The 52,167-nt window shown below is 72.4% G+C and carries 50 protein-coding genes and 1 riboswitch; of the genes, 30 read left to right on the forward strand and 20 right to left on the reverse strand.

Translation table 11 applies throughout. The features are described from left to right. Window positions 1–42: 42 nt before the first annotated feature. On the forward strand, window positions 43–1,068 hold the full coding sequence (locus Aut01nite_RS14730) for a hypothetical protein (protein ID WP_052163355.1): 1,026 nt from the start codon (window positions 43–45) through the stop codon (window positions 1,066–1,068). Further along, window positions 1,065–1,688: a class I SAM-dependent methyltransferase gene (locus Aut01nite_RS14735; protein WP_052163356.1), complete on the forward strand. Its 624-nt coding sequence runs from the start codon at window positions 1,065–1,067 to the stop codon at window positions 1,686–1,688. Before Aut01nite_RS14730 ends, Aut01nite_RS14735 begins: the two co-directional genes overlap by 4 nt. On the opposite strand, the gene Aut01nite_RS14740 is transcribed toward Aut01nite_RS14735, so the two are convergent. Continuing rightward, window positions 1,671–2,861, reverse strand: coding sequence for a YncE family protein (locus tag Aut01nite_RS14740; protein ID WP_052163357.1), 1,191 nt, complete (start codon window positions 2,859–2,861; stop codon window positions 1,671–1,673). The two genes, Aut01nite_RS14735 and Aut01nite_RS14740, sit on opposite strands and share 18 nt — an antisense overlap. Window positions 2,862–2,970: 109 nt before the next feature. Here Aut01nite_RS14740 and Aut01nite_RS14745 point away from each other — a divergent pair, with 109 nt between their 5' ends. The 3 genes from Aut01nite_RS14745 to Aut01nite_RS14755 are packed head-to-tail and all read left to right on the forward strand — an operon-like array spanning window position 2,971 to window position 5,305. Then, a complete protein-coding gene (locus Aut01nite_RS14745; RefSeq protein WP_052163358.1) occupies window positions 2,971–3,552 on the forward strand; it encodes an RNA polymerase sigma factor in 582 nt (193 codons plus the stop codon). Beyond that, on the forward strand, window positions 3,539–4,273 hold the full coding sequence (locus Aut01nite_RS14750; protein ID WP_043523454.1) for a hypothetical protein: 735 nt from the start codon (window positions 3,539–3,541) through the stop codon (window positions 4,271–4,273). Before Aut01nite_RS14745 ends, Aut01nite_RS14750 begins: the two co-directional genes overlap by 14 nt. A gap of 39 nt (window positions 4,274–4,312) precedes the next feature. Next, window positions 4,313–5,305 (forward strand): glycoside hydrolase family 6 protein, encoded by a 993-nt coding sequence (locus tag Aut01nite_RS14755; protein ID WP_043523455.1) that lies wholly within the window; start codon window positions 4,313–4,315, stop codon window positions 5,303–5,305. Here the strand turns inward: Aut01nite_RS14755 and glxA are convergent. Both glxA and Aut01nite_RS14765 read right to left on the reverse strand, forming a co-directional pair. Beyond that, a complete protein-coding gene (gene glxA, locus Aut01nite_RS14760; RefSeq protein WP_083998579.1) occupies window positions 5,302–7,251 on the reverse strand; it encodes a radical copper oxidase GlxA in 1,950 nt (649 codons plus the stop codon). The two genes, Aut01nite_RS14755 and glxA, sit on opposite strands and share 4 nt — an antisense overlap. Continuing rightward, on the reverse strand, window positions 7,248–8,993 hold the full coding sequence (locus tag Aut01nite_RS14765; RefSeq protein WP_236642579.1) for a glycosyltransferase family 2 protein: 1,746 nt from the start codon (window positions 8,991–8,993) through the stop codon (window positions 7,248–7,250). The genes glxA and Aut01nite_RS14765 overlap by 4 nt, the downstream gene beginning before the upstream one ends. 182 nt (window positions 8,994–9,175) lie before the next feature. Between Aut01nite_RS14765 and Aut01nite_RS14770 the strand changes: the two genes are divergently transcribed. Together Aut01nite_RS14770 and Aut01nite_RS14775 are read left to right on the forward strand one after the other, a co-directional pair. Then, complete coding sequence (locus Aut01nite_RS14770) at window positions 9,176–9,439, forward strand: hypothetical protein (RefSeq protein ID WP_043523456.1); 264 nt, start codon at window positions 9,176–9,178, stop codon at window positions 9,437–9,439. A 217-nt stretch (window positions 9,440–9,656) separates the two neighbouring features. Then, entirely contained in the window at window positions 9,657–11,618 is a 1,962-nt protein-coding gene (locus Aut01nite_RS14775) for an acyl-CoA dehydrogenase family protein (RefSeq protein ID WP_043523457.1), read from the forward strand. Here Aut01nite_RS14775 and Aut01nite_RS14780 read toward each other — a convergent pair. Beyond that, window positions 11,615–12,178 (reverse strand): YbaB/EbfC family nucleoid-associated protein, encoded by a 564-nt coding sequence (locus tag Aut01nite_RS14780; RefSeq protein ID WP_043523458.1) that lies wholly within the window; start codon window positions 12,176–12,178, stop codon window positions 11,615–11,617. The genes Aut01nite_RS14775 and Aut01nite_RS14780 overlap by 4 nt on opposite strands. 82 nt (window positions 12,179–12,260) lie before the next feature. On the opposite strand from Aut01nite_RS14780, the gene Aut01nite_RS14785 reads away from it, so the two are divergent. The 4 genes from Aut01nite_RS14785 to Aut01nite_RS14800 all read left to right on the forward strand — a co-directional run bounded on the left by Aut01nite_RS14785 (window position 12,261) and on the right by Aut01nite_RS14800 (window position 15,293). Beyond that, entirely contained in the window at window positions 12,261–13,436 is a 1,176-nt protein-coding gene (locus Aut01nite_RS14785; RefSeq protein WP_161790593.1) for an NHL domain-containing protein, read from the forward strand. A 36-nt stretch (window positions 13,437–13,472) separates the two neighbouring features. Beyond that, window positions 13,473–13,952, forward strand: a complete 480-nt coding sequence (locus Aut01nite_RS14790) for a hypothetical protein (RefSeq protein ID WP_043523460.1) — start codon at window positions 13,473–13,475, stop codon at window positions 13,950–13,952. A gap of 17 nt (window positions 13,953–13,969) precedes the next feature. Further along, complete coding sequence (locus Aut01nite_RS14795) at window positions 13,970–15,031, forward strand: hypothetical protein (RefSeq protein WP_043523461.1); 1,062 nt, start codon at window positions 13,970–13,972, stop codon at window positions 15,029–15,031. A 64-nt stretch (window positions 15,032–15,095) separates the two neighbouring features. Next, window positions 15,096–15,293, forward strand: coding sequence for a hypothetical protein (locus tag Aut01nite_RS14800; protein WP_043523462.1), 198 nt, complete (start codon window positions 15,096–15,098; stop codon window positions 15,291–15,293). 4 nt (window positions 15,294–15,297) lie between these two features. On the opposite strand, the gene Aut01nite_RS14805 is transcribed toward Aut01nite_RS14800, so the two are convergent. Both Aut01nite_RS14805 and Aut01nite_RS14810 read right to left on the reverse strand, forming a co-directional pair. Next, window positions 15,298–16,035 carry a hypothetical protein gene (locus Aut01nite_RS14805; protein ID WP_043523463.1) on the reverse strand — a complete coding sequence of 246 codons (738 nt, stop codon included), beginning with the start codon at window positions 16,033–16,035 and terminating at the stop codon, window positions 15,298–15,300. Between the two features lie 59 nt (window positions 16,036–16,094). Beyond that, on the reverse strand, window positions 16,095–16,610 hold the full coding sequence (locus Aut01nite_RS14810; protein WP_043523464.1) for a GNAT family N-acetyltransferase: 516 nt from the start codon (window positions 16,608–16,610) through the stop codon (window positions 16,095–16,097). Window positions 16,611–16,659: 49 nt separating this feature from the next. On the opposite strand from Aut01nite_RS14810, the gene Aut01nite_RS14815 reads away from it, so the two are divergent. The 5 genes from Aut01nite_RS14815 to Aut01nite_RS14830 all read left to right on the forward strand — a co-directional run bounded on the left by Aut01nite_RS14815 (window position 16,660) and on the right by Aut01nite_RS14830 (window position 19,856). Continuing rightward, entirely contained in the window at window positions 16,660–17,232 is a 573-nt protein-coding gene (locus Aut01nite_RS14815; RefSeq protein ID WP_043523465.1) for a TetR/AcrR family transcriptional regulator, read from the forward strand. After that, complete coding sequence (locus tag Aut01nite_RS14820; RefSeq protein ID WP_052163359.1) at window positions 17,229–17,810, forward strand: hypothetical protein; 582 nt, start codon at window positions 17,229–17,231, stop codon at window positions 17,808–17,810. Before Aut01nite_RS14815 ends, Aut01nite_RS14820 begins: the two co-directional genes overlap by 4 nt. A 115-nt stretch (window positions 17,811–17,925) precedes the next feature. After that, window positions 17,926–18,060, forward strand: a complete 135-nt coding sequence (locus Aut01nite_RS44295) for a hypothetical protein (RefSeq protein WP_268871689.1) — start codon at window positions 17,926–17,928, stop codon at window positions 18,058–18,060. Window positions 18,061–18,227: 167 nt separating this feature from the next. After that, complete coding sequence (locus tag Aut01nite_RS14825) at window positions 18,228–18,575, forward strand: hypothetical protein (protein ID WP_201775458.1); 348 nt, start codon at window positions 18,228–18,230, stop codon at window positions 18,573–18,575. Window positions 18,576–18,671: 96 nt separating this feature from the next. Then, window positions 18,672–19,856 (forward strand): low temperature requirement protein A, encoded by a 1,185-nt coding sequence (locus Aut01nite_RS14830; RefSeq protein ID WP_043523466.1) that lies wholly within the window; start codon window positions 18,672–18,674, stop codon window positions 19,854–19,856. A 33-nt stretch (window positions 19,857–19,889) separates the two neighbouring features. Here the strand turns inward: Aut01nite_RS14830 and Aut01nite_RS14835 are convergent, their stop codons facing one another. Further along, on the reverse strand, window positions 19,890–20,759 hold the full coding sequence (locus Aut01nite_RS14835) for an isocitrate lyase/PEP mutase family protein (protein WP_043523467.1): 870 nt from the start codon (window positions 20,757–20,759) through the stop codon (window positions 19,890–19,892). Window positions 20,760–20,945: 186 nt separating this feature from the next. Here Aut01nite_RS14835 and Aut01nite_RS14840 point away from each other — a divergent pair, with 186 nt between their 5' ends. Together Aut01nite_RS14840 and Aut01nite_RS14845 are read left to right on the forward strand one after the other, a co-directional pair. After that, window positions 20,946–21,770, forward strand: a complete 825-nt coding sequence (locus tag Aut01nite_RS14840; protein WP_052163360.1) for an IclR family transcriptional regulator — start codon at window positions 20,946–20,948, stop codon at window positions 21,768–21,770. Window positions 21,771–21,866: 96 nt separating this feature from the next. Next, window positions 21,867–22,496: a DUF2461 domain-containing protein gene (locus Aut01nite_RS14845; RefSeq protein ID WP_043523468.1), complete on the forward strand. Its 630-nt coding sequence runs from the start codon at window positions 21,867–21,869 to the stop codon at window positions 22,494–22,496. A 37-nt stretch (window positions 22,497–22,533) separates the two neighbouring features. Here the strand turns inward: Aut01nite_RS14845 and Aut01nite_RS14850 are convergent, their stop codons facing one another. Both Aut01nite_RS14850 and Aut01nite_RS14855 read right to left on the reverse strand, forming a co-directional pair. Beyond that, window positions 22,534–23,454, reverse strand: a complete 921-nt coding sequence (locus tag Aut01nite_RS14850; RefSeq protein ID WP_052163385.1) for a serine hydrolase domain-containing protein — start codon at window positions 23,452–23,454, stop codon at window positions 22,534–22,536. Between the two features lie 49 nt (window positions 23,455–23,503). Next, a complete protein-coding gene (locus tag Aut01nite_RS14855) occupies window positions 23,504–26,044 on the reverse strand; it encodes a M14 family zinc carboxypeptidase (protein ID WP_236642580.1) in 2,541 nt (846 codons plus the stop codon). A gap of 166 nt (window positions 26,045–26,210) precedes the next feature. On the opposite strand from Aut01nite_RS14855, the gene Aut01nite_RS14860 reads away from it, so the two are divergent. Continuing rightward, the gene (locus tag Aut01nite_RS14860) at window positions 26,211–27,314 is read left to right on the forward strand and encodes a hypothetical protein (RefSeq protein WP_152628543.1); all 1,104 of its coding nucleotides are present in this window, start codon (window positions 26,211–26,213) and stop codon (window positions 27,312–27,314) included. Here the strand turns inward: Aut01nite_RS14860 and Aut01nite_RS14865 are convergent. The 5 genes from Aut01nite_RS14865 to Aut01nite_RS14885 form a co-directional block, all read right to left on the reverse strand. Then, window positions 27,305–29,260, reverse strand: coding sequence for an ABC transporter ATP-binding protein (locus Aut01nite_RS14865; protein ID WP_152628557.1), 1,956 nt, complete (start codon window positions 29,258–29,260; stop codon window positions 27,305–27,307). The two genes, Aut01nite_RS14860 and Aut01nite_RS14865, sit on opposite strands and share 10 nt — an antisense overlap. Before the next feature lie 2 nt (window positions 29,261–29,262). Beyond that, window positions 29,263–31,050, reverse strand: a complete 1,788-nt coding sequence (locus tag Aut01nite_RS14870) for an ABC transporter ATP-binding protein (protein WP_043523472.1) — start codon at window positions 31,048–31,050, stop codon at window positions 29,263–29,265. Window positions 31,051–31,112: 62 nt separating this feature from the next. Then, window positions 31,113–31,733 carry a thymidine kinase gene (locus tag Aut01nite_RS14875; protein ID WP_043523560.1) on the reverse strand — a complete coding sequence of 207 codons (621 nt, stop codon included), beginning with the start codon at window positions 31,731–31,733 and terminating at the stop codon, window positions 31,113–31,115. A 70-nt stretch (window positions 31,734–31,803) separates the two neighbouring features. Beyond that, on the reverse strand, window positions 31,804–33,198 hold the full coding sequence (locus Aut01nite_RS14880) for an NAD(P)/FAD-dependent oxidoreductase (protein ID WP_052163362.1): 1,395 nt from the start codon (window positions 33,196–33,198) through the stop codon (window positions 31,804–31,806). 72 nt (window positions 33,199–33,270) lie between these two features. Then, a complete protein-coding gene (locus Aut01nite_RS14885; RefSeq protein ID WP_161790594.1) occupies window positions 33,271–33,426 on the reverse strand; it encodes a winged helix DNA-binding protein in 156 nt (51 codons plus the stop codon). Between the two features lie 128 nt (window positions 33,427–33,554). Here Aut01nite_RS14885 and Aut01nite_RS14890 point away from each other — a divergent pair, with 128 nt between their 5' ends. Continuing rightward, on the forward strand, window positions 33,555–33,893 hold the full coding sequence (locus tag Aut01nite_RS14890) for an L-rhamnose mutarotase (protein WP_043523473.1): 339 nt from the start codon (window positions 33,555–33,557) through the stop codon (window positions 33,891–33,893). A 103-nt stretch (window positions 33,894–33,996) separates the two neighbouring features. Here Aut01nite_RS14890 and Aut01nite_RS14895 read toward each other — a convergent pair whose 3' ends face one another. Beyond that, a complete protein-coding gene (locus tag Aut01nite_RS14895) occupies window positions 33,997–34,437 on the reverse strand; it encodes a DUF1877 family protein (protein WP_052163363.1) in 441 nt (146 codons plus the stop codon). 145 nt (window positions 34,438–34,582) lie between these two features. Between Aut01nite_RS14895 and Aut01nite_RS14900 the strand changes: the two genes are divergently transcribed. The 4 genes from Aut01nite_RS14900 (at window position 34,583) to Aut01nite_RS14915 (ending at window position 38,911) form a co-directional block, all read left to right on the forward strand. Beyond that, window positions 34,583–34,852 carry a hypothetical protein gene (locus tag Aut01nite_RS14900; protein ID WP_152628544.1) on the forward strand — a complete coding sequence of 90 codons (270 nt, stop codon included), beginning with the start codon at window positions 34,583–34,585 and terminating at the stop codon, window positions 34,850–34,852. A gap of 41 nt (window positions 34,853–34,893) precedes the next feature. Beyond that, window positions 34,894–36,606: a sensor histidine kinase gene (locus Aut01nite_RS14905; protein WP_063958729.1), complete on the forward strand. Its 1,713-nt coding sequence runs from the start codon at window positions 34,894–34,896 to the stop codon at window positions 36,604–36,606. Further along, entirely contained in the window at window positions 36,607–38,259 is a 1,653-nt protein-coding gene (locus tag Aut01nite_RS14910) for a sensor histidine kinase (RefSeq protein ID WP_236642581.1), read from the forward strand. Window positions 38,260–38,353: 94 nt separating this feature from the next. Further along, a complete protein-coding gene (locus tag Aut01nite_RS14915) occupies window positions 38,354–38,911 on the forward strand; it encodes an HD domain-containing protein (RefSeq protein WP_052163364.1) in 558 nt (185 codons plus the stop codon). On the opposite strand, the gene Aut01nite_RS14920 is transcribed toward Aut01nite_RS14915, so the two are convergent. Then, complete coding sequence (locus Aut01nite_RS14920) at window positions 38,894–39,973, reverse strand: M20 family metallopeptidase (RefSeq protein WP_043523475.1); 1,080 nt, start codon at window positions 39,971–39,973, stop codon at window positions 38,894–38,896. The two genes, Aut01nite_RS14915 and Aut01nite_RS14920, sit on opposite strands and share 18 nt — an antisense overlap. Window positions 39,974–39,982: 9 nt before the next feature. Then, the gene (locus Aut01nite_RS14925; protein ID WP_043523476.1) at window positions 39,983–40,768 is read right to left on the reverse strand and encodes a DUF1684 domain-containing protein; all 786 of its coding nucleotides are present in this window, start codon (window positions 40,766–40,768) and stop codon (window positions 39,983–39,985) included. Between the two features lie 73 nt (window positions 40,769–40,841). Then, window positions 40,842–40,956: riboswitch (SAM riboswitch) on the forward strand. Window positions 40,957–40,972: 16 nt separating this feature from the next. Here Aut01nite_RS14925 and Aut01nite_RS14930 point away from each other — a divergent pair. The 5 genes from Aut01nite_RS14930 (at window position 40,973) to Aut01nite_RS14950 (ending at window position 48,457) form a co-directional block, all read left to right on the forward strand. Beyond that, the gene (locus Aut01nite_RS14930; RefSeq protein WP_043523477.1) at window positions 40,973–42,202 is read left to right on the forward strand and encodes an aminotransferase class V-fold PLP-dependent enzyme; all 1,230 of its coding nucleotides are present in this window, start codon (window positions 40,973–40,975) and stop codon (window positions 42,200–42,202) included. Between the two features lie 50 nt (window positions 42,203–42,252). Further along, on the forward strand, window positions 42,253–44,532 hold the full coding sequence (locus Aut01nite_RS14935) for a putative bifunctional diguanylate cyclase/phosphodiesterase (protein WP_043523478.1): 2,280 nt from the start codon (window positions 42,253–42,255) through the stop codon (window positions 44,530–44,532). Between the two features lie 33 nt (window positions 44,533–44,565). Beyond that, the gene (locus Aut01nite_RS14940) at window positions 44,566–46,776 is read left to right on the forward strand and encodes a GH92 family glycosyl hydrolase (RefSeq protein WP_268871690.1); all 2,211 of its coding nucleotides are present in this window, start codon (window positions 44,566–44,568) and stop codon (window positions 46,774–46,776) included. After that, window positions 46,773–48,032, forward strand: coding sequence for a glycosyltransferase (locus Aut01nite_RS14945; protein ID WP_043523480.1), 1,260 nt, complete (start codon window positions 46,773–46,775; stop codon window positions 48,030–48,032). The genes Aut01nite_RS14940 and Aut01nite_RS14945 overlap by 4 nt, the downstream gene beginning before the upstream one ends. 140 nt (window positions 48,033–48,172) lie before the next feature. Beyond that, window positions 48,173–48,457 carry a hypothetical protein gene (locus Aut01nite_RS14950; RefSeq protein ID WP_152628545.1) on the forward strand — a complete coding sequence of 95 codons (285 nt, stop codon included), beginning with the start codon at window positions 48,173–48,175 and terminating at the stop codon, window positions 48,455–48,457. Here the strand turns inward: Aut01nite_RS14950 and Aut01nite_RS14955 are convergent. Together Aut01nite_RS14955 and Aut01nite_RS14960 are read right to left on the reverse strand one after the other, a co-directional pair. Then, complete coding sequence (locus tag Aut01nite_RS14955) at window positions 48,382–48,864, reverse strand: SRPBCC family protein (protein ID WP_043523482.1); 483 nt, start codon at window positions 48,862–48,864, stop codon at window positions 48,382–48,384. The genes Aut01nite_RS14950 and Aut01nite_RS14955 overlap by 76 nt on opposite strands. Then, on the reverse strand, window positions 48,861–49,214 hold the full coding sequence (locus Aut01nite_RS14960) for an ArsR/SmtB family transcription factor (protein ID WP_043523483.1): 354 nt from the start codon (window positions 49,212–49,214) through the stop codon (window positions 48,861–48,863). The genes Aut01nite_RS14955 and Aut01nite_RS14960 overlap by 4 nt, the downstream gene beginning before the upstream one ends. A gap of 256 nt (window positions 49,215–49,470) precedes the next feature. Here Aut01nite_RS14960 and Aut01nite_RS14965 point away from each other — a divergent pair, with 256 nt between their 5' ends. Next, the gene (locus tag Aut01nite_RS14965) at window positions 49,471–49,764 is read left to right on the forward strand and encodes a hypothetical protein (RefSeq protein ID WP_043523484.1); all 294 of its coding nucleotides are present in this window, start codon (window positions 49,471–49,473) and stop codon (window positions 49,762–49,764) included. 1,154 nt (window positions 49,765–50,918) lie between these two features. On the opposite strand, the gene Aut01nite_RS14970 is transcribed toward Aut01nite_RS14965, so the two are convergent. Further along, window positions 50,919–51,971, reverse strand: a complete 1,053-nt coding sequence (locus Aut01nite_RS14970) for a glutamate-cysteine ligase family protein (RefSeq protein WP_052163365.1) — start codon at window positions 51,969–51,971, stop codon at window positions 50,919–50,921. Window positions 51,972–52,167: the final 196 nt, after the last annotated feature.

Consider the following 52,167-nt stretch of genomic DNA (forward strand, 5'->3'; position numbering starts at 1 on the left):
GTATCTCGGTGCGGAGCCTTCCCGTGGTTCGAGGAGAGCAGCGTGGACAGTACCGACACCGAGACACCCGCCCAGCCGGAGAGAGTGCCCGACATCGCCGGCTACTGGCCGGACGCCCCGCACCGGGCCGGGCCGCCCGCCGACCACTACGAGCCGGACGGCGCCGAGGCGGTCCGGACCACCCCGGCGTGGCAGAACCGCGGCCCCGGGCGGCCCACCGTCGAGTCGGCGGCCCGCCGGCCGACCAGGGAACCGACCGTCATCAGCGAGTCCTCGCCGGTCCGCCGCCCGGCCGGGCGGATCGTCGCCGCGACGCTCGCCGGGGCGCTCGTGGCGGGCGTCGCCGGGTGGTACGCGTTCGGCTCGGACGACGGCGGCCCGGCGACCGGTCCGGCGGCGGCCCCGGCGAGCACCGCGGTCCCGCAGGCGACGGTCCCGGCCACTCCGCCGGTCTCCATCGAGGCGAGTGTGGCGCCGGACGCCGCGACCTTCGAGCTGGCCGACGGCACCACCGAACTCAACGTGACGATCGGCGCCACCGGCGACCGCTGGTTCCAGGTCTCCACCCCGGCCGGCAGCGGCATCCGGCCGCGGGCGGTCCTGGAGGGCGGCGCGGTGCGGCTCTTCGTGGACAAGGCCGGCGCCGCCGGATCCGCGCGGGTGGACGTGCGGCTCAGCCCGGCGGTCACCTGGTCGGTGCTGATGCGCGGCGGGGTGCGGACCGGCATCATCGACCTGACCGGCGGCCGCGTCGACCGGGTCGATCTGCTCGGTGGCGCCGCCGCGCTGGACCTCCGGCTGCCCCGGCAGGACGGCGTCGTCGGCATCTCGATGTCCGGCGGCGTGCACGACTGGCGGATCACCACCGGCCGCAAGGTCCCGGTCCGGGCCGTGCTGCGGCGCGGCGCCGGCGCCGTCGTCCTCTACGGCGACCGGAACCAGGGCGTCGACAAGGACACCCGGTTCACCGTGACCGGTGGGACCGGCGGCATCGACCTGATCGCGGACGAGGGCGTCGGCACCCTGACCGTCGCCGCCGGGCGGGCCGGGGGCACAATCGGCGGGTGACACGAGCAGCAGGCGACGCCGCACCACCGGAGAGCACCGTCTCCCTGGATTACTTCACCGGGCTCTACCTGGCGAAGGACGACCCGTGGGACATCGCGACGAAGTGGCACGACCGGCGCAAGTTCGCGGTCACCATGGCCAGCCTGCCGCGCGAGCGCTACCGGCGCTGTTACGAGCCGGGCGCCTCGATCGGCACCCTCACCCGGATGCTCGCCGCCCGCTGCGACGAGGTGCTCGCGGTCGACAGCGTCGAGGAGGCCGTCGAGCTCGCCCGGCAGAACCTCGCGGACCTGCCGAACGTGCGGGCGGAGCGGGCCGAGTTGCCCGCCGGCCTGCCGGACGGCGACTTCGACCTGATCGTGATCGGCGACCTGCTTTACTACCTGTCCGCCGACGACCTTTCCACGCTGCTGGACGGCCTCGTCCAGCGTCTGGAGCCGGGTGGCGACCTGGTGTCGGTGCACTTCCGCGACCGGGAGAACGGCGGCAACTACGACGGCTTCAACGCGCACGCCGCGCTGGCCGCCATCCCCGGCCTGGAAGCGGTCGTCCATCACTCCGACGAGTGGTTCGTGCTGGACGTGCTGCGCCGCTCGGACGGCTCAGGCGGCGTGGCGTAACGCGGTCAGGCCGGGGACGGCGACCTCGCCCAGACGTGTGCCGGTCCGGGCGTCGAGCCAGGTCACCCGGCCGGTGCCACCCACGTGCAGGCGGCTGCCGTCCCGGCTCAGCGCCAGCCCGCGGACCGGCCCCGGCAGCTCCCAGCGCCCGGTCCGCCGCCCCGGCGCCCGGTCCAGCACCGTGACACCGCCCGCGCCGATCAGGATCCGGTCGTCCGTGGTCAGCGCCAGCGCCGCCGCCGACCCGGCCACCGGTGGCACGTCCACCACCCGTTCGATCGTGAGCGACTCCGGGTTCGCGTAGGCGATCCGCCCCGCGTTCAGGTCGGCGACGACCAGGTTCCGGGCGTCGGCGGCCAGCGCGTGTCCCGCCGCCGGTCCTTCCCCGAACGGGTGCGGCAGATCCAGGCAGTACGCCCACCCCTCGCTCAGGTGCAGCACGTGCACGAACGCGTGCGCGCCGCCGGGCCGCCCGGACACCAGGTCCCGGGTGTGCCGGTGTCCCGGCTGATGCGTGTACAGCGTGAACAGCAGCTTCCGGTCCGCCGACAGGACCGCCTGCCGTCCCTCGCCGCGCATCTGCTCCTCGGCCCCGGCGGGGATCGCCACCTTGGTACGGGTGATCAGCGGCCGCACCTGCCCGGTGATCAGGTCGAGCTGCCGGACCCGGTAGTGGTCCGGCGCGGTGGCCGGCAACCAGTCGAGGACGAACAGGCCGGTCAGGTCGGCGGTGAACGCGTCCGGTTCGATCACGCCGGGCAGGTCGTACTCGCGTTCCCCGGCCGGCCCGGCGACCAGCAGGGTGGTCCGGGCGCGCGCGGCGGGCCGGTCGGAGGCCCCCGCCCGGCTCAGTGCGCACGCCCGTCCGTCCGTGGCGACCACCCGCGGCGTCCAGCCCCCGGCGATCCGGGCCGACCGGACCACCGCCCCGCTGACCGGATCGACCTGGTCGAGACGGCCATCGGTGGCGGCGTACACATGGGCGCCGTCGAAGGAGGCCGCCGCGGCGCCGAGAACCTGCTCCCCGGACGGGCCGAGCCGGAGCAGGCCCCGGTCCGACTCGGCGAGCAGCACATCCGGTGCGGTGGCCGCGGCCGCCTGGGCCGGTTCCCGGCAGCCGGCGAGCACCAGGCCCGAACCGGCGAGGAGCAGAACGTTACGGCGAGTGGTCATGTCCTCTCGACACCGCCCGGCCCCACCGGGTTCCCGGCCGGTTTCGGCGCCGAGACAGCACTGACAGCCGGCCGGGGAACCGGTTCGCGGCGGGCGGTGTCACTAGGGTGTGCGGCTGAGGGGAGCGGTCATCGACGACGACGAGGCGGCTGTGGTGGCCCGGGCCCGAGGCGGAGATCTGGACGCCTACGAGGTGCTGGTCGCCCGGTGCACCGCGCCCGCGCACCGGGCCGCGGTGCTGCTCGGGGCCGGTGCGGACGCGGACGACGTGGTGCAGGAGGCGTTCGTGAAGGCGTATCGGCAGCTGGGCCGGTACCGGGGCGACGCCGGGTTCCGGGCGTGGCTGCTGGCGATCGTGGCGAACGAGACCCGCAACCTGGTGCGGGGACGCCGCCGCCGGGAAGGGCTGTGGCTGCGCGCGGCGGCGCGGGAGGACCCGGTGCGGTGGGAACCCGGCCCGGCCGAGTCGGCGGTGGCCGGCGAGCGCCGCCGCTTCCTGGTGGAGCAGTTGCGGGCGCTCGACGGGCGGGACCGGGAGGTGCTGGTCTGCCGGTACCTGCTGGACCTGTCCGAGGCGGAGACCGCGGTCATGCTGGACCTGCCGAAGGGGACGGTCAAGTCGCGGACCTCACGGGCCCTGGCCCGGCTTCGCGACCGGCTGCCGCAGGAGGTGCCCGATGCCCGAGCCTGACGATCTCATCGCCGAGCTGCGGGAACTGGGCGCCCGGTGGCCCGTACCCCCGGCAGTCGATCAGCGGGAAGCGGTCCGGGCGCGCCTCGCCCACCCGGCGCCGCGCCGGCCTCGCGCCCGCCGGTGGCTCGCGGTGCTGGCCGCCGCCCTCATCGTCGCTGTCGCCGGAGTGGCGCCGGCCCGGGCCGCGGTGGCCGAGGTGGTCGGCGACCTGCTGCGGATCGCGGGCGTCGAGGTACGCCGTGAGCAGCCCCGTGCCACCCTCCCGGCCACCCCGGACCCGCTGCCGTCGGCCGGCCCGGCCGTGCTGGCCGAGGCCCGCCGGGCCGCCGCCTTCCCGGTCCTGGTCCCCGCCGATCTGGGCGAACCCGAGTCCGTCGAGCTCGCCGACCCCGATCCGCGGGGCCACCCGCGGGTGATCACCATGCGGTACCGGGGCGGGGCCGTGCGGTTCGACCAGTTCGACGGGCGGCTGGACACGGTGTTCCTCAAGACGTCGCCGGACGCGCGGCCGGTCGAGCTGGGCGCCGCGGTCGTCACCGCGGCGTGGATGCCGCGCCCGCACCCGGTGACCTACGTCGGCCGGGACGGGGTGGAGCGCCTCGCGACCGCCCGTCTCGTGGGCCCGGCGCTGGTCTGGACCACGGGGGCCGTCACCTACCGGTTGGAGGGAATCATGACACTCGAAGAGGCGATTGCGGTGGGACGCTCGGTGCGCTGAGCCCCGATCGGGTAGCCGCTGCCGGTAGCTTCGCGGGCGATGAGAAGGTTACCCGCGCTCTGTGCCCTGGCAGCGATGGTCGTGCTCGGCGGCTGCACGTCGGAGGAGCCCACCGTGACACCGTCGGCGACGGTGGTGCCCGAGTCCGCCGGGTTCTACGTGGAGCCCGACGCGCCCGCCGTCAAGCAGGTGGCGGCGTGGCGGGCCGAGGGCCGCGCCGAGGACGCCGAGGCGCTGCGGCGGATCGCCGAGTCGCCGACCGCGGTGTGGTTCGCCGACGCGAACCCCGGTTTCCAGGATCGGGCCCGGCGGCTGGTCACCGACGCCGCCGCCCGGGGGCAGACGGCCGTCCTGGTGCCGTACTACGTGCCGCAACGCGACTGCGGCGGGCACTCCGGCGGCGGCGCCCCGGACGCGGCCGCCTACCGCGCCTGGATCGCCGAGCTGGCCGCGATCGTGAACGGCCACCCGGCCGTGGTCGTCCTGGAGCCGGACGCGATCCCGCACGTGCTCGACGACTGCGTCACCGGGGACGCCGCCGAGGAACGGCTCACCCTGCTGGCCGAGGCGATCGGGGCGTTCAAGAGACAGCCGGGGACACGCGTCTACCTGGACGCCGGCAACCCCGGCTGGATCAAGGACGCCGGCCGGGTGGCCGAGGCCCTGGACCGGGCCGGGGTACGCGAGGCCGACGGGTTCAGCCTCAACGTGGCGAACTTCGAGACCACCGAGGCGAACGTCGGGTACGGCACGGCGATCTCCGACCGGCTCGGCGGGCTGCCGTTCGTGATCGACACCAGCCGCAACGGCAACGGGCCGGCGCCGGTCGACGCCCGCGACGCCGAGGGGCACTGGTGCAACCCGCCGGGCCGGGCGCTCGGGCCGGCACCGACCACCGAGACCGGCACGCCGCGGGTCGACGCGTACCTGTGGATCAAACGGCCGGGGGAGTCCGACGGGGCGTGCCTGCCGGACGCGCCCCCGGCCGGTCAGTGGTGGCCCGAGTACGCGCTCGGGCTCGCCACCAACTAGACGATCCTCACCCAGCGGGCCTTCGACGGGACGCCCTTGCCGTCGACCACGAAGAGCATGTACCAGCCGGCGGGGACCAGGCCGGGGGAGTCCGGGACGGCGATGCTCACCCCGCCGGGGGTACGCCGTACGCCCACCTCCACCGACCGCTGGTCCACGTCGGTGCCGTGCGTGACGGCGCTCGGCCGGACCAGCCGGGCCGCCCGGATCCGCGACCCGTCCGGCGTGGCGAACTGCGCCTTGCGCCCGCGTTCGATCGCCCGCGGCCCGCCGTCGATCGCCGGCCGGTCGCCCTGGAACAGGTAGGGCGGGCTGTAGATCTCGATCCGCTGCTCGAACGTCCCCGGGTTCTTGCCGGTCGAGTCGTAGATCGGGTCGCTGCCCATGGTGACGACCCGCCCGTCCGGCAGCAGCAGCGCCTCCGCGTGGTAGTTGCGGCCCACGCTCGGCGCCGCCGCCTCCCGGAACTCCTCGCGCGCCGGGTCGTAGAAGTGCGCGGTCAGCAGGTCGCTGCGGTTGCGCCCCCGGTAGGGCCCACCCCGGTACCCGGACGAGCCGCCGCTGGTGAACACGGTGTCGTCGGGCAGCACCACGGTGTTGAGGTAGCGGGCCGGCGCCGGCAGGTCCGGGCCGGTCCGGTACCGCGGCTGCTTCTCGCTCAGATCGGCGATCGCGGTGCGGGCCGTGGACACCGGCGAGTCGCCGACCGCGCCGCCGCCGAGGATCATCACCTTCTGCTTCTGGGCCGGCGGCAGCATCACCGAGGCGCTGGTCTCGGTCATCGCCGCGTCCTCGAGACCCGGCACGGTGCGGAAGGTGTTCTTCGCCACGTCCCACAGGCCGGGGGTACGGCCCTCGCTGTCCGATCCGTACCCGGCGTTCGAACCGGAGAAGAACAGCTTCTCGTCCTCGGTCAGGAACAGCGCCGGATAGGTCGGGAACACCCGCTTCAGCTCCGGCGCGGGCACCCACTTCTTCTTGTCCACCTGGTAGCGCTCGTTGACGCCGGGCAGCATCCGGCCGAACTCGTCCAGCCCGGACACGGCCAGGACGTCACCGTCCGGCATGGTGGCCAGGGTCGGATACCAGCGGTGCTCGGTCATGTCGCCGGTGCGCACGTACCGTTCGGCGACCGGGTCGAACTCGTACGTCGTCTTGTCCCCGCCGTACTCCTGCTTCTCGCGGGTGATCTTCTCGGCGATGCCGTACAGGTTGCGCTTGTCGTTTCCGGTCAGGCCCTCGATGGCGTACTGGGCCGGCTCGCGCACGATCGGAGCGTCGCCGGAGTCGACGGCGTCCACCCACACCTCGGCCTCGCCGGCGTGCACCATCGTGTGGGCGCCGTGCGTCATCTTGGTGGCGGCGGGCACCGTCACGTCTGCCCGGCTCGCGTAGACGCGGCCGTTGCCGGCGACGAACCGGGTGCCCTTCGCGAAGGTGCGCGCCCCGAAGTCCGGCGACTCGTTCTTGATCTTCATGACCCCGGCGGCGTGGGTGATGTCGGCTTCCAGGACCTCGTACGACTTGGTGCCGCCGGCCACCAGCAGGTTGCCGTCGGGCAGGAAGGTGTGCCCGGCGCAGAACAGGTCGGTCGGGGTCGGCACCTCGGTGAACTCGTCGGTGCGCGGATCCCACAGCACGGTGCGGAACGTGCCGGCCTCGAAGTCGTCCCGGTTGTTGCCGGACCCCGCGATGATCAACACCTTGCCGGTACGCAGCATCGCCGCGTGGATGGCGTTGACCCGGAAGTCCGCCGGAACCCGCAGCAGCGACCAGTGCCCGAACTTCTGCTTGTAGGAGTCCCGGTTGATGGTGAACTCGTGGTACCGGTCCGCGGCGAGACTCACGATCGGCCGGTTCACCACCGCCACCGCCGCCATCAGCGGCACCGTCACCAGCATGGTCAGCACCCGCCGGGCGATGCTGGGCCTTCTCCGCGCGGTCATGCGGCCGATCCGATCATGAGAGGTTCCTTCTCTTCTTCGTCGTGCGTCTCGGGCCTCGTGCGGGACCGGCCGAGCGCCTGCACCGCCCAGATGGCCGGCGGGGTGAGGCAGAGGGCCAGGTTGAGCGACGGCCACAACCACATGAAGCCGTGCGCGTGGCCGGTGAACGCGGCCACGATCAGGAGAGCGGCGTAGAAGGCCGCCCACCGCAGATGGGTACGGAAGGTCAGCAGCGAGTCCGGGCTGGCCGAATCGCCCTTCGGCGTCACCACGAAACCGGCCGTGCGCCGCAGCACCGACTGCAGGAACGAGGTGACGTAGATCGGCGCGCACAACGTCGACAGCAGCATCCCGGTCAGGCCCGACGACCCGGCCTCCTCGTGCGGGCTGACGTTGTGCCGCCGGTTCCAGATGTAGAGGCCGACCTGGAACAGCGCCGCGTCCACGTACAGCATCAGCCACACCTGCTGCGGCACCTGCACGCCCTTGACGCCGAGCAGCACGTGGAAGACCGCGGTGGCCGCGCCGAGCAGCCAGGCGACCGCGGTCAGCGGGTAGTACGCCATCAGCAGCGCGTAGTGCAGCGCACGGCGTACCCCCAGGCGGGGGATCATCTTCGCGAACCCGGCCACGCACACTTCGTCGGTGCCGCGCGACCAGCGGTGCTGCTGGCTGAAGTAGTCGGTCCAGGAGGACGGGCCCTCGCCGACGGCCAGGACGTCCGGGGTGTAGACCGACCGCCAGCGCCGGCCGGTCGCCGGATTGCGGGAGGCGTGCTGGGCCAGGCTGGTCGCCATGTCCTCGGTGATCGAGTCCTGCAGGCCACCGATCGACTGCAGGGCCTTGATGCGTACGGCGTTGTTCGTCCCCACCAGCATCGGGATGCCGAGGCGGTTGCCGGCCCGCTGCAGCAGCGAGTGGAACAGGTACTGCTGGGACTCGGCCCACTTGGTGATCACGTTGTCGTAGTTGCCGTAGATCTGCGGCCCGATCACGAACGCCACGTCGGGGTCCCGGAAGTAGCCGAGGAGCCGCTCGCAGAAGTTCGGCAGCGGCACGTGATCCGGATCCACCGAGACGAACACGTCGTACGCGTCGCCGTGCCGGTCCATCCACGAGTTGTAGTTGCCGTGCTTGGTCTTCGCCTTGAACCCGCCCGCCGCGGTGTTCCAGTCCGGCACCCCCTTGCGGCTGAAGTGGTGCACGCCCACCCGCCGGCACATCTGGCGCACCTCGGGATCGTCGCCCTCGTCCAGCAGCCACACGTGGTACCGCCCGGGATGCCGGATCCGGGTCGCCGCCCGCAACGTCCGTTCCACCATCTCGATCGGCTCCTTGCCGGGCACGATCGTGGTCAGGAACGCCACCCGCAGCCGCTCGTCCGGCGGCACCGGGATCGGATCCCGCGCCCGCAGCGTCGCCAGGCACAGGGTCACGACGTTGACCAGACGGAACAGCTCGATCAGCGCGGTCGCGGCGATCATGAAGACGGTGACCAGGAACAGGGCGGTCTGCATGCGCCGGTCGGGAAGCTCCACCTTGGCCAGCAGCCAGCCGAAGAAGGTGCTCTCGAAGGCGAAGGCGAACGCCGCGATCAGAGCGGACCGGATCGGGCGGCGCCGGGACAGCGGTTGCAGCCGGACCTGGTAGTCGTCTCCGTCCGGAACGGCCTCGACGTCGCCGGCGAGCCGACTGAAGCCGTCATAATCCGGCAGACGGGATATATCACGCTTTCCAGTCACCGCAGAAAGATAGCGAAAATTACCGAGAACCGGGCATTCCTCGTACCTCTATCGTGTCGTGTCCCGGACTGAGAACGATTCACGGACCGTGCCGGAAATCGTCGAACCGACGCGGCCCGTCATCCGTTCTCTCTGGCAGGCGGGGCACGGGCGTCCCGCGGTGAACCGACAAGGCGGTGGCAATGCTGATCCTGTCCCTCCTCATCCTGGTCCTGGCCGCCGCCTGCGTCCTCGCGGTACGTGGGGTGCGGGCGGACGTGTCCGCCGAGACGGAGTCGCTGACCGTTCCGGAGGCGCTCTTCGCACCGGAGAGTCTGGAAGGCGTGCTCTGCGCTCAACTGATGGACGGTGAGATCACCCGGCGCCAGTACCTGCGCTCGATGGCCGGCATCGCCGCCCGCGACGAGGAGCGGCACCCCCTGGTCGTGCCCGGCCACGAGGACTGACCGGAACCACCGCGGCGTGCGGGTTCCCGGCTGGCTGTCAGGGCCGTCTCGGCGCCGCGGAGACAGCCCTGACGGCGGCGGCCAGGGGGATGCTGACCGCCAGCGGGAGGCTGATCTCCAGTGTGCCGCCCGATTGCGCATATCGGCCTTGTCGGGCGATAGGTCGAATTATCGAGTACGAGGTTCATCCGAGGTTACTCGTGGGTAATATAGTGTCATGATCAATGGGGTTTCCGCGTCCCTCACCGAGGTCCTCGACGGCCGGTGGGCGCACATCCGTCAGGCCGTGCGCTCCACGCTCGGCCCCGAGTTCGTCACCGTTCCCGGCGAGACCGGGGACCAGGCGCGGGACCGGATCAGCCGGCTGATCCGCGCGCTGCCCACCGACGTCGGGGTCGCGTCGGCGTTCCCCGCCGCGTACGGAGGCTCCGACGATCCCGGCGGCTCCACCGTCGCCGCCGAGATGCTCGGCCAGGTCGACCTCTCGCTGATGGTCAAGGCGGGCGTGCAGTGGGGCCTGTTCGGCGGGGCCGTGGTCGCGCTCGGGACGGCCCGCCACCATGAGCGGTACCTGCGCGGCATCATCTCCGCCGACATCATGGGCTGCTTCGCCATGACCGAGACGGGACACGGATCCGACGTCCAGCAGTTGCGGACCACCTGCACGTACGTTCCCGAGTCCGGGCACTTCGTCCTCGACACCCCGCACGAGGCGGCACGCAAGGACTACATCGGCAACGCGGCCCGGGACGGGCGGATGGCCGTCGTCTTCGCGCAGCTGATCACCGGCGGGCGCTCCTACGGGGTGCACGCGTGGCTGGTACCGATCCGTGACGAGCACGGCGACCCGATGCCGGGCGTCACCATCGGCGACGCCGGCGCCAAGGCCGGGCTCCTCGGCGTCGACAACGGGCGGCTCAGCTTCGACCACGTGATCGTGCCCCGGGACATGCTCCTCGACCGGTACGGCCAGGTGGCCGAGGACGGCGCCTACACCAGCACCATCGAGAACGACACCCGGCGCTTCTTCACCATGCTCGGCACCCTGGTCCGCGGCCGGGTCACCGTCGGCGCCGCCGCCTCCGCGGCCACCCGCAACGCGCTCACCATCGCCGTCCGGTACGGCGACACCCGGCGCCAGTTCACCCGGCCCGGCGACGACCGTGAAGTGGTGCTCAACGACTACCTGGCGCATCAGCGCAAACTGCTCCCGGCGCTGGCGCGGTCGTACGCGTACGCCTTCGCCCAGGAGGAACTCGCCGTCACCATGGACGAGGTCTTCTCCCTCGTCGAACCCGACGAGCACCGCCAGCGCGAACTCGAATCCCGCGCCGCCGGCCTGAAAGCCGCACAGACCTGGAACGCCACCGCCACCATCCAGATGTGCCGCGAGGCGTGCGGCGGCGCCGGCTACCTCGCCGAGAACCGGCTGCCCGGCCTCAAAGCCGACACCGACGTCTTCACCACCTTCGAAGGCGACAACACGGTGCTGCTGCAGCTGGTCGCGAAAGGACTGCTCACCGGCTACCGCGACGCCTTCGGCTCCCTCGACGGCTGGGGCCGCGCCACGTTCGTCGCCGAGCAGGTCGGCGAGATGATGCTGGAGCGCACCGCCGCCCGCTCGCTGATCCAGCGCCTCGTCAGCGCCGTCCCCGGCCGCGACGAGGAGGTCGCCGTGACCGACCGCGGCTGGCACCTGGCCGCCTTCGAGGACCGGGAGAAACACCTCCTGGACGGCGCGATCCGCCGGCTCCGCAAGGGCGCCGCCACCAAGAAGGACCGCCCCTTCGACATCTTCAACGACGTCCAGGACCACGTGCTCGCGGTCGCCACCGCCCACATCGACCGGATCACCCTGGAAGCCTTCGTCGCCGGCATCGACCGCACCGCCGACCCCGAGGCACGTGCCCTGCTGTCGAAACTCTGCGACCTGTACGCCCTGACCACCATCGAAGCCGGCAAGGCCTGGTTCCTGGAACACGGCCGCCTCACCCCGGCCCGCTCCAAGACCGTCACCGCCGTGATCAACGACCTGCTGCGCGAACTGCGCCCGCACATGCGCACGCTGGTCGACGCCTTCGCCATCCCGGACGAATGGCTCAACGCGGCGATCCTGCGCGAGGAACCGGCCCGCCAGGACACCATGGCCAAGGAGGACGACGCGGTCCGCGCCCGCTAGCGCGTACGGTCCAGCCAGGATCGGGGGATGCCGAGATCGAAGTGCTCGGCCTTGAGCAGGGTCAGTCTCCGCTCCCGATCCTGGATCAGCCCACCGAAGGCGGACACCACCTCCTGGACGAACTCCGGTTCGCGGAGACGGCGCAGGGTGCCCGGCTCGATGTCGACATGCCACTCGGTCATCCCGACGGTTCGTACGTGCAATACCTCAGATGGTGAAAGGGCCTGACACTCCAGCCTGCGCAGTCCTTCCTCGAAGAGCCGATAGCGGGAGTCACGTGGGGTGCGGCGATCCGCCTCGGCCTCCTCGGTGCTCAGGCCCTGGTAGCGGCGGTAGATCTCGCGGCGTTCCCGTTCCCAGGCGACCCAGGTGGTGGCGCCGAGGCCGGCGAGTTGCCTGCTCAGGCCGCGCTCGTCAGCCTGGTCGTAGGCGCCGGGCCGGAGGCGCAGCTCCAGCCGCATGTCGCCGGAGACCGTCGCCCGGATCTGACCGTCCGGCGAGGTTCCGGTAACCGTCATGCCCCGGAGTCGATCACCGAAGTCGATCTCGTACGGGTTCATGCCATCCTCCCGCTATCGGGTGCTCCTGCCGAACCGATCGATGGAAACCAACGTATGCGCTGGTGTGTGGTACACAAAATTCGTGACAGTGCGACGCGTCGCCGCCGGTGTGACGGTGCTGCTGTCGGTTCTCGCCGTTCCGGTGCCGGCGGCAGCCGATCAGGGCGTCGCTCCGATGACGCGGGTGGCCGGTGGGAACGGGCTGGGTTTCGGCGGCGACGGGGGCCCGGCGGCGTCGGCGAAGCTGGACGGTCCGCACGGCGCCGCGGTCGCGCCGGACGGCACCCTCTACATCGCTGATACGGGCAACCACCGGGTCCGGGCCGTCCGGGCCGACGGAACCATCACGACGGTCGCCGGCGACGGCGGCGAGGACGGCGAGACGAGCGCGGTGGCGGCAGGCTCCCGGGCGACATCGATCTCCCTGCGTACGCCGACGGAGGTCGCCGTGGCCGGCGACGGCACCGTCCTCATCGCGGACAGCGGGGTGAGCCGGGTCTACGCTCTGACGCCGGACGGATCCATCTCGGTCCGCGCGGAGGTCTCGACTCTCCGGGAGCACCGGGACATCCGCGGGCTCGCGGTGGCCGCGGACGGCACCCTGTACGCGTCCGACCGGAATGCCGGTCAGGTGCTCGCCTTCGCTCCGGACGGAACCCGCAGCGTGGCGGCGGGAAACGGGGCCGTGAAGTCGTACACGCCGGTCACCGCGCCGGGAAGTCTCGGGACCGACGACAGCGGTGACCTCTGGATCGCGAGCCACAACGTCTTCCGGGCCCGTGCCGGTGAGGTCGCCCCGGTCATCCTGCCGGAAACCGGGCAGTGGGCCGTCGGCGACGCCGGGCGGTGGCCGCCGGCAGAGGAGGACATGGCCGACATCGGGGCGCTCGGAGTCGGGAACACCGGGGTGTATGTGCTGGACAGCACGGCCCGTAAGGTCAGCTGGCTGAAACCGGGCGGTGAGATCGTGACCGTCACGGACCTCCCGGTGGATCCGTTCGGGGCCAGGGATCCGGTGGAACTCGCGATCAGTTCGGTGTCGGCGGGACCCCTCTATCTGATCGACACGACGGGGAGCCGGATCTTCGCCATGGAGGTCCCGGCTGCGTCCTCCGGCTCGAACGAGGGCTCGAACGAGGGCTCGAACGAGGGCTCGAACGAGGGCTCGGCACCGACCTGGATCTGGCTCGCCGGAGGGCTGGCGCTGGCGGTGGTGCTCGCAGCCGGTATCGGGATCGTGCGGCGGCGCCATCGGTGAACATGCGGATCCGACCGACGGAACGGGGGAACGGAAATGCCGGAGAACGTGACCGGTGGTGATCTCTACCGCCTGTGGAGAGTGTCAGAGGTCAACCTGCCGCGCGTGGCGGACGTGTTCTACGACGCCGGCCAGGCTCTCGGGAGAGCTGCCGGCGGCAGCACCGCGTTTCCCGCACGGGACAGCGTCTATCCCGGCGCCTCCTTCAAGGTCAGTGCTTTGGGCACCGCCTGGGAGGATCTGCGGTCCACCATGCAGTCGATCATGATCGAGATGGGGGATGTGGTCATGGACACGGCACGCGGGGTGCGCGTCGCCCGGGAGCTTTTCGACCGTGTCGACCAGGAGAGCGGCAAGACCCTCCTCGAGGCCTACATGGGACCGGAGGGGACCTCGGTGACCGTGGCCGAGCCGGGAGGCAGGGCCGGCCACGACTACTCCGAGCCGGCCTCGAACCCGCCGGTCCCCGGTACGCCTGAGCATCCTGTCAGGCCGGACTCGGCACCTTCGCGATAGAGGACAGGAGCGGATTCATGGCCGAGACCGGGGCGACGCTCTTCGATGTCACCACGCCGCCGGAGCTGGCGGGCGCGGCCTTCGAGGGCAGGGTCCGGGAACAGGCTCGCGCCCTCAAGGCCGAACTGATCCGGCAGAATCTCGCGGACGCTGACTCGTGGGCGCGGTCGGTCGAGGACAAGTGGGCGAACGAGAACCCCGACAAGGCGCCGATCTTCGCCATCTCGGACGAGGAGCGCGCGCGATATCGCGACCGGGTGGAGAACTCCGACCACGAGTGGATCATTCCGTCGTTCGAACAGCTGATCACGCCGGATCCCGATCAGTTCAATCCCATCATCGATGTCCTGTCGCAGGTGGAGGCGTCCTTCGGCGGCCGTCCGGACTCGACCGGGAAATGGGTGGGAGCCGACCCGAACCTCGGCCGCCTCCACGACGTCCGGACCGACATGGACGAATGGGCCGGCGCCTTCAAGAACAGCTTCATCGACAGGTTCCTCACCCCCTTCCAGTCGACTCTGCCGAACCACAGCCTCCTGGCCCGGAGTGTCGGCGATCAGATGAGGCTGATGAAGGTCACCTACATCCGGCAGCGCAAGTCGACGCTCGAACTACTGGACAACGCGATCGCGGCCACGAAGGCGCTCAGCAACCGTTCCACCTCGGGGGCGGACGCCGTGAAATGGGCGACGATCATGCTGGTGGTCAGTGGCACGCTGCTCGCGGCGTACGGCACGGGTGTGGGGGTGGTCGCCACGGCGGCCTGCCTGGAGGTCGCCGGAACCGTCGGGCAGGGGCTGTTGCCGGAGCCGAAGGAGAAGCAGAAGCTTCCGCTGTCCGCTCCGACGGCGACCGAGGTCGCCCAGAACGTGGTTCAGGCGCTCAACCGGCTGACCAGCGACGTCCACGAGACCGAGCAGATAGCCGTCGGGGCGTTACGGGAGCTCCATCGGGTGGCCGAGCGGGAGCGGCTGACGGCATTACGGTCCAACACCCCGGGCGCCTTCCTCGTGCCCGCCCCGCCGCTGGCCGACGCCACCCCGGCCCAGTTGGACGCGGGCTTCTTCCCGGACGAGTGAACCCGCGACGCCGTTCCCGCCCCCCGATCCGCTCAGCTTCGCCGTTCTCGCCGGTCTACCGGACATGACGGTCTCGGTTCGCTACATGTCGATGTCGGTGGATGGGTACATCAGCGCGCCCGACGGCGGGCTCGGCGGGCTGCACGACTGGTTCGTCACCCCGGACGGGCGGTTCGAGCGACCGTCCGGGGCGACCGTCCGGGAGATCGTCCGGGTGGTCGACACGCCGGAGGCGACCCACCCGCGTCACCGGGTCCGCTGATCCGTTACTTCTTGCCGGTCAGGGTCGCCATGTCGATGACCTGGCCGGCGGCCGGCGCCTTGAGGTCGGCGAAGGTCGCGCCGAACTCGGTGAAGACGAGCGCGTCGCCGGCCGTGTTGCCGATCTTCAGCAGGTACGGCTCCCCGGTCGTCGCCACGAACACCTTCGACTCGGCGTCGCTGCTGTCGGTCACGACGATCGCCGGCTTGCCGTCGACGTCGGCGGTCTCGCCCTTGCTGGCGGTGCCGGTCGGCGACAGCAGCTCGTCGACGTTCCAGATCTGGAAGATGCCGGACATGTCCTTGTTCGAGGCCGGCACCTCCAGCCACTTGGTGCCCAGCGCGGCGGACGCCTGCTTGGCGGTGGCGCCGAGGCCGAGCGTCGACCAGAAGCCCTCGGACGGCCGCATGTACTGCTTGCCGCCGACCTTCAGCAGCGCGATCTCGGCACCCTTGCTGATCGACATCGTCCCGACGAGGTCCGCGCCCGAGACCCGGAAGTCCATGGTCATGGACTGGCCTTCGGAGGTGGCGCCGCCCTTGACGTGGTACGAGCCGGCCTTCGTCAGCGCCTCCCGGGCCTTGGTCAGGATCTCGTCGGCGGTGAGCGCGGCCACCCCGTTGCCGGCCGGCGCCTGCGACGCCGCGGTGGCGGCGGGCTCGGCGCTGTCGTTGCTCCCGCAGCCGCCGAGCAGCATGGCGCCGGCGGCGAGTGCGGCGATTCCGGCCTTGAACTTGCTCATCTGATCTCTTCTCCTCTGAGGTGGCCGGGCGACCCTACCGACCCCAGGACACGACTTGATCAAGTGAGACGTTGCTCTCCCAGGTCCAGCTCCCAGTTCTGGCCGACCACCTCGTGCCCGAAGCTGAACTGCGGCTCCTCGCTGGTCAGCAGGAAACCGGCGGCCTGGTAGATGCGGCGCGCGGACCCGAGCGTGTCCACGGTCCACAGCACGACCCGCTGATATCCGGCCGTGCGGGCGAAGGCCAGGCACTCGGCGACCAGGCGGCTGCCCAGGCCGAGCCCGCGCGCGCCCGGGGTGACCAGCAGGACGCGCAGCCGTGCGGTGCCCGGCTCGTCGCCGGCGACCAGCGCGATGCTCCCGGCCCGCCGGCCGTCGGCCTCGGCGATCCAGGCCGCCTCCCGTGCCGGGTCGTGACGGGCGGCGAACGCGGCGACGATGCCCGCGACCTTCGCCTCGAAGTCGGTGGTCCAGCCGAACTGCTCGCTGTAGATCTCGCCGTGCGCCATCACGATCCAGCCGAGGTCTCCCGGCCGGTCCGCGGGGCGTATCGCGACGCCGCGCTCTGTTCCCATCAACGCCTCCCGCTGAAACAGTCGTTTCAGTGGACGGTAAGCTACACCGGTGAACGAGGAAGCCGCCAACCCGTCGGCCCGCAAAGCCGAACTGCTGGAAGCCGCCTATCGGTACGCGCTGGTCAACGGCCTGGCCCGGCTGTCCCTGCGCCCTCTCGCCGCCGCGATCGGCTCCAGCCCGCGCGTCCTCGTCTTCCTTTTCGGCAACAAGGAGGGTCTGATCCGCGCGGTGCTGTCCCGCGCCCGCGCGGATGAGCTCGCCATCCTGGAGCAGGTCGGCGATCCGGTCCCCGGCCTGCCCGCGACCGTCGAGCGGCTGTGGTCCTGGCTCGCCGACCCCACCCACCGGCAGCTGCTGAAACTGTGGGCCGAGACCTACGCCACGTCCCTCGTCGAACCGGACGGGGTGTGGGGCGGTTTCGCCGCCGCCACCGTCCACGACTGGCTCGCCGTCCTCGCCACCTGCCAGCCCGCCGCCGAACGCGACAGCCCGGACGGCGCCGCCCGGCGTACCCTCGCCCTCGCGGTGCTCCGCGGTGCTCTCCTCGACCTGCTCGCCACCGGCGACCATCGCCGCGTCACCGCCGCCGTCCGCCACCAGCTCGCCCTGCTCCCGGCGTGACCGGCTACTGGGATCCGCTGCCCACGGCCCGGCGGCTGGTCGACGGGCCGTTCCTCACCGGGCGCTGGGAGCAGCGGAACTGGCGCAACGTTCCGGGGCCGTTCTACGCCGGCGAGACCGACAGCCTGGCGATCGGGCGGCTGGACGCTCCGGCGCACATCTGTTACGACGACGATCTCGGTGGCGGATTCGGGTCCGAGTTCATCTACCGCCAGCCGGTGAACGAAGCCGAGACCGCAGCGGTGATCAACGGCTGCCGGGCCGAGCTGTATCAGGGGTACAACTGGGACGGCGACGACCACTGGACCATCGCTGCCGTCCGCGACTGGTGGCGCGACCGGGGCCGGGTGCGGGAGTGGGCGGTCGCGATCGCCGCCGACTGGGGAGCGGACACCCATCCGCACTGGGGGTTCAACGCCGACCCGACGTACCTGAGCCACTATCACGACGCCGCCCAGGGGCACCGCGACTACATCGCCTATCTCGACGACGGTCTGGAGGCGTACCTGCGTGGTTACCTGTTCTGGCTCGATCAGCGCCGGGAGCCCCGCGCCGGCGAACTCCTGCCCGCCCTGTGACCCGCGATCGACCACCGCACGTACCCGGGCGCCCAGCCTGGTCGTCACCGCCCCGCGGGACCCGGCGGCCCCGCCGCGGATCTCCGTCTCCGGCGCCGCACCGGCCGGCGCCGCCGTGGACGACCTGATCCGGCGTCTCGGCGTACCGCCCGCGACCGACGACCGGCATGACGGCACCCATCGCACGGTCAAACGGTGGCTGGCCGGCGACGAGATCCCGGACGGCCGGTTCGCGAGTCGTACGGCCTGACCCACCCGTTCGGCACCGGCGGCGCCTACCCGAACTTCCCCGAACCGGGCCTGCCCGACCGCGCCTGCCACCTGGAGAACACCGCCCGCCTCCCCGCCTGCGCGCCGCCCACGACCCCACGTCGCTGTTCAGGAGAAGGGAGAGCAGCCTGACAGGGGATGTCAGGGATGTCCGGTGATGATCACCGCCATGAACGACGGAACGCCGAGGAGATCACCTTTCCGACCCTGAACAGCGGCGGCCTCACCCTGCGCCTCTTCGACCGCGAGCAGAGGACCTGGTCGCTCTACTGGGCGAGCAGCCGAACCGGCCTCCTCTACCCGCCCGTGTCCGGGGTCTTCACCGGCGGCCGCGGCGACTTCCACGGCGACGACACCCACGACGGCGAACCCATCAAGGCCCACTTCATCTGGTACGACATCACCCCCACCTCCGCCCGCTGGGAACAACGGTTCTCCCGCGACAACGGCCGGACCTGGGAGCCCAACTGGACCATGACGTACACCCGCGCCTGACCGCCCGGCCCCGGACGGCGAGCCCGCCCCGCAGAGACCGGCCGGTGGGCGCGTGCGGGGCGGCGCCGAGCGATGATTACATGCTTACATGGGCGCATGACCCGACCGCGGCTCGATCTGCGGGCGATGCCGGAGACCGGCGCCGTCTCGCCCTTGGAGCTCTTCCTCGACCTGGTGTTCGTCTTCGCCCTGACCCAGGTCACCGCCACCATGGCCGCCGGGCTGAGCGGGGCCGGCCTGCTGCGCGGCCTGCTCGTGGTGGCGTTGCTGTGGTGGAGCTGGACCGGGTACGCCTGGCTCGCCAACCTGGTCCGCGCCGACCAGGGGATCGCGCGGTTCGTCATGTTCGCGGCGATGGCGGCGATGTTCGTGCTGGCCCTGGCCATTCCGGAGGCGTTCGGCGACGCCCCCGGCGGGCTGTCCGGGCCGGTCGTCGTGGCGGTGTGCTACTTCGTCTTCCGTGCGCTGCACCTGCTGCTGTTCTACGCCGCGTCCCGTGGTGACGTCGCGCTCCGCGGCCAGGTGCTGCGGTTCACGCCCGCGATGCTGGGCGGCACCGTGCTGCTGCTGGCCGCCGCCGCGACCGAGGGCACGGCCCGGATCTGGCTGTGGGTGGCGGCGCTGATCGTCGACTACGCCGGCACCTACTTCGGTGGGGTGCGCGGCTGGCGCCTCCGCTCGGCCGGGCACTTCGCCGAACGGCACGGCCTCATCGTCATCGTCGCCCTCGGCGAGTCCATCGTGGCGATCGGTGTCGGCGTGGCGCGGCTGCCGATCTCCTGGCCGATCGTCGTCGCCTCCGCACTGGGCCTGGCGCTGGCCGGTGGGCTCTGGTGGGCGTACTTCGGATTCAGCTCCGCGGCCGGGGAACACGCCCTGGCCGCGGCGGGCGACGGCGAGCGTGCCGCCCTCGCCCGGGACGCCTACAGTTTCCTGCACCTGCCGCTGATCGCCGGGATCGTGCTGCTCGCCCTGGGCCTGAAGAAGACCCTCGAATACGTCGGCGACGAGCAGGCGCACACGCTGACCGACCCGCTCAAGGGTGTGGCGCTGGCCGCGCTGACCGGTGGCCTCGCCCTGCACCTGCTGGCCCAGGCCGCCTTCCGCCGGCGCGTCACCGGCCGCCTCGATGCGGCCCTGCCGGTGGCGGCCCTGCTGATCGTCCCGTTCGCCGTGGCCGGCACGGCGATGCCCGCGCTGGCCACCCTGTCCGCCGTCACGCTCATCACCCTCGCAGCGGTCACCGTCGACTCGCGCCGCCACACCGCCCCACCCCGCTGACCGCCCGCCCGGTCACCGCGACCGGGATGCGGGTCATGTCTGCAAGCCTGTCGGGACGTGACGGGCGTCGGGGTCGAGCGCCTCGTCCCGGCCGGCGAGGGCGGTGAACGCGGCCCACGGCATCCGGTCGACCGGTTCGGCGGCGCCGGTGTCGGCGATCGCCCGGTAGGCCAGGGACGCGGCCCGAGTCGCGGCGAGCAGCGCCGCCATCGGGTGCAGCACCAGCCGGACCCCCGCGGCGAGAAGATCGGCGTCGGTGGCGGCGGGCCGCACGCCGCCGGCCTCACTGCGATCGACCACCAGGGGTACGCCGGGAAGCGCGCGGTGGATCCGCCGGAGGTCGTCCACGCCGTCCACCCCCGCCGGGAGGATCGCGTCGGCGCCCGCCTCGGCGTAGGCGCGGCACCGCACGATCGTCTCGTCGAGCCCGTGCGCCGTGGCGCCGGTCCGGGCGATCAGCACCATCTCCGGCACCTGATCGGCCAGGGCGGTGATCGTCGCGGCCGCCTCGCCGATCGGGAGCACCTCCTTGCCGGCCGGGCGGCCGCCGGGTCCCGGGTTGCCCCGGTCGTCCAGGTGCAGGCCGGTGATCCCGGCGCGGGAGTAGGCCAGAGCGGTCCACACGGCGTGCAGCGGATCGCCGTACCCGGTGTCGGCGTCGGCGATCAGCGGCACCCCGCCGAGCGCGGGGACCAGTGTGGACGCCCGGTCGGCGATCCGGGCGCCGGGCACGAACTCGAGGTCCGGCCGGCCCAGCATGATCGCCGCGACGGCGGCGCCGGACAGGTGCACGGCCCGGTGGCCGGCCGCCACGGCGAGCGCCGCGGTGACCGGGTCGTAGACGCCGGGGACGTGGGTGACCCGGTTCTCGGCGAGAATCGCTCGCAGTGCGGTGGCAGTCATGACTGGATCTTCCTCGCCGCACGCGGGCGCCGCTCGGCACGGTCGGCCGGGACCGGGGGTGCGGGCCGAAGCCGTCCGGCGTGCCGACGGCCGGTCGACCCGGGAACGGTACGGCGTTCCACGGGGCGAAATGGCAGGCTAGAGTGCGGCAGAGTTCTTCCGCACCTGTTCGCTGGGGGTTTCGCTGTGCCGACGCCGACGCCGACGCCGACGCCGACGCCGACGCCGGGCCCTGCTGAGGACGAGCGCCAGTCCCGTTCCATCGCCGCCGTCGAGCGGGCCATGGACGTGCTGCTCCACTTCGGGCGGACCGAGCAGCCCGACCTCGGCGTCACCGAGATCGCCACCGCGCTCGGCCTCACCAAGGCCGCCGTGCACCGCATCCTCACCGCGCTGCGCAGCCGCGAGCTGATCACCGTCGACCCGTCCACCCGGCGGTACGCGCTCGGTCCCGCCGCCGTCGCCCTCGGCCGCGCCTACCTGGCCCGCACCGACGTGCGCGCGATGGCCGCCCCCGAGTTGAGGCGCCTGTCCGAGCGCACCCGCGAGACCGCCACCCTGTCACTGCGCCGCGGTGACACCCGGCTCTACGTCGACCAGGTCGTCTCCGGTCAGGAGCTGCGCCTGGAGGTGAGCCTCGGCATCCCGTCCCCGCTGAACGCCGGCGCCTCGTCGAAGGCGTTCCTGGCGTTCCTGCCGGACTTCGAGGTCGACGCCTATCTGGCCCGGCGCCCTCTCGCGGCGGTCACCGACCAGACCATCACCGACCCGGCGACCCTGCGCAAGGACCTGGCCGCGATCCGCAAGCGGGGGTACGCGACGTCGCTCGGGGAACGCCAGGCCGGCGCCGCGTCGGTCGCCGCCCCGATCTTCGACCACGACGCCCGGGTGGTCGCCGTGATCAGCGTGGCCGGGCCGGCGCCGCGGTTCGAGCCGGGCACCGGGCAGACCGTCGCCGATCTCCTCGCCGCCGCGTCCCGCCTCTCCGTCCGGCTCGGCCACCAGCCCTAGATCTTCGGCCCGGGTTCACGGGTTCGCCCTGGGCGGCTCGGCGACGCGGAGGGCGGACGGTTCCTCGCGCTCGCCTCGTGATGGCATGCTCTGCTGGTGACGTTCGCCGGCTGGCCGAGCGAGGCCCTCGAGTTCTACGAGGGTCTCGCCGCGGATAACTCGAAGACGTACTGGACCGCGCACAAGCCGTTCTACGACAGCCGGGTACGCGGCCCGATGGAGGAGCTGCTCGCCGAACTGGAACCGGAGTTCGGCCCCGGCAAGATCTTCCGGCCGTACCGGGACGTGCGGTTCAGCGCCGACAAGACGCCCTACAAGACCCACCTGGGCGCGTGGCTGGAGTCCGGCGGCTACATCCAGCTCTCCGCCGACGGTCTCGCCGCCGGCTGCGGCATGTACCAGATGTCCTCAGACCAGCTCACCCGCTACCGGCGAGCGGTCGCCGACGAGCGCCTCGGCCCGTCCCTGAGCGGCCTCGTCGACCGGATCGAGAAGTCCGGCATCGGAGTCCACGGCCACGGCACCCTGAAGACGGCGCCACGCGGCTTCCCCAAGGACCACCCCCGGATCGGCCTGCTCCGGCACAAGGGCCTGACCACCTGGCAGGAGTGGGAGCCCGCCCCGTGGATGGGCACGGCCGCCGCCCGCGACCGGATCGCGGGCTTCCTGCGCGGCAGCCGCCCGCTGCGCGACTGGCTCGACAGGCACGTCGGCCCGCCGTCCTGACCGCGTGCCGATGGCGGTCGCCGGACGCGCCCGAGCCTCACACGCTCACGGGTCCCTGAACCTCGCACACCGGAAGGCGGGACAGGACCAGATCGTGGATGGCGGCCAGGAGGGCCTGGTCGTCGCCGGAGTGGGCGGTCACGGTCACGGCGGCGCGGCGGGCCGGATCGATCACGGCATACTGGCCGTGAGCGCCGTCCATCCGATAGGCGCCGTCCCGGTCCCGCCACACGCCCAGACCGTACCCGTGCGTGTAGGGCCCGCCGGGCGGCCGTCGGCTGGAGGCGACCGTCTCCCGGGACATCCGCCGGGCGAACCCGGCGGGCAGCACCCGTCGCCCCTCCCACTCGCCGTCCTGCAACAGCAGACGCGCGAAACGGGCCAGCTCCTCCGTCGTCAGGAACAGGTCGCTCTCCGCGAACGGGAAGCCCAGCGGGCAGGTGCGCCAGGTGGGATCGTGCAGACCGAGCGGCTGGAAGAGGCGAGGCAGGAGGTACGCGCGGAGATCCGCGCCGGTCACCCGGGCGATCACCCGGCCCACCGCATAGGGACCCGATCCGGTGTACGCGAACCGCGTGCCCGGTTCCGCGACCAGCGGTGCCGCGACGATCTCGTGCAGCAGATCGGCCGCGTCGATCCGCTGATGCGCGAACCACCGGTGGCTGGTTCCGCTGGTCATCGTGGTCAGGTGCCGCAGCGTCACCGCGCCGAACCCGTCGGCCGCCAGTGGCCGTAGTTCGGGCAGGTGGTCGAGCAGCCGGTCGTCGAGGGTGAGACGGCCCTCCGCCTCGGCCAGGCCGAGCGCGACCGCGGTGAACGTCTTCGCCACCGAGTACAGGTTGACCCGCTCGTCCGGCCGGAACCGGTGCTCCACCGGTGGGTGGCCCGCCCGGTGCACGTGGATCCCGTACGCCCCGAGGTTCCGCTTTCGGACCGCCCGTACGAAATCGCCGATCATCACTGCACGGTATACCGGCCCCGCCCGGAGACGGGGCCGGTACGGACGGTTACCCGGCGGTCCAGAAGAGGGCGCGGGCGTACTGGGCGTACAGGCCCTTCGGGTGCGCCCGGAACAGCGGCTCGGTGCCGAACAGGACGGCGTTGCCGCCGCCCGCGGTGCTGCCGGAGACGACCGCCGCCTGGCCGGCCGCCTGGGCCGGACCGTTGGCGCCGGCGTCGGTGGGCAGCCAGTGGCCGGCCACCAGCGGATCCGCGCCGTACCGCTGCTCGACGGTGAAGCCGGTGCCGGTGAACCAGATCGGCGAGTAGACGAACGAGTGCGGCGGGGAGCCGGCGCCCACGATCGGGCCCTCGTTCGTGACGGTGACGACGCCGTTCGCGTCGCCGCGGCCGGTCACCGCGGTCGCCGGGAGCACCTTGGCGGCGGCGTTGAAGGCGGCGCCGGTCGCCCCGCGGGTGAGGACGCCGCCGCCGCGGGCCAGGTAGGCGTCGACGGCGGCGCGGGCGGCCGGGGTCAGGCCGGTGTAGGACAGGCCGGACGACACGATCAGCGTGTCGATGCCGGACAGGTCGAACCCGGCGTTGAGGACGGCCGTGGACACGGTCTGGACCGCGAAGCCCATCTCCTTCAGGGCGAACAGCTCGTCGGCGGAGACGGCGGCGGCGATCACCGGCTGCTCCACGGCGGGGCCGGTGGCGCCGCGCGGGGCGGCGGTGAACCGTACCCCGAAGGTCTTCGCGATCGACGTGGCCACGGCGCGCGCGTCGGCCGGGACCACGACGGTGCCGGCGGCCGTACGCCGCACCTTGATGCCGCGCGTGAGCAGCTCGTTGACCGCACGCACATCGTTGCCGTCGCGCAGCGACAGGCTGAGGTCGCGCCCGTGCGGGGCGTCGACCGCGCCGGTCGGGGCGGCCCGGGTCACCGGGACCGTGACGGCGCGCGGGGCGGCGTCCCGGCTGATGTCGACGGCGGCGCCCCAGAGCAGCCGGTGGCTCCAGCCGGAGATGTCGTACATCTGCGGCACCAGGTCGGAGATGTCCCGCCCGGCTTCCAGGAACACGTTCGCCAGACCGCGCTTGGGCTGGTGCATGTCGACGATGTACGTGCCGCCGGAGTACCGCTTGCCGGCCAGCGTGAACGGGTGCAGTGCCTTGGTGACGCGGATGTCGTTGGCGACCAGGTGGTTGACGAGGCGGGCGGCGGCGGGCGTGCCGGCCGGGATGACGTAGGCGCGCGGGAACTTCGTCGAGTACCGGTCCTCGGGGCCGAACCCGTCGACGAACCCGTCCGGGATCACCGGGGAGGGCGCGCCGGCCCAGCCGCGGCGGAACTGCTCGATCTGGTCGGTGAGCAGCGTCGCCCGGTTGGTGTCGGCGTACGTCAGGGCCGCCTCGATGGTCGCCGCCGCCACGTCGGTGTTGATCCTCGACCGGCGCCGCAGTTCCTCGACGGGCAGGCCTGTGTAGTCGGCGTTGTTGACCCGCAGCGGGATCTCCACGGTGTGGCCGATCGCGCCGTGGTACATCGCGTACATCGGGGTGAAGATCGGCGGCCAGTCGTCCCAGTCACCGGGCGCGTAGTCCCGGAACGGGATGTCGGCACGCGTCGTCTCCGGGTATCCGAGCTTCTGGATGGCCTTCTCCATGCCGAGCGCGTTCGGCAGGGCGTGCTTGATGTACAGGTCGTACTCGTAGTTCTGCCCGTGCGGCGGGGTGGCCGGCTCGATCAGCGTGGTCCCGGTGTAGCCGTGCTCGTCGAGCATGACGAACGGCTGCGTCGAGATGACCACGTCGCGCACGGCTCGCGACTCGGGCTGCGAGTTGGTGGCGAAGTCCCGGTTGACGTCGAAGCCGGCGCCGTTGGCCCGGGTGCCGGCGACCCGGCCGTCCGGGTTGTTGCTCACGGTCAGGTAGACCCGGCTGCGCTTGAGGAGGTCGCGGGTCGTGGCGTCGGTGGCGGTGGCGAGGCGTTCGATGACGCGCATCGAGCCGTCGGTGCCCTCCCACTCGTTGCCGTGGATGTTCGCGTTGATCCACACCGGCGTCTTGTAGCCGGCCTTCAGCGACCGGTCCCGCGCGGCGGCGGACGGGTTGTCCTCGATCAGTTCCCGCCAGCGGTCCTGGCGGGCGGCGTCGGCGGCGGACTCCGGCGCGGTCACGGTTACCAGATAGAGATCACGGCCTCCGGCCGACTTCCCGATGATCTCCGCGGAGACGCGGTTCGAGGCCTTCTGCAGGGCGTTCAACCGGGGTGCGATGGAGTGGTACGGGATGAGCCCCAGCTTGATCGATCGATCTTCCGGGTTCTCCGGGTAGACCGGCAGGGTGTTCTGCCGCGGGTAGCCCTTCCACGTCTTCAGCGTCCACGTGGACGCGGGCTGCTCCGCGGGGAGCGACCGGGTCGACAGGGCGCTGACCGCCGCGTTGTCGACGGCGGCGACCTCGTTGCGTTCCGCCCCGTTGCCGAAGTCACGGGTGGAGGGAGTATCGGCGGGGGCGGCCGCCGCCGGGTTGGCGAGCACGGCCGCGGCGAGCAGGGCGGTCCCTAATCCGGCCAGCGTTCGCCCGGCCAAGGTTCGTGACAAGTCCACAAAGCACCTCCGTTGGGATGCCCCGACCCTCTCCGGGCATCGCTGGATGCGCAATGATCTATATGGCTGATTTGCCATATCGTTAGGGTCATCCTCTTCCCCGAGCCTTTCATGATCAACTAAGGTTTCGGCGCCTGCCGCGCTACCTGGGGAAACGTTCATGAGACTTCGCATGCGGCGCCGCCACGCCATGGTGCTCGGCGGTGCCGGGCTGGCTCTGCTCACGGCGGTGACGGCCGTGGTGCTCGCCGTGCCGCGCCTGAACCGGGCCGCACCCGCCGACCCGGTGGAGGCCGAGGCCGTCGCGACCATGCGTGCGCTGGCGGGTCAGGTCGCCGAAGCCCCGGCCGCGCGCTACACCGGCACGCTGCGGCCGGCCGGGCGGAGCCCGTTCACCATCGACGCCCGGGTGACCGCGGCAGGGACCGCGCTCGCGGAACTGCGGGTCGACGGGCAGGTCGCCGAAGCGGCGGACTTCGGTGATCGCACGTTCGTCAAGGGCGGCCAGAGCTTCTGGCACTGGGCGGGGATCCACGACGACCGTAAGCACGAGTTCACCCATGACCGGTGGGTGCTCGTACCGCCGGAGTTCCTCGGATTCGACCTCGGCGACGGGCTCGGCGCGGGCGGAGCGATGGCCGGTCACCGGGCGGCCGATCCCGTCGTCGGGGACCCCGGCACGCTCGGCGGCATCGGGGTGCGGCCGGTCGGCGCCGGCGGGTTCGTCTATCAGATCAGCATCGCCGCGCCGGCCCGGCTCGTCCGGGTCGTGACGGTGGCTTCGCGGGCGGACGGCGACCTGCTGGAGCTGGCGCCCGCCGTGCTCGCCGGCCCGGACCGGCAGCGGTTCTTCACCGAGCTGCGGACGGCGGCCTCCGAGGCGGCGACCGCTGCCGACGTCTCCGGTCTCTTCGAGTTCGAGGGCGAGACCGAATTCAAGCTGTGCGGAACCGAGACCTGCATGGTGCTGATGAAGGTGGTCAACAAGGCGCCGCTGACCGGCCGGCACGTGGCGGCGCAGGCGCCCGCGGGAGGTGTGGTCGAGGTCGGTGTGGTGATCGAGGGCAGGAATGTGCGGACCTGCACCGATCATGTCTCTCTGAAGCCCGGCGAGAGCACGGTCATCAGGTGCTTCGCCGTCTACGAGGCGGCCGGGGGACGCTTCGTCGAAGCCGAGTCGGACGTCTCCGGGCAGGCGCTGGCCCCCGACCAGGCCGGCCGGCTGCGCGCGGACCTGGCGGCAGAGCTGGAGCGCTACGCCTGACCCGCGGACGCGTGCGACTCCCAGGTGGCGTACATGGCGGCGTAGGCGCCGCCCGCCGCCACCAGGTCGTCGTGACCGCCCTGTTCGGCGACGCCGCCGTCGTCGACCACGATCACCCGGTCGGCGCGGCGGGCCGTGGACAGCCGGTGCGCGACCAGGATCGCGGTCCGCCCGTCGAGCAGCCGCTGGATCGCCGCCTCGACGCGCAGCTCCGACCGCAGGTCCAGGCTGGAGGTGGCCTCGTCCAGGACCACCACGCGGGGTTCGGCGACGAAGACGCGGGCCAGGGCGATCAGCTGCCGCTCGCCGGAGGACACCGACTGGCCGCGTTCGTGCAGGACCGTGTCGAGGCCGCCGGGGGAGCGGTCCACCAGGTCCCGCAGGCCGACCGCGTCGACGGCCGACTCGATCAGCGACGCCGGCGCGTCCGGGCGGGCGAAGGTGATGTTGTCGCGCAGGGTCCCGGCGAACAGGAACGGCTCCTGCGGGACCACGCCGACCTGCCGGTGCAGCGAGTCCAGGGTGACGTCGCGCAGGTCGTGGCCGTCGATCAGGACGCTGCCGGAGTCCGGGTCGTAGAGGCGGGCGACCAGTTTCGCGAGGGTGGACTTGCCGGCGCCGGTCGGGCCGACGCAGGCGACGGTCTCGCCGGGGGCGATCCGCAGGGTCACGTCGTGCAGGACGGGGCGCGCGGGGTCGTACCCAAAGGTGACGGACCGCAACTCGATGGCGCCCTCAGCCGGTGGCAGCGCCCCGGCCCCGGGCTTCTCCACGACCGCGGGGGTGGTGCGCAGCAGGCCGCGGAGCTTGCCGAGCGCGGCGCGGGCCTGCTGGTAGTTGGTGTAGAGCTGGACGAGCTGCTGGACCGGCTGGAAGAACGCGTTCAGGTAGAGGACGAACGCGGTGAGCTCGCCGATCGACAGTTCGCCGCGCAGCACCATCCGGCCGCCGATCAGCAGCAGCGCCGCCAGGCCGAGCAGGCCGATCACCGAGGTGCCGGGGCCGTAGACGGCGCTGATCCGGCCGGTGTGATCGTTGGCGTCGCGGTACCCGCCGACCACCTCCCGATGCTCGGCGACCTGGGCGTCGCGCTGGTTGTGGGCGGTGATCACCCGGACGCCGTAGAGGCTCTCCGACAGATGGGTGAAGAGCGCGGCGATGGCGTCGCGCTGCCGGCCGTAACCGGCGTCGGCGGCCCTGCGGAACCACAGCGACAACCCCAGCAGCGGGGGTACGACCAGCAGCAACGTGATCGCCGCCAGGCCGGCGTGGTAGTGCACCAGCACCGCGGTGACCACCACCATGGTCAGCCCGTGGATGAGGAACTGGGCGAACCCCTCGGACAGCAGATGTTGCAGCGCCTCCACGTCCGAGGTCATCCGGGTCATCGTGACCCCGGCCTTCTCCCGGGTGTAGTGGTCCAGGCTGAGCCGCTGCAGGTGCGCGAAGACCCGGACCCGCAGATCACGGGTGGCGTACGCGGCCAGCCGCCCGCTCTGCCGGATCCGCACCGCCGACGCGGCCGCGGTCAGCAGCACCGAGACGAAGAACGCGACGGCCGCTAACACCAGCCATCGCACGTCCCGGGCGACGATGCCACTATCGATGCCGACCTGCACCAGGTACGGACCGGACTGCAGCAGCAGCGCCTCGATCAGCACCGCCACCGCCGCGGCGACGAGCAGGCCGGGCCGGCCGGACAGCAGCGACCACAGGGTCAGCCGGCCGGTGTCCGGTTGCTGGGTGAACGGCTCGTCGGGCGCCGGCCTCGCCGGCTCGGCGGATTCCAGCCGGGCGACACCGGCCGCCAGTTCGGCCGGGATGCCCGCGAACGGGGTGCCGCCGCCCTGCCGCCGGTCCCGGCCACCCGCGCCGGTGCCGCCCATCCCGCCGATCGCCCCCGAGCCGGGCCCGCCGCCCGGCCCGCCGAAGCCGCCGCCGAACATGCTCACGCGGACACCTCCTCGGTCTGTTCGGTGTGCGAGGCCAGAACCCTGGCGTAGCGGGGCTCGGAGGCCAGCAGCGCCGCGTGGGTGCCGGAGGCGACGGCGCGGCCGTTCTCGATCAGCACGACCCGGTCGGCGAGGCCGATCGTGGCGAGCCGGTGCGCGACGACGATCGTGGTGCGGTCGCGCATCAGCTCGTGCAGGGACTCGTGGATCCGCTGCTCGACCCGGACGTCGATGGCGCTGGTGGCGTCGTCGAGGATCAGCACGGGCGGATTGACCAGCAGCGCCCGGGCGATCGCGACCCGCTGCCGCTGACCGCCGGAGAGGGTGTAGCCGCGTTCGCCGACCACCGTGTCGTACCCCTGGGGGAGGTCGCGGATGAAACCGTCCGCGCCCGCGGCCCGGGCCGCCGCGACCACCTCCTCCCGGCCGGCCGACGGATGTCCGAAAGCGATGTTGTCGTGCAGCGACACCGAGAACAGGAACGGCTCGTCCGGCACGATGCCCACCCGGTGCCGCAGCGTCGCGAGGGGGTAGTCGCGCACGTCCACGCCGTCGACGAGCACCTTCCCGTCGCCGGTGTCGTAGAACCGTGCGGCGAGCCGCGCGACCGTCGACTTGCCGCCGCCCGTCGCGCCGACCAGCGCCACCGTCTCCCCGGGCCGGACGTGCAGGTCGAGACCGTCCAGAGCGACGGTGCCGTCGGGGTACGCGAACCGCACTCCGGTGAACTCGATCTCGCCCCGCGGCTCCGGGACGACCGGAACGGCCGGGTCGACGATCTCCGCCGGGGTGTCCAGGATGTCGTAGATACGCTGCGCGGACGCGGCCGCCCGCTGGCCCATCATGATGATCATGCCGAGCATCCGGAACGGCGGCTGCAGCATCAGCACGTAGGAGTTGAACGCCACGATCGTGCCGACCGTGGTGTGCCCGTCGAGCACCATCAGCCCGCCGATCAGCAGCACCAGCGCCAGCCCGAGCCGCGGCAGGTTGTCCATCACCGGCATCCACCGGCTGCGGATCCGCGCGTCGACGGTGTACGCCCACCGCACCCCGTCCGCCGCCGTGGCCAGGCCGTCCAGCTGCCGTTTCTCCGCCGCGAACGCCTTCACGATCCGCACGCCCTGGATGTTCTCGTCGACCACCGTCGCGACCGCGGCGAGCCGCGACTGGATCAGCCAGGAGACCGGGAAGATCGCCTTTCGCATGCGTACGCCGAGGACCGCGATCACCGGCATGGTCAGCATCGCCACCACGGCCAGCGGCGCGTTGATCGACACCATCAGGGCGAACGCGATGCCGGCGATCGTGCACTGCACCAGGATCGACGGGCCGAACGCCAGGTACATCTGCACGGCCCGGATGTCGCTGGTGGCCCGGGACATCAGCTCACCGGACTGGACCCGGTCGTAGAAGCCGTACGACATCCGCATCAGGTGCGCGAACACGATGTTGCGGAGGTCGTACTCCATCTCGTAGGCCGTGCGCAGCAGGTACAGCCGGGCCAGGAAGTTGATCACGCCCTGGACGACGGCCAGCCCGGCGATCAGCCACACGTACGTCGCCAGGTCGGCGGTGCGCGCGATCAGCGCCTCGTCGATGCCGACCCGGACCAGGTCGGGGATCTGAACCTGGACGATCAGGCCGGCGAACGACAGGGCCAGCGACGTGATCAGCAGGGCCCGGTGGGCGCGGACGATCGGCGCCGCCCGCCGCAGCCAGCTCTTCGAAGGGTCCGGGTGGATGCCGGCTCGGGGAGCCCGGCGTGGGGCGGCGGCGGACAAACGGGCACTCCTCCCGGCAGGTGATGCTTAGCTTAGCTAACGACCTGCCGGGGTGGGAAGGGTCAGGCCGGGCCGGCCTCGCCGTTGCGCCAGTGGCGGCGGCACAGCACCCGGTAGGTGACCTCGGCCGCGTCCGAGGTGTCGCCGACCGCCACCTGCGCGCCGGACCGGGCCACCCGCCCGTTCTCGATCCGGGCGTTCTGCCGGCCCGGCCGCCCGCACCAGCAGGTCACCTCGACCTGCAGCGACACGATGTTGTCGGCCAGTTCGAGCAGCCGCTGCGCGCCCGGGAACAGCCGGGCCATGAAGTCGGTGGAGATCGCGTAGCAGTCCACGTCCACGCACAGCTCGTCGACCGCCCACGCCAGCTGCTCGACCTGCTCCGGCCGCAGGAACTGGGCCTCGTCGACGATCACGAAACCGCCGGCCGGCACCTCCTCGGCGATCAGGTTCGTCAGCTCGGTGCCGTCGGTCACCTCGATCGCGTCGGCGGCCACCCCGAGCCGCGACGACATCACCCCGGCACCGGCCCGGTCCATGCTGGTCAGCAGGATCCCGGGCCGGCCGGCCTGACGGCGGTTGTACGCGTTCTGCAGCGCGAGCGTCGACTTGCCGGCGCCCATGCTCCCGTGGAAGAGCGTCAGCTCATGGAAGACCGGCGCGAGAGTCCTGGCTCGGGACACCACGGGCGTGGAAACAGTGACCGGGACCAATGGTGAGCCTTCCTCAGGACTTTCAGCGGGCCGCTACACGCTACCTGGCCTGCTCGACAGCCGTCTCCCTACCCGGATTGGCGCCGATGGACGTCCCGTTGAGCGCCTCGTCCCGGCGGAACGGATCGCCGTACGCCCGGATCGCCCGGCGGGCGAACGCCTGCTGCTGAGTGGCGACCCGCTCCGAGCGGCCCCGGCCGAGGAAGCTAACGAACCAGTGCAGCACCGCGGTCACCCGGTTCTTGAAGCCGACCAGGTAGAACAGGTGCACCACCACCCACACCACCCAGGCCGGGAAACCGGACAGCCGCAGCTTCCAGATGCTCGCCACCGCCGAGAAGCGGGAGATCGTCGCCAGGCTGCCCTTGTCGAAGTACCGGAACGGCTGACCGGTCTCCTTCCCGGTCAGCCGGCGCTTGATCTGGTCCGCCGCGTGCCGGCCGCTCTGGATCGCGACCTGCGCGACACCGGGCAGCGGCCTGCCGTCCGCGCCGGCCAGGTTCATCATGTCGCCGAGCACGAAGATCTCCGGGTGGCCCGGCAGGCTGGTGTCCTTCTCCACCTGGATCCGGCCGGCCCGGTCGGTCTTCGCCCCGGTCGCCTCCGCCAGCTTCAGGGCCAGCGGGGGAGCGGCCACCCCGGCCGCCCACACCTTCGTCATGGTGGGGATCCGCTCCCGGTGCCCGTCCGTCTCCACCTCGATGCCGGTGGCGTCGACGGCCACCACCTTCGTGTTCGTCCGCACCTCGACGCCCAGCTTCGCCAGCTGCCGCTCGGCCTTGGCGGAGAGCTGGTCGCCGAACGTGTTCAGCACCGAGCCGACCGCGTCGACGAGCAGGATCCGCGCCTTGCGGGAGTCGATGTGCCGGTACTGCCCGCGCAGCGTGCGGTGCGCCAGCTCGGCGATCTGCCCGGCCATCTCGGTGCCGGTCGGGCCCGCCCCGACCACCACGAACGTCATCCACCGCTCGATCGTCTCCGGGTCGGTGTGCAGGTCGGCGACCTCGAACGCGCCGAAGATCCGGGCCCGCAGCTCCAGGGCGTCGTCGATGCTCTTCATGCCCGGCGCGTAGTCGGCGAACTCGTCGTTGCCGAAATACGACTGCGAGGCGCCGGCCGCGACGATCAGCGTGTCGTACGGCACCGTGTAGTCGATGCCCGGCCCGGCCACCGACACCGTCTTCGCGGTCACGTCGACGTCCTGCACCCAGCCGAGGCGCACGTCCACGTTCTTCTGCCGGCGCAGCACCTCCCGGATCGGTGGCGCGACCTCGCCCTCGGAGAGGATGCCGGTCGCCACCTGGTAGAGCAGCGGCTGGAAGAGGTGGTACGCCGTACCGTTGATCAGGGTGATCTCGACGTCCGCCCGGCGCAACGCCTTGATCGCGAAGAGACCGCCGAAGCCGGCCCCCACGACAACCACACGATGACTCATCAGTACTCCCTCACCTCAGGGCACCCATAGACCAGCTTGGTATGCCCAGCCCGGCAGCGGAAGTACCGGACGTCAGGTCAGGCGTTGTGTGATTTGTCCCAGCCGGCGCGCCACCACTGCCAGCTCGTCCGCGGAGAATCCGTCGGTCAGATCCTCGGTCGGCTCCCGGGTCACCGCTTTCGCCGTGGCGACCGCCTCCCGGCCCTGCGCGGTGAGGCTCAGCCGCACCGCGCGAGCGTGATCGAGGGCCTCGAGCCGGGCAAGGACTTCAAGCTCTGGCCCGACGACGGCGGCCGACCTGCTGAGGCCCTTTTCCGCGCTGCGCCCCAGCCGGTTGCAACGTTATTGTCGGCGGCATGACCTACGTGTGCTTCACCCTGCAGGTGGACCCGGCGAAGCTGGACGAGTACAAGGCCGTCCACGCCGCGGTCTGGCCGGAGATGCTCCAGGCGCTCGCCGCCACCGGCTGGCGCGACTACCGCCTCTTCCTGCGCGGCGACGGCCTGCTCGTCGGCACCCTGCAGACCGACGACTTCGCCGCCGCCCAGGCGGCCATGGCCCGCACCGAGGTCAACGCCCGCTGGCAGGCCGCCATGGCCGAGTACTTCCCGGCCCTCGGCGAGGCCCGCCCCGACGAGGGCATGGTCGTCCTGGACCAGGTCTTCCACCTCGAGGAGCAGCTGCGGAGCAGCTGACCGTGCCCGCAGACGGCGGACCCGCTGCCGAGGCGACGATGCGGGAAGCCGATCAGCCGGACTGTTCCGCGTCGATCTCGCAGCGAGGAGCATCGGGCGCGGGTCACGCCCGCCAGGCCGTCACCAGGTCACCGGCTGCCGCGGCGGCACGGAACAGGCCGGTCACCCGGACGTACGCCTCCTCCAGGTAGGACAGCGCCCAGTCCGCCTCCCACAGGTCCTCGGGGTAGACGCCGATCGAGGCCATCAGCGCGCGGTCGTACCCGGCCGCGAGCGCCGTGAACGGGGTGGCCGCCAGGAAGGCGGCGGTGGCCCGTACCTCCTCGGCGGTGAGGATGGTGAACGGCTCGCCGGCCGCGAAGACGTCCACCGGCGGCTCCCGGTCCAGCAGCAGGAAGCGCAGACCGGCCCAGGCCCGGTCGGTGTGGGTGCCCGGCAGGCCGTCCGCGAACGCGAACGCCGCCGGCGGATCCTCGCCGAGGAGCCGCCGCAGTTCGGTGACGGCGGCCGGGCCGGTGCGCCGGAAGTAGGTGATCACGCTCATCGCGGCATTCTGGCCCACCCGCCGGGGTATCCCGGAAACGGACAGGAAACGTACAGGTCAGGGCTGGCTCCGGCGGCCTACGCTGGAATCCGGACGGCTCGCCGGAACGGGCGAGCCGGGCAGTGAAGGAGACAGTGCGTTGGGCATGATCAAGAGGTTTGTGCTCTCCATGGTCGCGTCGAGGCTGCAGCGCATGTCGCACCGCGGCCACAATCCGATGGTCGACGGCGCGCTGCGCGAGGTGAACCACCGGCTCCACCGCGAGCAGGGCTACGGGCACCCCGGCGCCTACGGGCACGGCGGTTACGGGCAGGGCGGCTACGGGCAGGGCGGCGCGTACGGGCACCACGGCCACTACCGGCACCACGGCCACTATCGCCACCACGGGCACTACCGGCGCCGCCGCTTCTTCTGACGGCGGCTCAGCGGCGCCGTGCCGGTGCCGATGAGCATCAGGTGGGCGGGAGCGGGACCGAGCGGGAGCGGCAGCGGGTCGCCGAGCTGCGCGAATACCACCTGCTCGACACCCCGCCCGCCGCCGAGGTGGAAGCCGTCGTCCGGGTCGCCGCCGCCGTCGCCGCCGTCCCCGCCGCGACGCTGAACCTGCTCGACGACGCCCGGCAGTACATGCTGACCACCGTCGGTGTCGCCGCGCAGCAGTGCTCCCGCGAGGACTCGCTGTGCAGCGTCCGGCTCGACCGGGGCGAGTTCGTGCACCTGCCCGACGCCCGGGAGGAACCCGACTACCGCGACAACCCGTGGGTCACCGGTGTGCTCGGCCGGGTCGTGTTCTACGCGTCCGCGCCGCTGGTCAGCCCGGCCGGCAACGTGATGGGCACCCTCTGCGTCTTCGACAGCACCCGGCGCGAACTCAGCCCGGACCAGATCGGCCGGCTCACCGACCTGGCCGGCATCATCGTGGCGTTCTTCGAACGGCGCCGGAACGCCCGGCTCACCGCCACCCTCAAGGAGACCATCCAGTCCCGCGAGCGGTGGACCGCCACCATGCTGGACAGCATCGACGAGGCGGTCGTCGCGATCGCCTCGGACGGGCGGGTCACCCTGTTCAACCGGGCCGCCCGCGAACTGCACGAACCCGACGTGGACCTGCGGGCCGGGCCGCACGGTACGGCGGCCCGATACCGGCTCTACGAGCCGGGCGGCACCGACCCGCTGCCCGACGACGAGGTGCCGCTGCTGAAGGTGATGCGCACCGGGGAACCGGTCCGCGGCCGGGAGATGGCGGTCCGGGTCCCCGACGGAAGCCTGCGGTCGGTACGGGCGAACGCCGCGCCGCTGCGCTCCGCCGACGGCACGGTGGCCGGGGCGGTGGTCGCACTGCAGGACATCACCGCCGAATGCGCCCGCCGGCGCATCATCCAGGAGGCCCACCAGCGGCTGGCCGCGGCCAACGCGGACCTGCGCCGGTCGAACGCCGACCTGACCGACTTCGCGGGCGCGGTCAGCCACGACCTGGTGGCGCCGCTGGCCGCGGTGGGCGGCTACCTGGACCTGCTGACCGACCTCGACGACGCCGACCTGCCGGGCGCCGGAGCCGGTGAGAGGCGGGAGCGGGTGGCGGAGCTGGCGGGGGCGGCGGCGCGGTCGGTCGCCCGGATGCGCGATCTGATCGACGCGCTGCTCGGGTACGCGGCGGCGGGGAGTGCTCCGGTGCGCGCGGAGGCCGTACCCCTCACGCCTTTGATCGCGTCGGTGGTGCGCGACCTGGAGCCGGAGATCGGGCCGGCCGGGGCGCGGGTCACCGTGCCCGGTGTGCTGCCGGAGGTGACCGGTGACCCGGTGCTGATCCGGCAGCTGCTGCAGAACCTGATCGGGAACGCGGTGCGGTGCCGGCCTCCGGAACGGCCGGGCCGGGTCGAGATCAGCGCGGAGGCCGGCGACGGAGGGACGACGATCAGGATCGTGGATCACGGGGCCGGGATCCCGGCGGAGCGGCGCGACGAGGTGTTCGGCATGTTCGGCCGGCCGGACGGGCATCCGGCGGGGCCCGGCATCGGGCTGGCGAGCTGCAGGCGGATCGTGGAACGGCACGGTGGGCGGATCACGATCGGGGCGACGCCGGGCGGCGGTACGACCGTGACCGTTCAGCTGGGGCACGGCGCCGGGCGAACCGGTCAGGACGGGGGTGGTCCTGCCGATATGACCTAGGTGGATCTGGCGGAACGTCTGACGGAACGGGAGCGGCTGCGGCTCGCCGCGCTGCACGAGTACCGCCTGCTGGACTCGCCGGCCGGGGACGAGCTGGAGGCGGTGGTGCGGGTGGCCGCCGCGGTGGCCCGGGTTCCGCATGCCACGCTCAATCTGATCGACGAGAACCGGCAGTGTCAGCTCACCACCGTCGGGTTCGAGGGTGGTGACTCGGACCGGTCGGATTCGATGTGTGCGGTCCGGTTCGAGACGGGGATCTTCACCTATCTGCCGGACGCCAGCGTCGACCCGGACTTCAAGGACAATCCGTGGGTCACCGGCGTGCACGCGGGGGTGCGGTTGTACGCGTCGGCGCCGCTGGTCACGCCGGAGGGGCACGCGCTGGGGTCGCTGTGTGTCTTCGACGTGGTGCCGGGAGTGCTGGACGAGGACCAGATCGCCCGGCTCGAGGACCTGGCCCGGATCATCCTGGCGCTGTTCGAACGGCGCCGGCAGGCGCGGATAAACGCCGAGCTCGCCGCCCTGGCCGAGCAACGGCAGCGGTGGACCGACACGCTGCTGGACACGATCGACGTGGCGGTGGTCGCGGCGGACCGGAACGGCCGGCTCACCCTGTTCAACCGGGCCGCGCGGGAGTGGCACGGACTGGACGCGGACCGCGGTGTCGAGCCGGCCTACCGGGCCGGGCGCTATCAGCTGTTCGAGACCGACGGGCGCACCCCGCTGGCGCCGCACCGGCTTCCGCTGCTGCGCGCGCTGCGGGACGGCGAGGTCCGGGGCGCCGAGATGATCGTGAAGTGCCCGGGCCGGGAGCCGATGCAGGTCAGCGTCAGCGGCCGGGCCCTGACCGGGCCGGGCGGCGCCCCGCAGGGCGCGGTCGTCGCGATGCACGACGTGACCAGCGCCCGCGCCCAGCAGCGGGTGATCGAGGACGCCCGCCGGGAGTTGGCCGCCGCGAACACCGAGCTGCGCCGGTCGAACACCGATCTGTCGAACTTCGCCGGGGCGGTCAGCCACGACCTGGTGGCGCCGCTGGCCGCGGTCGGCGGCTATCTGGAGCAGATCCGTGCCGAGGTTCACGGGGAGCCGCTGCGCTGGGCGGACGCGGCGTCCCGGGCGGTCACCCGGATGCGCGACCTGATCCGGGCGCTGCTCGATTACGCGCAGGCCGGCCGCGCGCCGGTGCGCCGGGCCACGGCCGATCTGGCGGACATCTGCGAGCACGTCCGCACCGATCTGCGGCCGGCGGCCGAGGAGGCCGGGGCGGTGGTCGAGGTGGCCGGGACGCTGCCGGAGGTGGCCGGTGACCCGGTGCTGATCCGGCAGCTGCTGCAGAACCTGATCGGCAACGCGATCAAGTACCGGGATCCGGCGCGGGCCTGCCGGGTCACGGTGTCGGCCGGGCACGACGGCCGCGGCTGGACCGTCCAGGTCGCCGACAACGGCCTCGGCATCCCCCCGGAACAGCGGGAACGCGTCTTCGACATGTTCACCCGACTCGGCAACGGAACCGCGAACGGGCACGGCATCGGGCTGTCCACCTGCTGGCGCATCGTGGAACGGCACGGTGGCCGCATCCGGGTGGACGGGACCCCGGGCGGCGGGACGACGGTGTCGTTCACCCTGCCCGAGGAGACGCCGTCCGGGAGCTGACGCGCCGGTCGGGGCGGGTGGCCGGGATGTGGTTTCGGGCAGCGGCCATCAGCGGTCCATCCGGCGTTAACCTGCGGCGACGTAGCATCCGCAGATGACCGCCGTGCTCACCCTCACCCGTGCCGAGCTGGCCCGCCGGGTCGCCGAGTCGCTGATCGGCGACAGCGGCAACCGCTGGCGCCACACCGCGGGCGTGGCCGAGCGGGCCGCCGAGCTCGCCGACCGGCTCGGCCTCGACCCGGACGTGCTGGTCGCCGCCGCCTGGCTGCACGACATCGGGTACGCCGCTCCGATCGCGCTGACCGGTTTCCACCCCCTCGACGGCGCCGTGCACCTGAGCGCCGAGGGCTGGCCGGCCCGGATCGCCGGTCTCGTCGCGTACCACTCCGGCGCCCGGTTCGTCGCCGCCGCCCGCGGCCTGGCCACCGAGATGGCCGCCTTCCCGGACGAGCGCACCCTGACGGCCGACGCCCTCACCTACGCCGATCAGACCGTCGGCCCGACCGGTCTGCGCGTCGACACCGAGACGCGGTACGAGGAGATGCTGCTGCGGCAGGGCCCCTGCTCGTGGAACGCGAGGGTGGGCGCCGACCGCCGTCCCTACCTGCGGGCCGCGGCGGCGCGGGTCGAGCATTCACTGAAGGCCCTCTAGAAACCCGGCGAGCGCCCGGCGGTACGGGGTGAGCGTGCGCAGATCGACGTACTCCTCCGGCCCGTGCTGCCCGTCGCCTCCCGGCCCGAAGATCACCGCATCCACCCCCACGGCGGAGTAGAACCGCCCGTCCGCCGTCCCGTGCTTGCGTAGCAGCGCCCCGTCGAACCCCACGGCCCGCGCCGACTGCCGCAGGAGCCGCACGGCGGCGCTGTCCGGGTCGGCGTGATGCGGCGCCCCGAGCCCTTCGACCGTCACCTCGACCCCCGGCCCGGCGACCTCGCGCAGATGGGCGGCCACCTCCTCGGGGCCGCGCCCGGCCAGATCCGGATCCGACGGCGGGAACCGGATGTCCAGCAGCGCCGCGGCCTGCGCGGGCACCACGTTGGCGGCCTGGTTCGGGGTGTCGATGCGGGCCACGTTCACGGTCGTCGTCCATTCCTCGGCCGCCGGCACCGGGTGGCGGTCCAGCAGCCGGCCGATCGCGCCGGTCACGGTGAGCAGCGCGTTCGAGCCGAGCCACGGGTAGGCGGCGTGCGCGGTCCGGCCGGTCGCGGACAGCCGGGCCCGCAGAATGCCCTTCGACTCGGTCACCACCCGCAGGCCGCTCTGCTCGCCGATGATCACGAAATCGGCCCGGACCCCCTGCTCCACCTGGTGCCCGGTGCCGTCGAAGCCGCCCACCTCCTCGTCGGTGACCAGCTGCAGGGCGATCGGGTACGGCAGCCGGGGCGCCAGGTCCCGGAACACCCCGGTCATGACCAGGGCGGCGGCCTTCATGTCGTGGGCGCCGCGGCCGTAGAGACGGTCGCCGTCGAGCCGCGCGGTGAACTGGTGCGGCTCGCCGGGGACGACGTCGAGGTGGGCGTTGAGGACTACCCGCGGCGTCTCGTCCTCGCGGCCGGGAACGGTCACGAGGACGCTGGGCTTGCCACGGGACTCGAAGCGGCGTACCCCGACACCGGGGCCGACGACCGTGAGCAGCAGGGCGAGCGCACGCCGCAGCTCGTCCGGCCGGTCCGCGGTCGAGCGGATCGCGATGAGTTCCGCCAGCTCGTCCATCGACGGAATCTACCGCGGGATCTGCTCTCCCGCCTCGATCGCGACGGTCAGGCGGTTGCCGGTGGGCGGCAGCGGGCAGGTGGCGAACTCGGTGTACGCGCACGGCAGGTTCGTCGCCCGGTTGAAGTCGAGGGTGACCGTGCCGTCCTCGGCGGGCGGCGCGACGGCCAGGCTCCGGTTCGCCGCGTACGTGGTCAGCCCGGACGTCGCGTCGGTGAACAGCACGGACAACGACCCCGGGGTGCCGCCGTTGAACGCGATCAGCGACTGCCGCGACCCGCCGAGGGTGAAGTCGATCCGGCCCGGCGACTCGTAGACGTGCTCGATGCCCTCCGCCACCGAGCCCACGGTCGTCGGCTGCGGCTCGTCGAATGCCCGGTAGACCCCGGTCACCACCCACTTCTCGTCGGCGGGATAGGCGGGCGTGCCGGAGTAGCCGGTCAGCACCGGGTTGTCCGGGTGCCGGGGCCGGACCACGTCGAAACCACCACGCCGCGCGATCTCGATCTTCGCGTCGCCGTATCCGACGGTGCGGTCGGCGCGTTCGGGGAGCGGCGCGAACGTGTGCGTGCCGGTGATCTCCGCGCCGTCCACGGTCAGCGACTCGCCGTCGGCGAGGGCGACGGTGACGCCCTGCGGCCCGGTGCTCCACTCGCCGGGCGCGCCCTCGAGACGCTGCGGGGTCCCGGTGAGCCAGTGCAGGCCGGTGATGGCGAGGAAGCCGTTCGGGTCGGCGCGCCGCTTCTCGTGCTCGGCGTGCCACTGGTCCCACCGGTCCTGGAACGAGATCGTCATGCACTCGACTCTAATCCCTACTCTTTGCGTGGGATATTGGCGTGGGGCGTGACATCTGCTACGTTCCGTTGCAGGTCATGAGCGCCAGCGCGAAGCCCCGGCTCGCTGGCCGGCAACCCTTCCGTTCGCGACGGGGTGCCCCGGGTGAGGACCGGGCCGTCGCCGACCGGCGACGGCAAACGGCGAACCCGTGGAGGCGCGGTCATGCCATCTCTGTCCGTCATCGGCGACGACCTCAAGGTCGAGCTCCCGTCCGGCGAGGCCGTCCGCTTCGCGCACCTCGACTACGCCGCCTCGGCCCCGTGCGTGCAGGCGGCCGCCGACGCGATCCAGGACCTGCTGCCGCGGTACGGCAGCGTCCACCGCGGCGCCGGCATCCGTTCCCGGAGCTCCACGGTCGCGTACGAGCTGGCCCGCGACGTGGTCGCCGAGTTCACCGGCGCCCGCCCCGGCGACACCGTGATCTTCACCCGGAACACCACCGACGCGCTCAACCTGCTGGCCCGGGCGTTGCCGCCGGGCACCACGACCGTCCAGTTCGACGGCGAGCACCACGCCAACCTGCTGCCCTGGCCGAACCCGGTCCGGCTGCCCGTCCCCGCGTCCCCGTCCGCCCTCGGCGACGCGCTGCGGGCGGCGCTGGCGACGATCACCGGCCCGGTCGTCCTCACCGTCACCGGGGCGAGCAACGTCACCGGCGAGGTGTGGCCGGTCCGGGAGCTGGCCGACATCGCCCACGCCCACGGCGCCCGGGTCGTCGTCGACGCCGCCCAGCTCGCCCCACACCGGCCGATCGACCTCGGCGACCTCGGCGCCGACTACGTGGCGTTCTCCGGCCACAAGCTGTACGCCCCGTTCGGCGCCGGGGTCCTCGCCGGCCGCGCGGACTGGCTGGACGCGGCGGCCCCGTACCTCGCCGGTGGCGGCGCCGTCACCGCCGTCGGTGACCGTCCCGGCGACCTGACCTGGGCCACCGGGGCCGCCCGGCACGAGGGCGGCACCCCGAACCTGCTCGGCGCCGTCGCCTTGGCCGCCGTCTGCGAGGCCCTGCTCGCCGCCGACCGGACCGCGCTGCACGATCACGAGCAGCACCTCCTGGCCCGGCTCCGGGCCGGCCTGGCGACCGTGCCGGCGGCTGCCGAGGTCAGCCTGTTCGGCCCGGACCACCCGCGGGTCGGCATCGTCTCGCTCGCCCTGCCCGGCCACGACCCCGCCGAGGTCGCCGAGCGGCTCGGCCGGGAGCACGGCATCGGCGTGCGGGCCGGGCAGTTCTGCGCCCACCCGTTGACCCGCCGCCTGAGCGGCGCGGACCGGACCGGCTCCTGCGGCGACGGCACGCCCGGGCTGCTGCGGGTCAGCTTCGGCCTGGGCAGCACCGGCGAGGACATCGACCGGCTGACCGCCGGGCTGCGCGCGGCACTCACACCCCAGTAGCAACCCACCCGACCCTGCGGACCCGGCCTCCGCACGCCGATGATGCGTTCGTGGCGACGTGGACGAGGCGGCTCCGCGACCGGCTTCCGGCCGGGCGAGGGCTCAGCGACGAGGACTGGGCGGGCCGGCACCGGCTGCTGACGGTGCTGCTCGCCGTCGTCATGGTGCTGCTCACCGTGTTCGGCGTGCTCAGCGGGGCACACGCGACGGAACTGCTGGTCACCGACACGCTGGTGCTGACCAGCCTGGTCGCGGCCACGGTGCTGCGCAACCGGCGGGTGCGCTCGGTGGCGGTGGCGCTCGGCGTCGCGGCGGCCTGCGCCGGGTTCGTGGCGTTCTGTCACGGCCTGACCGAGGCGCACTTCGCGTTCTTCATCGCCATCCCGGCGCTCGCCCTCTACCGGGACTGGACGCCGTTCGGCGGCTTCCTGCTCGCCACCGTCGCACACCACGCCGGGTTCGGCACCTTCGGCATCGAGCACACCTTCGGCAACGGCATGGCCCGGGAGAGCCCGCTGACCTGGGCGCTGCTGCACGGGGTGGCGGTGCTCGCCGCGGCCTCGTTCCAGGTGGTCGCCTGGCGGTTCAACGAGACCGAGGAGCAGCGCGCCGAGGAGCACCTGAGCGAGAGCCGGGCGCAGCTGTCGGTGGCGTTCGACGAGACCCCGGTGCCGATGGCGATGTACACCCCGGACGGCCGGATGATCCGTACCAACGCCGCCTACCGCGAGTGGCTGCGGCTGCCCGCCGTGCTGCCCGACGGCTTCTCGCTGCACGACCTGCCGCTGGCCCCGGCCGGCCCGGACGAGCCGCAGCTGGGCCGGATGCTCACCGCATCGCACGAGCCGGTCACCGTGACGCGGCAGTACCGGCGCACCGACGACGGCTCGCTGATCTGGGCGCAGACCCACGCCACCGGCCTGTACGGCCGCGACGGCGAGCTGCGGATGATCTTCGTGCACTGCCTGGACGTCACCGCGGTCCGCGACCACGAGGCCGAGCTGCGCCAGCAGGTCCGCCACGACTCGCTCACCGGGCTGCTGTCGCGCAAGGCGTTCGAGCACGACCTCGCCGAGCTGCTGACCGCCAGCGCCCAGCCGGTCAGCGTGATCTACCTGGACGTCGACCGGTTCAAGTCGATCAACGACGGGTCCGGGCACGGCAGCGGCGACGACGTGCTGCGCGGGCTCGCCCGGCGCCTCGCCGGGGTCGTCCCGCCCGGCGCCCTGGTGGCCCGGCTCGGCGGTGACGAGTTCATCGCCGCGCTGTCCGGGCCGTCCGGCACCGGCCTGCGGGTCGGCAACGGCATCCTCGCCTCGCTGGCCGAGCCGCTCTCCGTCGGAGGCTCCGAGCTGCCGGTGTCGGTGAGCGTCGGGGTCACCACCGCGTTCGGGCCGGTGCCCGCCGACGACGTGGTGCTCGCCGCGGACACCGCCATGTACGCGGCCAAGCGCGCCGGCGGCAACCGGATCCAGGTGTACACCGACGAGCTGCGGGTGCCCGTACAGGAGAAGATCGCCGCCGAGGGCCGGCTGCGCCGTGCCCTGGCCGGCGACCCGCGGGTGACGCTGCCGCTGTGGTTCCAGCCGGTGGTCTCCACCGTGACCGGGCAGATCAGCGGCGCCGAGGCGCTGGTCCGGATGCGCACCCCGGAGGGGGAGATCCTCAGCCCGTACCACTTCATCGGCGCCGCCGAGGAGACCGGCCTGATCGTGCCGCTCGGCGAGCACGTGCTACGGTCCGCCGTCGAGCACCTGCTGCACTGGTCGGACCGGCTCGGGTACGTCTCGGTCAACGTCAGCCCGCGGCAGCTCGCCGAACCGGACTTCGCGCCGATGGTCGCCGGTGTCCTCGCCGGCCTGCCCGGGTTCGACCCGTCCCGGATCGTCCTGGAGATCACCGAGACCGCGCTGCTCACGTCGACCGTCGACGTCTCCGAGCGGCTCACCTCGCTCAAGCAGCTGGGTGTGCGCATCGCCCTCGACGACTTCGGCACCGGGTACAGCTCGCTGACCTGGCTCAAGTCGCTGCCGGCCGACATCGTCAAGCTGGACCGCTCGTTCGTGGCCGGGCTGGCCGAGGACCCGCGCAAGGCGTCGATCATCCAGGCCGTGCTGTGGCTGGCCCGGTCGCTGAGCATGTCCACCATCGCCGAGGGCGTCGAGGAGCGCGCCGACTGGGAGGCGCTGCGCGCCGCCGGATGCCCGGCCGTGCAGGGCTACTTCTTCAGCCGGCCGCTGCCCGCGGCCGAGTTCGACCGGATGCTGCGGGCCGCCTCCTCCGGGGGAGTTCACCTGGACGAAACCAGGGGGACAACAGTGGCCGGTTAGAGTCCGGCCATCCTCGACAACGTTGATCCCTTCATCGGCACCGCGGCCACCGATCTGCCTCGCGCAGACGGTCTCGCCGCTACCTGGTGGTGGCCGAAACCGCAGGTGGGCAACACCCACCCGGGCGCCACCTCACCCCTCGGCATGGTCTCCGCCTGCCCCTACTCGGGGGCCTACCCGACCGGCTACGGCCGATACGCCAAGAACACCGAGGGCGTGCCGGAGGAGATGTTCGACCGGCTGAAGGCCTCCGGGTTCACGCACTTCCAGCAGTCCGGCACCGGGGCCATCCGCAAGTACTACAACTACGTCCGCGTGACCCCGATGACCCAGCCGCTCGACGACCTGGGCCAGTCCTGGTCGCTGGAGGACGAGCGGGCCGAACCCGGCTACTACGCGGCGAACCTGGACACCGGGGTGCGCTGCGAGATCACCGTGGGGGAGAAGGTCGCGGTCCACCGCTACACCTTCCCCGACCACCACAGCGCCCGCGTCGTCATCGACCTGTCCTGCGGCGGCCTCGCCATCGACCTGGGCCGGACCGTGCCGCTGCGCGCCCAGGCCGAGAGCATGGGCCACGGCCGGGCGCAGGGCACCGTGGTGATGGAGGGCATCCCGCTCTCGGTCTACCTCGAGGTGGACAGTCCCGGCTGGCGGCAGATGCTCTGGTACGACCGGCGGCTCATCGCCGGTGGCACCCGGCTGGACTTCGACAGCATCCGGCACACCACGCTGCGCCCGTTCGGCATGCTCTTCATGGGCCCGGCCCGCGCCGGGCAGACCATCGAGGTGCGGATGGGCTTCTCACTGCGCGGCTGCGACCAGGCCCGGGAGAACCTGCACTCCGCATGCGGCACCGGGACGCCCGCGTTCGAGGCGGTCCGCGCCCGCACCCGGGCGAGCTGGCGCGACCACCTCGGCCGGGTCCAGGTCGACGGCGGCACCCCGGCCCGCCGCACGGTGATGGCGACCGCCCTGTACCACTCGCTGATCAAGCCGTGCATCGCCGACGACGAGAGCCCGAACTGGCCCGGCCCCGGCCCGTACGCCTTCGACATCTGCACCATGTGGGACATCTACAAGACGCAGATGCCGCTGCTGTCCGCGATCGCCCCGGACCGCTACGGCGCCCTGCTCGAATCACTGATCCGGGTGTGCGAGGAGGAGGGCAACTTTCCGATCGGCTACCGGATGGCCCGCGGCGCCGACCGGTTCTTCCGCCAGGCCAGCGCCCTCGCGCACACCGCCCTGGCGGACGCGCACGCGCTGAACCGGCCCGGCATCGACTGGACCTGGGCGCTCGTGCACATGGTCGACGACCTGCGGCGCTTGTACGGCGAGGACTTCTGGGAGCACGGCGTGGTGCACCCGATCACGCACACCCTCGACCTGTCGTACGCCCACCACTGCACCGCCACCGTCGCCCGCGCCCTGGGCGACCACCGCCTCGCCGACGACCTGGACCGGCGCAGCCGGGACTGGGTGAACGCCTTCGACCCGGCCACCGGCCTGCTGCGCGACTCGGAGTTCTACGAGGGCGGCAAGTGGAACTACTCGTTCCGGCTGCTGCACGACATGCGCGGCCGGATCGAGCTGGCCGGCGGCGACCGGGCGTTCGTGGCGATGCTGGACCGGTTCTTCGGCTACGGCGCCGCCCCGGTGCGGCAGCCCGGCCGCTGCCCCGACCCGGCCGAGATGGCCGCCGGCTACGCCCTGAACCGGTTCGAGGGCCTCAACAACGAACCCGACATGGAAGTGCCCTGGGCCTACCATTACGCGGGCCGCCCGGACCGTACCGCCGAAGTGATCAACTCGGCGCTGACCTGGCAGTTCGGCACCGGCCCCGGCGGGCTGCCCGGCAACGACGACTCCGGCGGCCTGAGCGCCTGGTACGTCTGGGCCTCCCTCGGGCTGTTCCCGGTCGCCGGCCAGAACCTGTTCCTGGTCAACACGCCCGCCTTCGAACGGGCCGCGTTGCGGGTCGAGGGCGGCGAGTTCGTCATCGAGACCAGCGGCCACCGGGACGGCCCGATCGGCGTCGACGGCGTGGACCGCGACCCGGCGCCCCAGTACGTGCAATCCGCGACCCTCAACGGGAGGCCCCTGCACGGCACCCACCTGTCAGCCGCCGACGTCCATCACGGCGGACGGCTGCACCTGCGGCTCGGCCCCGAACCCTCCACCTGGGGACACGGGATCCGGCCGCCATCCCTCTCCGATTCCCACCCTAAGGAAACACGATGAGCCGACCCACCCGCCGACTCGTCATCGCGGTCCGCGCGGACCCGGTCATCTGCGGACACTCCGGGGAGGCCCGCAACCTCGCCGAAGTCGCGCTCACCCGCGGCTTCGACGACGTCCGGCTGCTCACCTGGCCGGTACCGGCGCTCCAGGCGGCCGGCCTGCCGCTCAAACCCCTGGACCGGCTTCTGCCGTACAGCCCCGGCATCACCGTCGAACGGCCCGAGGCGGTCGGCGACTACCGGGTCCCGGACGGCCGGCACCTGGCCGGGCTCACCGGCCGGCTGGTCGAGCTGCTCAGCGAGCCGGTGCCCACGGTCTGCCTGTCGATGTACCTGGTGCCGCACACCCAGGTGATCAACGACGCGGTCACCGCCGCCCGCGCCGCCGGGTTCGCCCCGGACGTGCACACCATCGCCAAGGCGGTCGGCTCCGACGTCACCAACGTCATCCGGTCCTGCCTGCGCGAGGGACGGTTCGGGGCGGCGACCGTGCTGCTCACCACGTTCCTGGCCAGCGACGAGGTGGTGGCGGTCTCCGAGTACACCCGCGACGAGATCATCGCCTCCGCGCAAGAGGTGGACGCGCACTGCGGCACCACGTTCGCCGACCAGTGCCGGTCCCGGGTCACGGTGAGTTACCCGCCGATCGACGCGTCGGCGTTCCTGGATCTCGAGCCCGCCGCCGTGGACGCGGCTCTGGCCCGTCGCGGCCTGAAGAGGGACGGATACATCCTGTTCCTGTCCCGGGTGGCCCGCGCCAAGGGCGTCTACGACCTGGTCGCCGCGTACGGCCAGATGCGGTGCCGGGACGACGTGAAACTGGTCGTCGCGGGGACCGGGCCGGCGCTCGAGCACGTGCGGGCGATGGCGAGGGACGACGACCGGATCATCTTCCTGACCGACGTGGACGACGACGAGAAACCGCTGCTGATGGCCGGGTGCGCGGCGTACGCGCTGCCCACCAAGCCGGAGCCGGACTTCGTCGAGACGTTCGGCATCGCCCTGGCCGAGAAGGCCCTCGCCGGCGGCGGCCCGATCATCACCACCACGACCGGCGGCGTCGGCGAGGCGGTCGGCGGCACCGCGGTGATCGTCGAGGCCGGTGACGTGCAGGCCATCGCCGGCGCGGTCGACCGGGTGGTCCTCGACATGTCCGCCGAACAACGGCGTGACCTCGAGATCCGGGCGCGGGCGCACGCCTTGGCCTTCGATCGGGAAGCGGTCTTCGACCAGCTCTTCACCGTCAAGACCGATTGAGGTGTACGGGCGGACGGGCTCGATGATCCATCGAGGTCCGTCCGCCCGTCATAACGATCCTGTGTATCCCCGGCGGCCGGCTCGTGTCATCCGGCGCTGATCGGGTATGAAGTGCGCCAGCGCCGTCACAGGGAGAAATCGTGCTCCGCCGCATCCTCGGGTACCTGAACCAGCGCGTCGATCCGGCGCCGAACCCGCTCCGCATCACCGTGCGTGACGTGGACGGGGATCTCGGCCGGCTGCGCACCGCACCCGCCTGGGGCCGCGACCCCGGACTCCGGGAACAGGCCGACCGGCTGCTCGACGTGCGGGCGGTCCTGGCCCGGCACGAGGCACAGGACCGGCACGCTCAGATCCGGCCCTCGGCCGCCAGCTTCTCCAGCCGGGCGTACCCCTCGTTGACGCCGACCTCCATGCCACTCTGAAGCCAGGCGTCCCGGCCCTCGAAACTGTCCACCAGCGACTGGGCGTGCAGCCGGGTCCGGCCGTCCCCGAGGTCCTCGAACCACAGTGTCTCCAGCGCGACCCCGTCCGGCTGGCCCTCGAACGTGAACGTCTGCACGATCCGGTCCGGCCCGACCCGGTGGAAGCAGCCGCGGAACGCGTACTCCTCGTCGCCACGGCGCGACACGTACCGCCAGCTGCCGCCGTCCCGCGCGTCCCAGTAGTCGATCTCGTTGGTGAGCGAGTCCGGCCCGACCCAGAGCGCGAACAGCTCCGGGTCGGTGTGCGCCCGGAGCAACTGCTCCGGAGTGGCGGCGAAATCCCTGGTCAGTCGAATGATCGGCAGTTTCGGGTCGGCCTCGATGCGTGCCTCGGTGATCGTGCTCATGACTTTTCCCCTCTCGTCGGTCGGTCCTTCTCGTCGATGCGCGCCAGCACCCGGTCGAGGCGGCTGTAACGCTCCTCGGCCCGCCGGCGGTAACCCTCGATCCACGCGTCCATCCGGTCGAACGCCTCCGTCTCCAGGCGCACCACGCGTGGCTGCGGTCCCGGCGGGCGGCTCACCAGGCCGGCGTCCTCCAGCACGCGCAGATGCTTGTAGACCGCCTGCAGTGACATCTGATAGGGCTCGGCGATCTGATTGACCGTCGCGTCCCCGCCGGCCAGCCGGTCCACCATGTCGAGCCGCGTCGGATCGGCGAGAGCGGCGAAGACCTTCGACATCGTGTCGGCTGACATCCGTACCTCATTTCAACCTCTTGGTTTAAAGCCAACGTAGACCCGTCGCGCCGGACTGTCAACCTCCTAGTTGAAAGACCAGCTCAAGTTGATTCTGTGGTGTTGAGGAGCAGGGCGTGGGCCGATTCTCGAGAAACCCGCCGTAAACAACCCCTCGACAGTTGGTAACCGGAGTGTGCCCTTTCGGGGCGTTCCGCGCCCTACGCTGGATGCCACTCATCCGACCTCTTCACCTCGCGAAGCTGGAGGGACCCACGTGCACGACGACATGCTCAGGCTGCTCGACGACTGCATCGAACGGATGCTGCAGGCCCGCGAGCGCCTCGCCGCCGCCCGCCGCGTCCAACCGGGCGAACGCCACGCCACGGTCCTGTCCGCGATCGCCGCCGCACAACTCTTCGCCACCGAAGCGACCCGCGCCCTCCCCGGGCCCGCGGCGCATCCCGCGTCCGCGGCGCATCCCACCCCGTTCCACGCCACGCACGCCTCGCGCCCGGCCGCCCCGGCCCGGTCGCTGCCGGCCGCGCCGGCGCGTTCCGCCGCCGCTTGATCGGCTTGTGCCGGCGCGTTCCGCTGCCGCTTGATCGCCCGCACCGACGCGTTCCGCCGCCGTTTGATCGGCTTGTGCCGGCCCGTTCCGCTGCCGCTTGATCGCCGCGCGCTGTGGCCGGCTCGCACCGCGCGCTGCGGCCGTGCCGCTCGATCGGCCCGGCGGCTCCCCGTCCTGCGGCTCGCCTTCACCTCGCGGTTCGATCGCGCGTACGCCTCCGCGCCGTACAGTTGCCCCGTTCGCGCGCGGCTTGCGCGCTGGCCTGTGCGTTCGCCCGCGGCTCGCGCGCTGGCCTGTGCGTTCGCCCGCGGCTCGCGCGCTGGCCTGTGCGTTCGTCCGGCCCGGTCTTGGTGGCGATTCATCTCCCGGCCGGCCGTCGTCTGTGCCGTTCGGGACTGTCTGTTGACGGGCCCGCAGCCCGGCGCCGGGTTCCGTCCGGCTGGCTGTCAGGCCTGTCTCGCCGACTCCGAGATGGCAGTGACCCTGCTCGCCCTCTCGTCTCCATCGTGTCGATCTTGGAGGCTTGCGCCCGCCGCGCCGCCACAAGCTCCCAAGATCTCGACCGAGCGCGGTGAAAGGAAACCTCGTCCGCCTACTGGCGACGTATGGTCCCCTCCTTTTCAACGTCACGTATGAGATGGGAGCGGGCCGGTGGGTCTTCTCCCCGGTTCGCCAGGCCTTCTCCGTCACGCCCGCAGAAGGAGGGCTCGTCCCCGGGCGCCGTGCGGCGATCTTGATCGATCCACCTCGTCGTTCGAGTCTTCTGCTCTGTTGCCGAGGCGCCGGACGTCACGCCGTCCCGATCTTGGACGATAGACCACCGAATTCGATGGCAAATCGTCCAAGATCGCGGCGCGAGGTTTGTAAACGCCAGCCCGGCCAGCCCGGCCAGCCCGGCCAGCCCGGCCAGCCCGGCCAGCCCGCGAGACCGCGAGACCGCGAGACCGCGAGACCGCGAGACCGCGAGACCGCGAGGCGGGCGCTGGGCGGATGGTCTATCCGGCTGGTCTTGGGTGCTGTCTCGCCTGCTGTATGACAGCACTCCACGACCAGCCGGGTGATGACAGCACTCCACGGCCGGCCGGCTGTCGTGGGCGCCGACGATCCGTAGGGTGCGGCGATCGGGGGAGTGCGGTGGCAGGTGATGTGGGTGGTTATTGGTGGGCGGTGGCGCGGTCCAGGATGTCGTCGGCGGGGCAGCGACCGCGGTACACGTACCGCTCGGTGAAGTCAGCCACCGCGTCGCGCAACTCGCGGGAGACGCCCTGGCGGGCGAGGGCGCCGTAAGCGGCCAGGAAGCAGTCCCGCGCCGCCGCGGCCAGCACCGGGTCGGTGAGCGCGTCCCGGGCCGCGCGTTCCCACAGCGCCGGTTCGCCGGTGAGACGGTCGGTGGCCGCCTCCGCCTCCTCGGCGGCGCGCGGGTCGTCGAGGAGCACCGCGGCGACCGTGGCCGGGATCCGCCAGTCGTTGCCGGGCTGACGGTCGGCGACGTCGAGTTCCAGATGGCCGCGGGCGGCCACCGGCGGGCGCAGACCGGCCAGGTGCCGTTCGAGTTCGGCGCGGGTGATCTGGCCGGCGGTGCGGATCCGCTGCCGCGGCGAGGCGCCGGTGCTGCCGGGGGTGTCCATCACGTACGCCGTCCAGGCCGCCCGCGGATCCTCGACCGCGTGAGCCGTCGCCAGATCCCGGCGGAGTGCCTGCCGTACGCTGCGCCAACCGGTCGGGCGCCCGTGCCGCAGCGGCGAGTTCGCGAACGCGGCCGCGAGCACCGGCGTGAGCATGTGCGCGAGCCACCAGCGCCGGGGAAGCCCGAGCGGCCCGTCGTCGTCGAGCCCGGCCTCCAGGCCCACCCGGATGCCGGCAGTGGCCGTACCGATCGCCGACACCGGCGCCTGCGGGTGCACCGTCCCGGTGGCCTGCGGAACCACGGTGAGCCGATGCTGCTCGACGATCCGGCCCGACGCGGCCAGGTCGTCGCCCATCCGCCGTAACGCCACCTCCAGCCCCGGCGACGGCGGCCCGCTCACCACCAGGATCCGCGGCGACCGGGTGTCCAGGAATCCGTGCCGCAACGGCCGCCGCCCGGCGGGCGCACAGGCCGGATCCACCAGCAGATCGACCGCGATTCCCACGAAGCCGGGCACCCCCGGCGTGAACGCGCCCGCCGCGATGAACTCCTCGGCCGCCCGCTCGTTCAGGATCCCCATGCCCGCCTCAACTCTCCGTTCGACCCGGAGCAGTCCCGCCCCGTACCCATCCCAGCCCAGATCCCGCCCCGCACATACCCGGACTCCGACCCGCCCGGCCCCACCATCGGCCCGCCAGCCCGCCAGCCCGCCAGCCCGCCAGCCCGCCAGCCCGCCAGCCCGCCAGCCCGCCAGCCCGCCAGCCCGCCAGCCCGCC

Origin of the sequence: Actinoplanes utahensis, from assembly GCF_016862455.1 — a bacterium.
GTDB classification, from domain to species: Bacteria; Actinomycetota; Actinomycetes; order Mycobacteriales; family Micromonosporaceae; genus Actinoplanes; species Actinoplanes utahensis.

Bases quoted from the DNA above. Each gene is read 5' to 3' on its own strand.
- Aut01nite_RS14895 (WP_052163363.1), bottom strand. From the start codon at position 34,437: ATGAGCGTGATCACCTACTTCCGGCGCACCGGCCCGGCCGCCGTCACC.
- Aut01nite_RS14805 (WP_043523463.1), bottom strand. From the start codon at position 16,035: ATGAGCAAGTTCAAGGCCGGAATCGCCGCACTCGCCGCCGGCGCCATG.
- Aut01nite_RS14850 (WP_052163385.1), bottom strand. From the start codon at position 23,454: ATGATCGGCGATTTCGTACGGGCGGTCCGAAAGCGGAACCTCGGGGCG.
- glxA (WP_083998579.1), bottom strand. From the start codon at position 7,251: ATGACCGCGCGGAGAAGGCCCAGCATCGCCCGGCGGGTGCTGACCATG.
- Aut01nite_RS14880 (WP_052163362.1), bottom strand. From the start codon at position 33,198: ATGAGTCATCGTGTGGTTGTCGTGGGGGCCGGCTTCGGCGGTCTCTTC.
- Aut01nite_RS14925 (WP_043523476.1), bottom strand. From the start codon at position 40,768: ATGACGATCTCGTTCCAGGACCGGTGGGACCAGTGGCACGCCGAGCAC.
- Aut01nite_RS14770 (WP_043523456.1), top strand. From the start codon at position 9,176: ATGCTGATCCTGTCCCTCCTCATCCTGGTCCTGGCCGCCGCCTGCGTC.
- Aut01nite_RS14780 (WP_043523458.1), bottom strand. From the start codon at position 12,178: ATGAACCCGTACGAGATCGACTTCGGTGATCGACTCCGGGGCATGACG.
- Aut01nite_RS14970 (WP_052163365.1), bottom strand. From the start codon at position 51,971: ATGGGGATCCTGAACGAGCGGGCGGCCGAGGAGTTCATCGCGGCGGGC.
- Aut01nite_RS14930 (WP_043523477.1), top strand. From the start codon at position 40,973: ATGCCATCTCTGTCCGTCATCGGCGACGACCTCAAGGTCGAGCTCCCG.
- Aut01nite_RS14860 (WP_152628543.1), top strand. From the start codon at position 26,211: ATGAGACTTCGCATGCGGCGCCGCCACGCCATGGTGCTCGGCGGTGCC.
- Aut01nite_RS14835 (WP_043523467.1), bottom strand. From the start codon at position 20,759: ATGACTGCCACCGCACTGCGAGCGATTCTCGCCGAGAACCGGGTCACC.
- Aut01nite_RS14790 (WP_043523460.1), top strand. From the start codon at position 13,473: ATGCCGGAGAACGTGACCGGTGGTGATCTCTACCGCCTGTGGAGAGTG.
- Aut01nite_RS14900 (WP_152628544.1), top strand. From the start codon at position 34,583: ATGATCAAGAGGTTTGTGCTCTCCATGGTCGCGTCGAGGCTGCAGCGC.
- Aut01nite_RS14750 (WP_043523454.1), top strand. From the start codon at position 3,539: ATGCCCGAGCCTGACGATCTCATCGCCGAGCTGCGGGAACTGGGCGCC.
- Aut01nite_RS14890 (WP_043523473.1), top strand. From the start codon at position 33,555: ATGACCTACGTGTGCTTCACCCTGCAGGTGGACCCGGCGAAGCTGGAC.
- Aut01nite_RS14955 (WP_043523482.1), bottom strand. From the start codon at position 48,864: ATGAGCACGATCACCGAGGCACGCATCGAGGCCGACCCGAAACTGCCG.
- Aut01nite_RS14920 (WP_043523475.1), bottom strand. From the start codon at position 39,973: ATGGACGAGCTGGCGGAACTCATCGCGATCCGCTCGACCGCGGACCGG.
- Aut01nite_RS14825 (WP_201775458.1), top strand. From the start codon at position 18,228: ATGTCCGGTGATGATCACCGCCATGAACGACGGAACGCCGAGGAGATC.
- Aut01nite_RS14795 (WP_043523461.1), top strand. From the start codon at position 13,970: ATGGCCGAGACCGGGGCGACGCTCTTCGATGTCACCACGCCGCCGGAG.
- Aut01nite_RS14945 (WP_043523480.1), top strand. From the start codon at position 46,773: ATGAGCCGACCCACCCGCCGACTCGTCATCGCGGTCCGCGCGGACCCG.
- Aut01nite_RS14775 (WP_043523457.1), top strand. From the start codon at position 9,657: ATGATCAATGGGGTTTCCGCGTCCCTCACCGAGGTCCTCGACGGCCGG.
- Aut01nite_RS14740 (WP_052163357.1), bottom strand. From the start codon at position 2,861: ATGACCACTCGCCGTAACGTTCTGCTCCTCGCCGGTTCGGGCCTGGTG.
- Aut01nite_RS14865 (WP_152628557.1), bottom strand. From the start codon at position 29,260: ATGTTCGGCGGCGGCTTCGGCGGGCCGGGCGGCGGGCCCGGCTCGGGG.
- Aut01nite_RS14960 (WP_043523483.1), bottom strand. From the start codon at position 49,214: ATGTCAGCCGACACGATGTCGAAGGTCTTCGCCGCTCTCGCCGATCCG.
- Aut01nite_RS14915 (WP_052163364.1), top strand. From the start codon at position 38,354: ATGACCGCCGTGCTCACCCTCACCCGTGCCGAGCTGGCCCGCCGGGTC.
- Aut01nite_RS14830 (WP_043523466.1), top strand. From the start codon at position 18,672: ATGACCCGACCGCGGCTCGATCTGCGGGCGATGCCGGAGACCGGCGCC.
- Aut01nite_RS14755 (WP_043523455.1), top strand. From the start codon at position 4,313: ATGAGAAGGTTACCCGCGCTCTGTGCCCTGGCAGCGATGGTCGTGCTC.
- Aut01nite_RS14810 (WP_043523464.1), bottom strand. From the start codon at position 16,610: ATGGGAACAGAGCGCGGCGTCGCGATACGCCCCGCGGACCGGCCGGGA.
- Aut01nite_RS14800 (WP_043523462.1), top strand. From the start codon at position 15,096: ATGACGGTCTCGGTTCGCTACATGTCGATGTCGGTGGATGGGTACATC.